Raw genomic sequence first — 54,990 nt, 5'->3', positions numbered from 1 at the left:
GGCGAAGGAGAGGAGGCGGCCGTCGGCGTCCACCACGGTGCCCGCCAGGGTGTTGACGCCGCTCAGGCTGCCGGTCTTGGCGCGGACCAGGCCGGCCGCGTCGGCGGCGCCCGAGGTGGAGCCGAAGCGCTTGCCGAGGGTGCCGGTGAATCCGGCGATCGGCAGGCCGGTCAGCACCGGGCGCAGCGTCGGGTGCTCCGCCGAGGCGGCCAGCGTGAGCAGCTTGACCAGGACGACCGGCGGGATCGCGTTGCCGGTGTGCAGGCCGCTGCCGTCGTTCAGCACCATGCCGGTGGTCGGCACGCCGAGCCGGGCGAGTTCCTGGGTGACGGCGGTGGCGGCGCCCTCGAAGCTGGCCGGCTGGTGGGCGGCGAGCGCGGCCTGCCGGGCGATCGCCTCGGCGAGCGTGTTGTCGGAGGTGGTCAGCAGCCGCTCGACCAGCCGGGCCACGGTCGGGGAGTCGACCCGCCCGAGCACGGGGGCGTCGGCGGCGACCGGGGCGGCGGCCTGCTTCGCCTTGCCCTGGACGGTGATGCCCTGGGCCTTGAGCAGCGCGGCGAAGGCCTCGGCGGCGGCCATGGCCGGGTCGGCGACACGGGCGGGCGCGTCCTCTCGGCTCCTCGGGTCGACCTTGGCCTCGTCCACCATCAGCGGCGTGACGGCGGGGATGTTCTCGTTGTCGTGGTTCTTGTGCAGCAGGGCGCCGGTGTAGAGGGAGACGTCGTAGTCGAGCGCGACGGTGCCGGTGCCCGCGGCCTTCAGCGCGGCGGCGGTCTGCGCGGCCAGCGCGTCGAGCGAGGCGGGGGCGGTGTCCGGGTCGGCGGGGATGCCGCCGATCTGCACCTGGTCGGCGGGGAGCGCGGTCAGCGTCGGGTCACCGCCACCCACGAGGGTGATCCCGCCGGTGGCCGCGTTCTTGACGACCCGGGTGGTCAGCCGGGTGTCGCCGGGGATCAGCGACAGGGCCGCGATCGAGGTGGCCAGCTTGGTGGTGGACGCCGGGGTCGCGGCGGTGTTCTCGCCGGTGCCGTAGAGGAGTTGGCCGTCGGCGGCGTCCGCGACGGCGAGGCCGACGGTGCCGAGGCTCTTGTCGGCGAGCACGGCGGCGAGGGCCTGCTGGAGGCCTTGGCTGGTGGGCAGGCCGGTGTCCGGCCCGGCCCCGGCGGCGGCCAGCACCGTGCCGGTGGGGGCGGGTCGGACGGCTCCGGTGGGCTTGGCGCCGGGCGGCGTGGTGGCGGCACCGGCGGTGCCCGCCGTACCGGTGCCCGGGCCGGTGGTGGCCGTACCGGTGGCGCTCGCGGACGGGCGGGGCGACTCGCTGCCGCGGCTGCCCGGCCGGTTGCCCCGGTCCCCGTGGTCCCCGTGGTCGCCGTGGTCCCCCTTGTCGTCCCGCCGGCCGTTGCCCTCGTCCTGGTCCCCCTGGGCGTTCCCGGTGGACCGGCCGCCCGGCGAGGCCGATCCGGTCGGCGTCGGGGACGGCTGCGCGTACGCACCACCCGTTCCGAGCACCGTTCCGGCGACCAGCAACGCCGCCCCGAACAGCCCCGCGGCCGTCCCCCCGCGTCGGTCCCCCGACCCAGCCCCTGCTCGCACCGACCCGGCCCCTTTCCTGAGCACTCACTCCCGTAGGAGACACTTGGATTCTGTCAGTCCCTACCTTGGAGGAACCGTTGGAGTTCGACGTCCTTATCGAAATCCCGAAGGGCTCTCGTAACAAGTACGAGGTCGACCACGAGACCGGCCGTCTGCGGCTCGACCGGATGCTCTTCACCTCGACCCGCTACCCGGCCGACTACGGCTACGTCGAGGGCACCCTGGCGGACGACGGTGACCCGCTGGACGCCCTGGTCATCCTGGACGAGCCGACCTTCCCCGGTTGCCTGATCAAGTGCCGCGTCATCGGCATGTTCAAGATGACGGACGAGGCCGGCGGCGACGACAAGCTGCTCTGCGTCCCGGCGACGGACCCGCGCTGGGAGCACCTGCAGGACATCCACCACGTGTCGGAGTTCGACCGCCTGGAGATCCAGCACTTCTTCGAGGTCTACAAGGACCTGGAGCCCGGCAAGTCCGTCGAGGGTGCCAACTGGGTCGGCCGCGCCGAGGCCGAGGCCGAGGTCACCGCGTCGATCAAGCGCCTGGCGGAGCAGGGCGGTCACTGAGCCGTCGCGCCCATCTCGTCCGTCCGGCGGTCCGTCCGCCGGGGGGCTCCGAGGTAGGTCGAGGCAGTCGGAGGCCGGGGTTCGCGGAGTTTTCCGCGGCCCCGGCCTTCGGCGTTCCCGGGGGCGTGCGATTTTTCCCGACACCCTGTCGGCATGACAGGAGCTTAGGTTAGGCTAACCGAAGCAATCGGGGGTGTACTCGATCTCTGGAGGCCCGCATGCCCATACCCGAGCAGCCCGTCGTCCCGTTCTCCACCGTGCTGCGCACCGCGAGCAGCGCCGAGCACGAGGCGGCCGAGCAGTCCTCGTTCATGAGCCGCCTGCTCGGCGGGCACCTCGGCATCGAGGCCTACGCCGACCTCACCGGCCAGCTCTGGTTCGTCTACCGCGCGCTGGAGGAGCGGGCGGAGCAGCTGGCGAAGCACCCGGTGGCCGGCGCCTTCATCGATCCGGCGGTGCTGCGCACCGAGGCCATCGAGCGCGACCTGGCCCACCTGCGCGGCCCGCAGTGGCGCGAGGGGCTCGCCCCGCTGCCCGCCACCGCCGCGTACGTCGCCCGCTTGGAGGAGCTCACGGAGCAGTGGCCGGCGGGCTACGTCGCCCATCACTACACCCGCTACCTGGGCGACCTGTCGGGTGGTCAGATCATCCGGGGCATCGCCGAGAAGACCTGGGGCTTCGAGCGCAAGGGCGACGGGGTGCGGTTCTACGTGTTCGAGGGCGTCGACAACCCGGCCGCCTTCAAGCGCGACTACCGCGCCAAGCTCGACGCCGCCGGGGAGGCGATGGACGAGGTCGAGCGCCGCCGGGTGGTCGAGGAGTGCAAGCGCGCCTTCCAGCTGAACGGCGCCCTCTTCCGCGACCTGGACACCCGGTACCCACTGAGCGCCTGAACGGCTGAACATGGAGCAGGAAGTCGGCCCGGCCGACTTCCTGCTCTTCGGCGTTGCTCCTGGTGGCCCCTTGCCTGCTGTCGCAAGGGGCCACCGATCGTTGCTTCGCCGGGGGTTGGGCGGAGCAGGAAGTCGGCAGGATCGACTTCCTGCTCCGAGGTGTGTCATCGGGGTATGCGGCGGCGGTTGTCGGGGTTGGTTTCGGGGCTGAAGTGGCCGGACTGGCGGGCGATCCAGGTGCATTCGTGGGTGCCGTCGGGGAGGATGCGGAGTTCCCAACGTCCGTGGCGGGTGACGGGCGGCGGGGGCGGGCCGACTTTGAGGGCGGTGATGACGCCGGTGATCACGGTGGCGAGGGCGAGGAGGGTGGCGAAGGCGGCACCGATGAGGAAGTCGGTCACTTCCGGCTCGCTTCACGGAGGAGTTCGAGGAGGTTGAGGAAGATGGCGAGGGAGGTGTCGCCGAGGTGGACGGTGGTGCCGTCGACAGTGGCGGAGCCCCACCGGATACCGAAGGGCTCGCCGCGCTCGTGGAGTTCGCGGAGGAGAGAGGCGATCTCGGGCTCGGTGTAGGTGCGGAGGATCTTGTCCTGCGGCGCGAAGGGCATGCGGGTCACGCGGCCGCGTCCAGCTCGAACCAGATGACCTTGCCGGTCTTGGTGGGGTGGGCGCCGAAGCGGTGGGTGAGGGCGCGGATGAGGTGGAGGCCGCGTCCGGAGGTCGCGTAGGGGTCGGTGGGCGTGCGGGGTTCGGGCGGCAGGTCGGGGCAGTCGTCGCAGACGGCGACGCGCAGGGTGGCGGGCCGCAGGAAGACGAGGACGGACGGCGCCGGGGAGCCCGCGTGCTGCCAGGCGTTGATGTACAGCTCGTGGAAGGCGAGTTCGGCGTCGGCGATGACGTCCGGCGGCCAGCCGGCGGAGCGGAGGTTGGCGCGCAGTTCGGCGCGGAAGGTGGAGCAGTCGGGCGGGTTGAGGGCACGCGTGGGAGACCTCCATGGGGAGAGGCAGGGAGGGAGGGGAGGAGAGAACGTCGACGGATGCGTCGCCGTGAACGAGGCCAGCCCGGACCTGGCTGCTCTGCGGTGCGAAATGGGCAGCATGCGCCTACTGCCCTGGAAATTGGCATTACTGACGATCCGCCATGTGATCGACGCAACACTGACGTTAGGTCATTAGGTTCCACGCGTGCAACACGATCCGGGAAGATGAGCCGGTAGGGGCGAGAGGCCTCACCCGCGCGAGTGGCATCCCGAGCCCTTACAGCGGGAGACTGCTCCGACACGGAAGGACACCCCTTGGCACTCAGGATCCACATCAGTGAGAGGCAGCGGCGCTTCGGTGCTGAACTGAGGCGCCTCCGCGAGGGCGCCGGGCTGGCAGTCAAAGATGCCGGCGCACTCGTCGGCATGGGAGGCCCGCAACTCAGCCACATCGAGGCCGGTCGCACGGGGCTGGATCCGGATCGGTTGACCGTTCTGCTGGATGCCTATGGCCACACGGATGAGACCTATGCTGCGGCTCTGCACAGGATGGGACTCAGCAACGGGAAGGGCTGGTGGAGTGCCTTCAAAGGCTTTGTCAACGCCTCAGCCCTCGATCTGGCCGAGGCCGAGTCGACCGCGACAGCTCTCTCCAGCTATGAAACGCTGCTGATCCCCGGGCTACTTCAGGTCCCGCGCTACAGCGAGGTCATCCTCAGTGGCGATGAGAAAAAGGTGGCATTCCGTCGCAGCCGCCAGCAGGTCATAGACCAGGGCGGAGCCGTTCCCTTCCACGCAGTGATCCATGAAGCCGCCCTGCATACCCGATTCGGCGGCCCGAATGCCATGCGAGACCAGCTGGACCACTTGGTTGAGGTCAGCGAACTCCCGCACGTTACGATCCAGGTCCTGCCCTTCCGCTGCACCGACTACGTCTCCACGGGTACGCCCTTCATGATCGTGCACGGCCCGCACCGCGATTTGGACACAGTGCTGACGGAGCACCCTGGCGGTACCTCGTACTTGAGTGAGCAGGCCGAGATCGACGTCTATCAGTCAAAGTTCGAGCGACTCAAGTCCTTTGCGCTCCCGGCATTGGACGCGTCTCGCCCTCTACGATCTCGTGTCGAGCATGACTCGTGGGGACTGATTCAACATCTCCGCTACACCCTCTAAGGAAGACGCACATGTCACGGCCCGATTGGCAGAAGTCCAGTTTCAGCGGAGATGACTCCAACTGCGTCGAGGTCCGCTCGGGAACCGTTGGCCTGGTCGAACTCCGGGAGTCCGACGACGGTGACGTCATACTTCGCACCACCCCAGCCGCCTTCACCGATCTTCTCGGCGCCATCAAGACCGGCGAACTCGACCACCACGCATAGCCTCGGCCTTCCCGTCGCGCAGGAAGTCGGCGGGCCCGACTTCCTGCGCAACCACAGTGGCCCTCGCTCTGATCGAGCGAGGGCCACCGGATGACGTTGTTCAGCGTGCCGGAGTAGGAAGTCGGATCCGCCGACTTCCTACTCCGCAGCCCGCATCAGGCGCCGGTGGACTTGCGGTGGCGGGCCAGGGCGGTGGCGCCGCCGCCGAGCAGCAGCAGGCCGCCGGCGGTGGCCAGGAGGGGGGCCACCGGGGTGGAGGAACCGGTGGAGGCCAGCACGCCGGTGCTGCCACCGGTGGTGGTCAGGGAGGCGCCGCCGACGGTCCCGGATCCGGTACCGGTGGAGCCGGTCGTACCGGTCGTGCCGGTGGTGGTACCGCCCGCAGTGCCGTTGCTCGGCTGGGTGGTGGGCAGCTGGGCGTTCTTGTCGAAGGCCAGCGAAACGGTGACCGGGTCGAGGGCGTCGCCCTCCTTGTAGTTGACGAAGGCCGGGACGCCCTCGGCGGTCAGCGTGGCCGGGACGGCGTTGAGCGTGACCACACCGTTCACCGGGGTGAGGTTCGCCTTCGACACGTCCAGCTTGGCGATCCGCGCACCGGACAGCGACGTCGTCTTCCCGTCCAGGGACTTGGCGTTGACGTCGGCCGTCAGGTAGGCGCCGTCCTTGGAGATGCTCAGGCCGAGCTTGGAGAGGGCGGTGTCGAGCTGGTAGCCACCCCCCGCGGCCGGGTGGCCGAGGAAGCGCACCGAGCCGGCGAAGCCCGCCGACAGGGTGTGGCTCTTGGTGTTGTAGCTGCCGTTCGCCCCGCCGAAGCGGTAGTCGGCCGCACCGCCGCCGAACTCGACCTTGCCGTTGGCCACCGGGCTCTGCAGGTACTTGCGGAAACTCTCCTTGACCGACCAGTCCAGCGTGCCGTTGACGACGGCGAGTTCACCGTTGCCGCTCGGCGCGGTGGACGGGGTACCGGTGGCGGACGGGGACGAGGTCGCGGACGGCGAGGAGGTGGCCGTCGGGGTCTGCGTGGCGGACGGCGAAGCGGTGGCGGTGGCGGTGGCCGTGGGCTCGGCGGTCGCGGTGGCCGACGGGGAGGCGGTGGCCGTGGTGGACGGCTCGGCGGTCGGGGTCGGGGTCGGAGTCGCCGTCGCCGTCGCCGTCGGAGTGGCCGTAGGCGTGGCCGTAGCAGTCGGCGTCGCCGTCGGGGACGGGGTGGCCGGGCTCTGCTGGAGCAGCAGCGCCAGCGGGTCCATGTCCGCGCCGGCCTGGTAGAAGCCCGCGAACGCCTTCGCGCCCTCCTCCGTCAGCTTCGCCGCCGTCGGCACGCCCGTCGTGGTGTCCCGGCCGACGGTGAACGTCACCAGCGGCACGTCGTCCCGCTTGGTGACCTCCGCCGCGCCCATCGACTCCTTGGAGGCGGTGTCGGCCGTGAGCGTGCCGGCCGTCCCCGACGTGGTGATCTTCAGGTCGCTGAGTGCCACGTCCAGCGCCCCGTGGTGGGCCGTGAAGTGCACGCCGCCGGTGAAGGAGGAGCTGAGCGCGTGGGTGGTGAGGTCGTACTTGGCGCTCGCCAGGCCGAAGTGGAAGGTGCCGTCGGCGTTGCGGGTCGCACCGTCGGTCAGCTCGATCGCGCCGCCCTGAGAGGCCGGGCTCTCGATGTAGTTGCGGAAGCTGGCCTTCACGCCCCAGTCCAGCGCGCCGGTGTCGTAGGTGACGCTGCTCGGCGCGCCGGCGCCGAAGGCCAGGGCCGGGGCGCCGAAGGCGGTCAGGCCGAGGCCGGCGGTGACGGCGGCCAGGGCGGCCAGCCGGGTGCGGTTGCGGGACATGGGGGGAACTCCGATCGATGAACGGGGGAAGGAGGTGGGGAGGGGGGTCAGGCGCGACGGCGGCGGCGGAAGAGAACCACCCCACCGGCCGCGGCCAGCGCAGCGGCGAGCAGGCCACCGGCCACCACGGCCGCCGTCGGCACACCGTCCGAGCCACCGCCGTCGACCGTGGCCGCGACCGGCGTGACGGACGGGCTCGGCGCGACGGCCGGGGCGCTGCCGAGGTCCGGCAGCGGCGGGAGGGCGGCGGCCGGGTCGAGGGCGACGGCGAAGCTCAGCGGGTCCATCACGGTGCCCGCCGGGTACAGCCCGCCGAAGGCCTTGCCGCCCGGCTCGGTGAGCGTGAGCGGGAGTTCGACGGCCTTGAGCAGCCCGCCCTCGGAGGTGAGGCCGGCCGGGTCGAAGGTCGCCAGCTCGACGCCGGTGAGCTGCTGGGCGGCGCCGTCCGGCGTACGGCCGGAGACGTCGGCGCGCAGCACGCCCTTGCCGTCGGCGACGGTGATGCCCGGGTTGGCCAGGGTGAGGTCCAGGGCGTAGGCGTCGCCGCTCTTCAGGCCGGTGAAGCGGACGCTGCCGGTGAACGCGGCGCTCAGCGCGCCGCTCGCCGGGTCGTAGCTGCCCTTGGCGGGCGTCCAGCGGAAGAACGCGCCGCCGTCCGCCGCGCCGCCGGTGGTCTCCCAACGGCCCTGGGCGATGGCGCCGGTGACGTAGTCGCGGAAGGTTCGGCGCACCCCCCAGTCGAGCGCGCCGTTGCCGAACTCGGTGGCGGCGGCGGCCGGAGCGGTGGTCGGGGCCGGGGTGTCGGCCGGTGCCGCCGGGGCGGCCGACGACGGCGCGGCGCTCGGCGAAGCGGTGGCGGAGGCGGAGGCGGAGGCAGTGGCGGTGGCGGTGGCGCCGGGAGTAGCGGTCGCGGTGGCACTCGGCGCCGCCGAGGTCGGCTGAGCCGCCGGGAGGTTGACCGACAGGTTGACCGGGTCGAGCGCCGTCCCGGCGGTGTAGAACCCGCTGAAGGCCTTGGCCCCCGCGTCGGTCAGCGTCGCCGGGACGTTGTTGAGCGTCAGGGTGCCGGCCGCGCCGCGCAGGTCGACGCCGGCCAGCGAGAGGTCGGCGATCTTGGCCTGGCTCGCGTTGCTGACCTGACCGGTCTCCCGGGACTTGCTGCTGACGTCCGCGTACAGCCCGGCCGAACCGCCCGGGGCGGCCCGGAAGGTGAGCCGTCCGATGCTCAGGTCGAGTGCGTTGGCGCCGCTCTCCTGGTGCCCGGTGAACCGGACCCCGCCGGTGAACGCCGCGCTCAGCGCGCCGCTCGCCGGGTCGTACGTACCGGTGGCGGAGTGGAACCGGAAGCCGCTGCCGGCGACCGTGGCCGCGCCGCCGGTGAGCGCCCAACTTCCCTGGGCGATGGGCCCGGTGACGTACGTCAGGAAGGACTGCTTGATCCCCCAGTCGAGCCGCCCGCCGGACACCCGCCCCTCGGCCGCGACCGCCTGTCCGGGCAGCAGGGCGACCGTCAACAGGGCCGCCAGGGCGGCCACCAGGCCGGCGGTCAGACGGCGGAGCCGATGGGGCAGAGGCACGCGGATCACTCCTCGGCGCGACAGGGGAAAGCGGGGTCGGCACATCACCGACCCCCTTGCGAGTTTTAGGTAAGGCTAACCTAATATATGAGTCAAGAGCCCCGCCGGGCACCCCCGCACCCCACCCACCGGCGGCGACAACTCCCGACGAAGGGAACGACGTTGAGCAGCAGTACCACCCGACATCGGGCCGCGCGCGGCCCCGCGATCCTGCTGCTCCTCCTCGGCCTGCTGTTCGCCCTGACGGCCTGCGGCTTCTCGACCAGCACGGGCGAGGCCACCGGCACCGGCACACAGGCCCCGGACACCGTCGAGCCGCTGCCCGACGCGCCCGCCCCGCAGCTCCCCGCCACCGCGGCCTCCGCCGACGGCCGGACCACCACCGTCACCAGCGCCGAGCGGATCATCCCGCTCAACGGCAGCCTGGCCGAGATCGTCTTCAGCCTCGGCCTCGGCCCCAAGGTCGTCGCCCGGGACGTCTCCACCACCTTCGAGCAGGCCACCGCCCTGCCCGTGATCACCCAGGCCCACGACGTCTCCGCCGAAGGCGTGCTCTCCCTGCACCCGACCGTCGTGCTCGCCGACCGCTCCACCGGCCCGGCCGAGGCGATCGCGCAGATCCGCGCGGCCGGCGTCCCGCTGCTCGTCCTGGACGACGCCAAGCGGCTGGAGGACGTCGGCCCGCGCATCGACACCGTCGCCGCCGCCCTCGGAGTCCCCGACGCCGGGCGGCAGTTGAAGGAGCGCACCGAGCAGCGGATCACCGAGGCGAAGGCCGCCCTGCCCGCCGTCGGACAGCGCCCCAAGGTCGCCTTCCTCTACCTTCGCGGCAGCGCCTCCGTCTATCTGCTCGGCGGCCCCGCCTCCGGCGCCGGCTCGCTGATCGAGGCGGTCGGCGGCGAGGACGCCGGCACCGCCGCCGGGCTCAGCGGCGACTTCACCCCGCTCACCAGCGAGGCCCTGGTCAAGGCCGCCCCCGACGCGATCCTGGTGATGAGCAAGGGGCTCGACTCCGTCGGCGGCGTCGACGGCCTGCTCAAGCTGGCCGGCGTCGCCCAGACCCCGGCCGGGCTCGACCGCCGGATCGTCTCCGTCGAGGACGGCCAGCTGCTCAGCTACGGGCCGCGCACCCCGCAGGTGATCCGCGAGATCGCCGAACAGCTCTACCCGAAGGCCGCCCGATGACCGCCGCCGTCACCGGCAAGAGCCTTCCCGCGGCCAGGCGCACCAGCCGCACCGCCCTGCTCACCACCGGTCTCGCCGTCACCCTGCTGCTGTTCGCCCTGCTCGCGGCCGGCATCGGCGCCTACCGCATCCCGCTCGGCGACATCCTCGCCTCCTTCGGCCACCGGCTCGGCCTCGGCGGCCACGCCCTCGACCGCGTCCCCGAGTCGGTGCTCTGGAACGTCCGGCTCCCCCGGGTGGTGCTCGCCCTGCTGGTCGGCGGCTCGCTCGGCTGCGCGGGCGCGCTGATGCAGGGCGTCTTCGGCAACCCGCTCGCCGAACCGGCCGTCATCGGTGTCTCCTCCGGCGGCGCGGTCGGCGCGGTCGGCTGCATCGTGCTCGGCCTGGACGCGCTCGGCACCTGGACGGTGACCGCCTCCGCCTTCGCCACCGGCCTGCTGACCGTCTTCGCGGTCTACGCGATGTCCCGCTCCGGCGGCCGCACCGAGGTGGTCACCCTGATCCTCACCGGCGTCGCGGTGAACGCCTTCTGCGGCGCCCTGATCGGCCTGTTCCTGTTCACCGCCGACTCCGCGGCGATCAGCCAGGTCACCTTCTGGCAGCTCGGCTCGCTCTCCCAGGCCACCTGGGGCAAGGTGCTCGCCGTCCTCCCGTTCGCCCTGGTCGGCCTCGCCGTCGCGCCCCGCTACGCGCGCTCGCTGGACCTGCTGGCGCTCGGCGAACGGCCGGCCCGGCACCTCGGCGTGGACGTCGAGCGGATGCGGCTGGTGCTGATCACCGTGGTCGCCCTGCTCACCGCCGCCGCCGTCGCGGTCAGCGGCATCATCGGCTTCGTCGGCCTGGTCGTCCCGCACCTGCTGCGGATGGTCGCCGGCCCCGGCCACCGCTTCCTGCTGCCCGCCTCCGCGCTCGGCGGCGCCCTCGTGCTGGTCGCCGCCGACCTCGCCGCGCGCACCCTGGCCGAACCGGCCGAACTCCCGCTCGGCGTGCTCACCGCGCTGATCGGCAGCCCGTTCTTCTTCTGGCTGCTGCGCCGCACCAGGACCAAGCAGGGAGGCTGGGCATGAGGATCGGCGCCCTGCGCAACCGGCCCGAGGTACCCGCACGGCCCGCCCCGGGCACCGAACTGCTCACCGCCGAGGCCGTCCGGCTGACCGTCGGCGGGCGCGAGCTGCTGGCCGGGGCCGACGTCCGGGTCACCGCCGGCGAGGTGGTCGCCCTGCTCGGACCGAACGGTGCCGGCAAGTCCACCCTGCTCTCCGTGCTGGCCGGCGACCTCACGCCGACCGCCGGCGAGGTCCGGCTGGACGGCCGCCCGCTGGCCGGCTACCGGCCCGCCGACCTCGCCCGCCGCCGCGCGCTGCTGCCGCAGGCGGCCGCGCTGTCCTTCCCGTTCCCCGCCGACGAGGTGGTCCGGATGGGCCGCGCCCCCTGGGCCGGCACCGCGGCCGCCGCCGAGGACGGGCGGGTGGTCGACGAAGCGATGGCCGCGACCGAGTCCGCCGCCTTCGCCGGGCGGCCGTTCACCGCGCTCTCCGGCGGCGAACGGGCCCGGGTGGCGCTGGCCCGGGTGCTCGCCCAGCGCACCGCGCTGCTGCTGCTCGACGAACCCACCGCCGCGCTCGACCTGCGCCACCAGGAACTGGTGCTGCGCCTGGCCCGCACCCGGGCCGCCGCGGGGGACGGCGTGGTCGTCGTCCTGCACGACCTGTCGCTCGCCGCGGCCTACGCCGACCGGGTGGTGCTGCTGACCGACGGCGCGACCGTCGCCGACGGACCGGTGGCCGAGGTGCTGCGCGCGCCGCTGCTCAGCGAGGTGTATGGGCACCCGGTCGAGGTGCTGCCGCACCCGCGCACGGGGGTGCCGCTGGTGCTGCCGGAGCGTGCTTAGGCCTCGTCGTCCTCCAGCCGGAAGCCGACTTTCATGCACACCTGGTAGTGCTTGATCCGCCCCTCGGCGAGGTGGCCGCGGACCTGCGCCACCTCGAACCAGTCGAGGTGGCGCAGCGTCCGGGAGGCACGCTCGATGCCGTTGCGGATCGCGGCGTCGACGCTCTCCGTCGAGGACCCGACGATCTCGGTCACCCGGTATACGTGCTCGCTCATGGCGGACTCCTCAGCTGTACGACGGCCCCCGGTCCACCGTGCACCGGGGGCCGTCGCTCCGCATGCGGAGGAGGGCGGACCGCTGGAACCCGCTAGAACGCGGCGCGCACCTCGCCGACCGGGACGCCGCCGCCGAGCAGCGGGGCGGCGGCGATCCGCTCCAGCGTGGAATCGCCGGTGGTCACCCCGAGGCGGCGCAGCGCGGCGGCCAGGACGGGGCCGCGGGCGCGCTCGGCGCCGTCCTCGATCTTGAAGGCGAGCGCCCGGCCATCCGGCAGCGCCACCACCTGGACGGCCTCCGCGCCCATCTTGGCGAGCGCGCCGGGCACCGCCCGCATCAGCCGGGTGTCGGCCCGGCGGGTGCCGGCCACGTACTCGGGGTGCGCGCGCATCGCGTCGGCGACCCGGCGCTGCGGGGTGCCGGGCTCGGCCAGCAGCAGGGCGCGGTAGCCGCGGGCCAGGGCGGTCAGGCCGACGGCCAGCAGCGGCGCGCCGCAGCCGTCCACCCCGGCGTGCGCGGCCGGCTCGCCGACGGCCTCCTCCAGGGCCTCGCGGGCCAGTCGCTGGATCGGGTGCTCCGGGTCGAGGTAACTGTCGGTGGGCCAGCCGTTGGCCGCGCAGGCGGCGAGCCAGCCGGCGTGCTTGCCGGAGCAGTCCATCAGGATCGGCTCGCGGTCACCGCCCCAGCGCAGGTGCAGCTCGGCCTCCAGGTCGTCGAGCGGGAGGTCGGCCGGGGTGCGCAGGGCGGACTCGTCCAGTCCGGCACCGGCGAGGATCCGCCGCACGCCGTCGAGGTGAAACGATTCGGCGGAGTGGCTGGAAGCCGCCAGCGCCAGCAGCTCCCCCTCGATCGCGAGCCCGGCCCGCAGCGTGGCCACGGCCTGGAACGGCTTGGCGCAGGAGCGCGGGAAGACCGGCGCGTCCGGCTCGCCCAGCGCGAACTCGACGGAGCCGTCAGCGGCCAGCAGCACCAGCGAACCTCGGTGCCGGCCCTCGGTGAAACCCGAGCGGACGACTTCGGCGAGCACGGGCAGGGAGACGGAATTGGACATGGCGAAAGCCTTCCGGAGGTGAGGGTGAACCGGGGGCGAGCCGGGCCCGTCCCCCACCCCCGGCGCCCCCCGCACCTGTCAGAGCGGACCGCCTGCGAGCAGGTCGTCGACCCGTGCTTCCCCATCACGGTACCTGCGGGTGATTTCGGCGTTGCAGCCGTCCGCCGTCCGCAGCAGCCGCTGCCGTCGCCCGGACACCTCCCGCTCGTGCGCCCGCAGCCGCTCCAGCGCCGCCAGCAGTTCCTCGGCCGGGTGCGCGGCCAGGTCGGCCAGCTGGACGTCGCCCATCAGCGCGTCCGCCTCCAGCTGGGACTGCTGCCCGCGCGGCGGCCCCAGCGTGACGTGCCGGGCCGAGCGGCGGACGGTGGACGGGGCGTCGGTCAGGATCGCCGGCAGCAGCTCGAGCAGGGCGCCGGCCTGCTCCGCCGCGTCCGTGGGCCGGGCCGGACCGCCGGCTCCGGGCCGGCGGTCCAACTCGGCCAGCAGGATGTCCATCCGGCCGTGCAGCAGCCGCCGCAGGTAGGAGAGGTCGGCCTCCTGGTCCAGGGTCTCCCGGCGCAGGGTCCGCAGCTGGTCCAGGCCCAGGCGTCCGAGGTCCGGCTCGGGGCCGGCCCCGGGCCCCTCGGGCAGCCGCCCGTACCGGTCCTGCGCCGTGCTGATCGCGTCCATCAACCAACCACCTGCCGTCGTCCCGATCCCACCCGCTCGCGGCGCCCCGTCGCCTGCCGCCGGTCCGGCCCGCCAACCCCCGCGCGCGCCGCCGGCGCGTTCCCGTCCGGAGGCACGCCCGGACGACCGCGAAGGTCCCCGCCCCCCGGCCGTGGCCACCCGGCGGGGCGACACGACCGGAACGCCTGACCCACCGGCTCGGCCGCCCGGCCGAACCGGGCCCGGCGCGGCGGACCTCGGCGCCCCGGACCTCGGGCGCGGCCGGCTCCCCGCCCAGGTGCGGCGGAGCGGCGGACACGCCCTCGTACGGTCCCCCAGCGTGCCACCCCGCCCGGCGCCGCCGCACCGCCCGTGCACCCGAACGGCCCCCTGGCGAAGAGGGGTGGCTGATACGACCGAAGCTTTTCGCCGGGAGAACGCTGCCATGGCGCACGCAGGCGCACGCAACCCGGCGTGCGCCAGGCCTTCGAGCGCCCATGGGGCCCTGCTCACGCCCCGGACGGCTCCGGCAGAATGGCGGCATGCGAGCAGTGGTGCAGCGAGTGACCGAGGCCAGGGTGACGGTGGCCGGGGAGACCGTCGGCGCGATCGAGGAGCCCGGACTCTGCGTCCTGGTCGGCGTCACCCATGACGACACCCCCGCCAAGGCGGCCCAACTGGCCCGCAAGCTCTGGACGCTGCGGCTGCTGCCGGCCGACGACGAGGGCGTGGAGCGGTCCTGCTCCGACGTCGGGGCACCGCTGCTGGTGATCAGCCAGTTCACGCTCTACGGCGACGCCCGCAAGGGCCGCCGCCCCACCTGGAACGCCGCCGCACCCGGCCCGGTCGCCGAGCCGCTGGTGGACGAGGTGGTCGCCCAGTTGCGCGCGCTCGGCGCCAAGGTCGAGACCGGCCGCTTCGGCGCCGACATGAAGGTCGCCCTGGTGAACGACGGCCCGTTCACCGTCCTCGTCGAGGTCTAGCCAGGTGTTGCGGGTCATGCCGTCGATGACACACCGGCAGCTGTGAAACCGATGGCCTCGACGGGCATCGGTCAGGTACCGTGCGGGCCATGCCGAGTCCTGAGTCAGACAGGGTGGGGGCTTTCGGTCACGCCGTCAGCCCCCTGAACCACTGAGTTCGTAGTCTGCCGTCCCGCCGCGTTCTGCGGCCGGACGAGTGCGCCCCTGGGTGCTGACCGCGGTGACGAGACGACCTTCTCGTGCTTCTCCTCACCTCGGAGCCACTCGATGCCCCTCCCGCTGTGTCTGCTCGCCGTGGCGGTCTTCGCCATGGGCACCTCGGAATTCATGCTCGCCGGCCTCCTGCCGGACATCGCCTCGGACCTCGACGTGACAGTCGGGACAGCAGGCATGCTCACCTCGGCATTCGCGATCGGAATGACCGTCGGCGCCCCGCTCATGGCCGGGCTCGCCCGCAACCGGCCCGGACGGTCCAGCCTTCCGGGGTTCGTCCTCGTGTTCCTGGCAGCCCACGTCGTGGGCGCTGCCACCGCGAGCTTCCCGGTCCTGGTCGCGACCCGGGTGGCCGCAGCACTCGCGTACGCGGGGTTCCTCGCCGTGGCTCTGACGGCTGCCACCACGCTGGTCCCGCCCGACAGGAAGGGACGCGCGCTCGCCGTACTGTTGTCGGGCACCACGGTGGCCACGGTCGCCGGTGTCCCAGCGGGGTCGGTGCTCGGCACATTGTTCGGCTGGCGGGCCACCTTCTGGGCCATCGCCGCTCTCTGTCTGCCCGCGGCCATCGGCATCGTCCGAGGGATCCCGGCGCGACGTGTGCAGAAGGTCGCTGCCGACGGGCCGGCCCTGCGATCGGAACTCGCGCAGCTCAGAAGGCCGCGGTTGCTCCTGATCATGCTGCTCGGCGCCATGGTGAACGCGGCGACCTTCGCCGGCTTCACCTTCCTCGCCCCCGTCGTGACCGACACCGCCGGGCTGGGCGAGCTGTGGATCTCCGTCGTCCTGGTGCTCTTCGGTGCGGGTTCCTTCGCCGGGGTCACCGTCGCCGGCCGCTTGTCCGACCAGCACCCCGGTCCGGTCGTCGCGGCCGGCGGTCCGCTGCTGCTCGTCGGCTGGCCGGCCCTGGCCGTGCTGGCCGACAGGCCGGTTGCTCTGCTCGCCCTCGTGTTCGTCCAGGGCGCGCTGTCGTTCGCGCTGGGTGGCACGCTGATCACGCGGGTGCTCTACGAGGCGGCAGCAGCGCCCACCATGGCCGGCTCCTACGCGACCGCCGCGCTCAACGTGGGCGCTGTTGTCGGACCCCTCGTCGCCGCGACGACCCTCAGCACGGCGGCCGGGGACCTCGGGCCGCTCTGGGCGAGCGGACTCCTCATCCTGGTTGCGCTACTTGTCGCGTTCCCCCTGCGCGGTGTGATCGCAGCGGATCGGAGCAGCGAGGTGCTCCCGTGACGCACGCGAACGCCCCGTTGAGCATCGAGGGACGGCGAAGGCTCGTCCGACGCTGCCGCCCCCGGCCGACCGCCCACATCGCCACCGGGGCCGGCCTCTCCCGGGCTTGCCCGTCCACGTGGAAGAACCCCGCAGGATCGCGCTCGAACCGGCGAAGGCCGGACGCGTCCCCGCCGCCGGAAACCGTCCTCCCGTCCCACGCCTCCGCGCGAGCGTCACCGACGTCATGAACGTCATGAACGTCATGGCCGGCAACGGCCAGGACCTCCGCTTCACTGCGGGACGATCACGTCCTGCGTCCCCGGCACCGTGCCGGCCAGCAGCACCGCGTCCACCGGGACGTTGCGCTTCACGACGGCCAGCGCGATCGGCCCGAGCTCGTGGTGGCGCGCCGAGGAGGTGACGATGCCGAGCGCCCGCCCCTCCGGGTCGGAGGCGAGCCGCACCTGCGTCCCGTGCGGGGGCAGCACCTCCTCGGTGCCGTCCAGGTGCAGGAAGACCAGCCGGCGCGGGGGCCGACCCAGGTTGTGCACCCGGGCCACCGTCTCCTGGCCCCGGTAGCAGCCCTTCTGCAGGTGGACGGCGGTGCTCAGCCAGTCCACCTCGTGCGGGATGGTCCGGTGGTCGGTCTCGAAGCCGAGCCGCGGCCGGTGGCCCTCGATCCGCAGCGCCTCGTACGCCCAGACGCCCGCCGCCGGACCGTAGCCCGCGGTCAGCTCCGCCAGCCGGGCGCGGGGCAGGAAGAGGTCCCGCCCGTACGGCAGTTCGCGGACGGCCGCCGCGCCCTCGGCGGAGGCGGTGGAGCCGGCCGGCAGGTGGACCACCGCGTAGTCGGCGGTCGCGTCGGCCACCTCGACCCGGTAGAGGAACTTCATGCTCTCCAGGTAGCCGACCAGCGCCTGCTGGGTGCCCGGCTCGACGTGTGCCCAGATGGTGGTGCCGTCGTCGACCAGGTAGAGGGCGTGCTCGACGTGCCCGTTGGGCGAGAGCACCAGCGCCTCGGTGGCCTGCTGCGGCGGCAGCGCGCTGACGTGCTGGGTGACCAGCAGGTGCAGCCAGCTCAGCCGGTCCGCGCCGGTCACGGTGATCACGCCGCGGTGCGAGAGGTCCACGAAACCGCTGCCCTGGGAGAGGTTCCGTTGTTCACGGAAGAGGTCGCCGTAGTGGGCGGCGACGCCCTCGTCGGTTCCCTCGGCGGGGACGGCTCCGGACAGCGCAAGCAGCGGGCTCTTCAGACCGGTCATACCGGCTAGCTTACGACCGCTCCGCGGCGGGCCCGGCGGCGCAGTCGGCGCAGCGGCCGAAGATGGCGAAATGCTTGAGGTCGGTGTCGAAGCCGTGCTGGGCGCGGAGGCTGTCGATCAGCGGCTGGGCGATCTCGGTGCCGGTCTCGGTGACCTTCTCGCAGTCCCGGCAGACCAGGTGCAGATGGTGGTGGCGGCCGGCCAGGTGGTAGGTCGGGGCGCCGTGGCCGAGGTGGGCGTGCGAGACCAGGCCCAGCTCCTCCAACAGCTCCAGGGTCCGGTAGACGGTGGAGATGTTGACGCCGCTGGCGGTCTGCCGGACGTGGCAGAGGATGTCGTCCGGGGTGGCGTGGTCGAGCGCGTCGACCGCCTCCAGCACGAGCTGGCGCTGCGGGGTGAGCCGGTACCCGCGCTCGCGCAGGTCGGCCTTCCAGTCGCCGGAGAGCTGCCAGTCGGTGGTGCCGGTGTCCGCCACGGTCCTGTCCCTGCCAAACGTCGGGGGTCCTGAACCAAGTGTAGGGACCGGCCGGGGGCCGGTCCCTACCCGTGCGCGCCCCTGCGGGCGGCCGTGCCTGCTCGAAGGGCTACTTGAAGAAGGCGATGCCGTCGTCCGGCAGGTCGTTGATGTCCTTGATCAGCTGGGCCGGCGAGAGCACCTTCCGCAGCTGGGCCGACATGTACGGGCGCAGCGGGACGTTCGGGGCGGCCTTCTCACCCACCCAGAGCAGCTCCTCGTTGACGAAGCCGTAGAGCCGCTTGCCGCCCGAGTACTCCGGCGAGCCCTCGATCCGGGCCACCGCGTCGGTGGAGACGTCGATCTGCGGCTTGCCGTCGGCCAGCTCGCCGTACCAGATCTCCACCGTGCCGTCGTCACGGACGGACGAGATCTCGACCCCGCGGGCGCCGCTGGTGCCGTGCTGGTTGCTGGTGATGCGCCAGAAGGCGTGCTCGTTCTCCAGCGGACGGACCTTCTCGCCCTCGCTGTTCAGCACCCAGGTGCGGGAACGGAACTCCAGGAAGGGCCGTCCGTCGTGGCGGATGACGATCTCCTGGCCGAAGTTGCACTTCTCGGTGCCGGGGAAGTCATAGACGCCCGCGCCCTCCCAGGTGCCGAGGAGGAAGGCGAGCGGGACGACGTCCTTGTGGAGGTCAGAGGGGATCTCGATCATGTTCCTGGTCGCTGTCGTCGGTGCGGGAGTACTTCAACCGTACGGCAGCGGGGTCAGCGCTGGCCCTGGTAGAGCTTCATCACGGAGAAGATGGCGAACCAGGTGATCAGCACGGCCATGAGGGCCAGCAGACCGTCGAAGAAGATTTCCAGACCGGACACGGGTGGCTCCCATTGCGGCGACAGTGTGGTGGATTTTGCTGCCGCTCACTCTATCCGGCGGGTGGGGGAGGGTCTCGGTGAGCCCCACCACGTCGGCGATCTAGGGTGTCGACATGTCTTCGAAGAAGCTCGTCATCAAGGTCACCGCGGGGGCCGACGCCCCCGAGCGGTGCTCGCAGGCGTTCACGGTGGCGGCGGTCGCCGTCGCCAGTGGCGTCGAGGTGTCGCTCTGGCTGACCGGGGAGTCGTCCTGGTTCGCCCTGCCCGGGCGGGCGGCGGAGTTCGAGCTGCCGCACGCGGCGCCGCTGCCGGACCTGCTGGAGTCGGTGCTGGCCGGGGGCACGCTCACGCTGTGCACCCAGTGCGCGGCGCGGCGCGGGATCGAGGAGAAGGACCTCATCGAGGGTGCCCGGATCGCGGGCGCGCAGGTCTTCGTCAGCGAGATCATGGCCGACGGCGTGCAGGCGCTCGTCTACTAGGCCCTAAGGGCTGTCCTCGTGGTCGGGGCGGTCCCGGTCGTGGCCGGGCTCGTCCCACTTCGGGTCCTCCCAGCGCGGGTCGTCCCACCAGTCGTCCTCGGGGTCGCGCCGGTTGGCGAACACCGCCGCCGCCGGCGGGATGACCATCGCGACCACGCACAGGGCCACGGCCGCCGGGACGGAGACGAACCGGACCGCTCCCCAGGCCAGCACGAAGAGGCCCAGGCAGACGGCCATCATGACGTAGTAGTAGCGGCGCCGCCGACGGGACTGCACGCTTCCACGGTATGCCCGAGGGCCCCCGCTCGGCAGGGGCCCTCGGTACTGCTGTTCCGGCGTCGCCGGTCAGACGGCGATGGCGACCTCGGTCAGGTTGCCCTGGGAGGCGACCACCTGGCGGTCCACGGTCTGGCCCGGGATGAGCGCGCGCAGGGTCCACTTGCCCGGGCGGGCGAAGAACCGGAACTGGCCGGTCGCCGAGGTGGGGACCTCGGCCGTGAACTCGTTGTTCTCGTCGAGCAGTCGGACGTAGCCGTTGACCGGCTCGCCGTCGCGGGTCACCGAACCCTGGATGATCGTCTCGTTCGCCACGTCAACTCCTGCCAGGTCCGGGCCGCCGGCCTTCGCACCGCACATTGTCTTGTTTCCCTTCTGCCTTACGGGTGGAGCCGGTGGCTCAGTTGCCGAGCTCGATCGGCACGCCGACGAGGCTGCCGTACTCGGTCCACGAGCCGTCGTAGTTCTTCACGTTCTCCTGGCCGAGCAGCTCGTGCAGGACGAACCAGGTGAGCGCGGAGCGCTCGCCGATGCGGCAGTAGGCGATGGTGTCCGTCGCCAGGTCGACGCCCTCGGCCTCGTACAGGGCCTTGAGCTCGTCGTCGCTCTTGAAGGTGCCGTCGTCGTTGGCGTTCTTGGCCCACGGGATGTTGCGCGCGGTCGGCACGTGGCCGGGGCGCTGCGACTGCTCCTGCGGGAGGTGGGCCGGGGCGAGCAGCTTGCCGGAGAACTCGTCGGGCGAGCGGACGTCGACCAGGTTGAGGTTCCCGATGGCGGCGATCACGTCGTCGCGGAAGGCGCGGATCGAGGAGTCGGCGGCCTGCGCCGTGTACGCGGTCGCGGCGCGCTGCGGCACCTCGGCGACCAGGTCGCGGGAGTCCAGCTCCCACTTCTTGCGGCCGCCGTCGAGCAGGCGGACGTCGCCGTGGCCGTACAGCTTGAAGTACCAGTAGGCGTAGGAGGCGAACCAGTTGTTGTTGCCGCCGTAGAGGACGACGGTGTCGTCGTTGGCGATGCCCTTGGCGCTGAGCAGCGCCTCGAAGCCGGCCTGGTCGATGAAGTCGCGGCGGACCGGGTCCTGGAGGTCGTCCTTCCAGTCGATCCGGACCGCGTTGCGGATGTGGTTCTTGTCGTACGCGGAGGTGTCCTCGTCGACCTCGACGATCACGACCTTCGGGTCGTCCAGGTGGGCCTGGACCCAGTCGGCGTCGACCAGGACGTCGCTGCGGCTCATGGTGATGTTCTCCATCCGGGGGCGGTTGGCGGAAGGTGCTCGCTGCTTCGGGGTGCTGCTGCTCAGCGGTGGTGCGGGTCGCCCGTCGGCCATCGGTCCGAATTCCTGTCCGAATAATGGGACAGGAGCCGGTATGTGGCGCGACCGGGCGGTGTGTGGCGGAGTACGGCGGGAACGCCCGGCCAGAGGGGCCGGCTGCGGTCACCGGAAGAAATCGGCGGCGGGGGCAACTGCCCTGCCTGGACGCCGAGTTAAGGCATTCGACACAGACAGGCGGCCACGCGGCACAGGTCTACCGCCCGCCGCTTGGTGAGGTCCGTCTGTCGCTTCATGCGAACGATGCTAGGGACACCCGACGCCCGCTGTCACCAGCGTATCGAATGGCGAGACCAGATGGCTCGCATCGTGGGATTTGACCATTTCATGGGCGTCGGGAACCGGCCGGGGCCCGGGCCGTGGGCGCCCGGAGGGGGGCCAGGAGGCGGGAACGACACCGCTCCGCGGCCGACGCTGGACAGCGCGTCTCGCGGAGCGGAACGACGGAACGGTCGGCGGGGAGGTGTTCGGGTCAGCCGATGAGCTTGATGCCCTTGCCGTCGAAGCCCAGCCGGAGGCCGTCCTCCTGCGGCGTGACCGAGGACAGGTTCAGCCCGGCGGGCAGCGTGGAGAGGGTGAAGCTGATCGGGGCGAGGGTCTGGTCGGACACCCCGGCCAGCAGCGAGGCCATCGAACTCAGCTTGAACCCGTCCACCGTCACGGTGTCGCCCTTGCTGTGCACCGCGGCGTCGCCGATCGGGAACGGCCCCAGCGAGGCCTTGACCTTGCCCGGACCGCCGTAGGAGAGGCTCAGCCGGGTGCCGGCGCCCAGCGAGAGCCGGCCCGCGTTCGGCACCAGCTCCGAGGCCGGCGGCAGCAGACCGGACAGGTCCGCGTAGGTGATCAGCGCGGAGCCGGTTCCGCTGTCCACGGTGGCGCTGCTCATGTTGCCGCTCACCTCGACACCGGAGAGCTCGGCCCGGAACGCGTGCAGGGACACCTTGTCCTTGCCCTCGCCGACGGTCAGCGCGTCCGAGGAGATCCGCACGTCGTCCAGCTTCTTCGAGACGACCTGGGTGAGGAACGGGAAGCCCTCGATCGAGACGTCCGGCTTCCGGCTCATCCGGCCGCTCTTCAGGATCTGGTCGGCCGCCTCGTCCTCGGCGACGCCGACGGCGATCCGGTCGGCGCCCACCAGCACGCCGGAGAGCACCACCACGCCGATCGTCGCCTTCAGCCAGCCGCGCATCGCTCTCCCCCGTCGTCGCCGGTCGCTGTCGTCCGTCGTTGTCGTTCGTGGTTCGTGGTTCGTGGTTCGTGGTGCTCATCGCGGCCGGCCGCGCGGATCGGGCCGTTCCGGTGCGGCCGCTCCCGCACGACCGTACGACGTCCCGCCCCGGAGCATGGTTCCGGGACGGGACGTCGCGGCGGTCAGCCGAGCAGCGCGGTGGCGATCCAGACCAGCGGTGCGGACACCGCCAGCGGCAGGGCCACGCCTGCCGTCATGTGCACGAACCTGGACGGGAAGTCGTACGCGGCCACCCGGCGTCCGATCAGCGCACCGAGACCGGCCGCCACGCCCAGGAACGGCGGCGCGCCGACCACGAAGCCCAGACCGACCGCCGCGGCCAGGCCCAGCAGCGGGCCCAGCCAGCGCGGTCCCGGCAGCGGCGCAGCCGCCAGCAGGGTCGCCAGCGCGACCGCGCCGACCGCCGCCGGCACCCAGTCCGCCAGCAGCAGCGCGGTGCAGAGCACCGTCACCACGGTGGCGGAGCCGAGCACGGTGAGCGCGTAGAAGCGCTCCTTCGGATCGGCCGGCCGGAACGTCTGCAGTACCAGGACCAGCAGGAAGAACCCGCCGAGCGTGCCCACCACCGCGGCCGTGCCGCCGTCCGCGTCGGCCAGCAGCACCGAGACGTCGGCCACCACACCGGACAGCGCGGCCAGCGCGATGCCCTGGCGGGCCGGCCACATGCCGTTCAGCCGGAACCAGCCGGCCGCCGTCAGGCCCTGGAGCAGGACGAGCACCAGGGCGAGCGGCACCTGGCCGAGCGCCGCGCCGCCGGCCAGCAGGGCGGCGGCGCCGGCGGTGATCAGGGCCGGCTGGAGGCCCGGGTCGTGGATCGGCGAACCGCTCCGCACGGGCGCGGCCGGGGCCGCCGCCTGAACCGGGGACGGCTGGGCGACGGGGGCCACGGGGGTCACGGGCGGGAACGGCGGCGTGCCCAGGGACGGCGCCGGGCCGGGGAACGGCGCGGCGGGACCGGCGGGCGCGGCGTGCGCGTTCTGCGCCGCCCGGGCGGCCCGTGCGGCGCGGGCCGCGGCCGGGTCGGTCAGCACGGGGGCCGGGGGCTCCGGGCGCTTGAGCGTCATGGTCGGCTGGTCCAGGCCCTGTCCGTGGTCCGGGGACTGGACCGGCGGGTAGGCCTGGGCCTGGGCTTGCGCCGGCGCGGGCGTGGGTGCCGGGGGATCCGTCCGACGGTGCGACCGGCCACGCCGCGGCCCGGTGTAGGGCCGCGCCGGCCCCTGGACCGCATCCGGGGCCGGAGCCTGGGCCGGGGCGTGGGCCGGGGCGTGGGCCGGGGCGTGTGCCTGGGCCTGGGCCGGCGGCATCGGGCCCGACGCCGACACGGGCGGGAGCAGCGCGGTGGGAGCGTCGTCCAGCGGCGGCACGGGCGGCAGCAGCGTGGTCGCCGCGGCGTCCTCCAGCGGCGGCACCGGCGGGAGCAGCGTCGTCGCGGCGTCGTCCGTACCCGGTCCGGCGCCGTACGGCGGCTGCCCGTACGCCTGCCCGCCGTACGGCGCCTGGCCCGCGCCGGGGGCGTACGGCTGCGCCGCGTGCCCCTGCTGCGCATAGGGATCCGGCGCGTACGCCTGCTGCGGGGCGTACGGATACGGCGGCTGCCCGGGCTGGTAGCCCTGCGGCGGCTGCTGAGGCTGCTGCTGCGGCTGGTACGGCGACTGCGGCTGCTGGGCCTGCTGGGGCTGGGCCTGCTGGGGCTGCCCCTCGGGGGTTCCGTTCATCCCGGTCATGCCGCTCACCCGCCCGCGAACGGGGGGAGGACCTCGATCGTCCCGCCCTCGGTGAGCGCCACGGTCGCGCGGTCACGGCCGCCCACCGGCGAGCCGTCCACCAGGTAGGAGCAGTGACCGAGCAGCCGGACCAGCTTCGGCCGGTCCGCGTGCCGCTCCTCGGCCCGCGCCAGCGCCTCGGCCAGGGTCGCCGCCAGGTACGGCTCCTCGGCCAGCCCGGCCTCCGACTTCGCCGCCGCCCAGTAGCGGATCGTCCCGCTCACCCGAACGGCGGCCGCCGGGTCGTGCCCGGTGGTCGCGCCCATGGCAACCCCTTCTCGTCGTCCTCGCCCGGGCCCGGGTGTCCCGGCCGGGTCCACCACCGGTGCGCCCGCGCCTCGCCCGAAAGGTGTACGCGCGCGGTGCCGCCGATGTGTCCCCCATGATGTCGTGTTCGCCCGCGCGAGCGGCAATCGCCCTGGCCCGGCGCCCGGCGGCGCCGTCGCGAAGCTGTGGCCGGGCTCACCCGGGGCGCGCCCGAAAAGGCCGGACCGCCGGATTCGAGCCCTCCCGGCGCGGCGGGCCGGTCGGCTATCCTCGATCCGTGAGGGATCCGGGCAGAGTCGCCCCCGGATCCTTTTGTGCTTTCAGGACGCCAGTACGGACGTCCGTGCGAATCGTCGGCCCACCCCCGGCGTGCCGCAGGGACCGCCCCGCCACACACGGCACAACGAGGTGCCGGGACGAGGCCGGGGCGTCGGACAACCCCGGCTCCGGGCCGCCGCCCGGGACGGGCCAGGACCGGAAGGTTCGCGGATGAGCAGGGCAGAAACGGTGCACCGGGGGTCACAGGACCCCTTGGGCGTGCGCCGTCCGGCCGCGCGCGCCGCCGGATCCCCCGCGTCCCCCCTGGCCTCCGTCTCCTCCCCCTCATCAGCACCTGCGCCATCCGGCCGTGGCGGCGACCGGAACGCGACCGCGACGACCCGGAAAGGGGACTACCGGGTATGAGTTCTCTACTCCTCCTCACCAACGCGCTGCAGCCCTCCGCGGAGGTCCTGCCCGCGCTCGGCCTGCTGCTGCACAACGTCCGGGTGGCCCCCGCCGAGGGCGCCGCCCTGGTCGACACGCCCAGCGCCGACGTCATCCTGGTGGACGGCAGGCGTGACCTGCCGCAGATCCGCAGCCTCTGCCAGCTGCTGCGCTCCACCGGCATCGGCTGCCCGCTGATCCTGGTGGTCACCGAGGGCGGCCTGGCCGCCGTCACCGCCGAATGGGGCATCGACGACGTCCTGCTCGACACCGCCGGCCCCGCCGAGGTCGAGGCTCGGCTGCGGCTCGCCCTCGGCCGGCTCCAGGTGTCCACCGACGACAGCCCGATGGAGATCCGCAACGGCGACCTCTCGGTCGACGAGGCCACCTACTCGGCCAAGCTCAAGGGCCGGGTGCTCGACCTCACCTTCAAGGAGTTCGAGCTGCTCAAGTACCTCGCCCAGCACCCCGGCCGGGTCTTCACCCGGGCACAGCTGCTGCAGGAGGTCTGGGGCTACGACTACTTCGGCGGCACCCGGACGGTCGACGTGCACGTCCGTCGGCTGCGCGCCAAGCTCGGCGTCGAGCACGAGGGCCTGATCGGCACCGTGCGCAACGTCGGCTACCGCTTCGTCGTCCCCGACAAGGGGGACAAGGGCGAGCGGGCCGAGCGGGCCGAGCGGAACGATCCGCCGGCCCGGCGCTCCCCGGCCGCCCTGGAGGCCTGACCGGCCGGCCGGACGGGGCCGCGCCGCCCCGCCCCGCCCGGCCTGTCCGGGTTCGTCCCGACCCGTCCGGGGTGCCCCGCGCGCCACGCCCGCCCGACGCGGGTCCCCCGCTGCCCGGCCGCATGCCACACGCGTAGACTCCCCCCGTGGCCAAAGTGACGCGCGACGACGTAGCCCGACTGGCTGGTACCTCGACCGCGGTCGTCAGCTACGTGATCAACAACGGACCGCGCCCGGTCGCGCCCGCCACCCGGGAGAAGGTGCTCGCCGCGATCGAGCAGCTCGGCTACCGGCCGAACAGCGTCGCGCAGGCGATGGCCTCCCGCCGCACCAACCTGATCGGCATGGTCGTCCCGGACGCCCGCCAGCCGTTCTTCGCCGAGATGGCGCACGCCGTCGAACGGGCCGCCTCCGAACGCGGCAAGCTCGTCCTGATCGGCAACTCCGACTACGTCGACGACCGCGAGGTCCACTACGTCCGCGCCTTCCTCGGCATGCGGGTCTCCGGCCTGATCCTGGTCAGCCAGGGCCCCTCGCAGCGGGCCGCCGAGGAGTTCGCCGCCATGGAGGGCGCCAAGGTGGTGCTGCTGCACCGCCGGCCCGAGGCGATCGACGACGTCGCGGTGGTCACCGACGACGTGGCCGGCGCCGAGACGGTCGTCCGCCACCTGCTGGAGGTGCACGGGCACCCGTACGTGGCCTGCTTCGGCGGCCCGGTGGAGTCCCCCGCGCCCGGCGACCCGGTCATCGACCACGTCGAGGGCTGGCAGCGCGCCATGGACGCGCACGGCCTGCCCACCGAACCGCACCTGATCGACGCGCCGTTCCACCGCTACGGCGCCTTCGACGTCGCGCTCGACCTGCTGCGCTCCGGGAACCGCCCGCCAGCGATCTTCTGCTCCACCGACGACCAGGCCATCGGCGTGCTGCGGGCCGCCCGCGAACTGGGCCTGCGGGTGCCGGAGGACCTCGCGGTGGCCGGGTTCGACGACGTGCCGGAGGCCGCGCTCGCCGACCCGCCGCTGACCACCGTCGCCTCCGACCGCGACGCGATGGCCCGGGCCGCGGTGGACCTGGTGCTGGACGACTCGCTGATGGTGCCCGGCTCGGACACCGAACGGGTCCGCACCTTCCCGTCGCGCCTGGTCGTACGGCGTTCCTGCGGCTGCTCGCCGGACGGCGCCGACTCGTAGCCTGACCAGGCTTTATGAGAAGTCAACGGGCTTCTCGGGGCGTTCTGAGCGGACTCTCATCGGATTCTCATCCACCGGGCGGACGTTGGTCGCCATGAGCGATCACCAGCAGTGGCAGCACCGCACCGACGGCGAGCAGTACGACGGCCCGTACGGGTACCCGCAGCCCCGGATCATCCCGGGCACCGTCCTCGACAGCACCACGCAGGACCGCACCGCGCAGGACCACGCCGGGTACGACGGCACCGGGTTCGACACCGCCGCCCACCCCGCCGCCGGCACCCCGCCCCCTCCCCCGGCCCCGCCGGTCCCGCCCGAGGCGGGCACGGCACCCACTCCCGGCGGCCCCGGCCACCGCGCCCGGCGCGGCCTGCTGCGCGGCCGGCTCGCCCTGGTCACCGCCGTCGCCGCGATCGCCGCCGTCCTCGGCGGCGTCACCGGCGGCCTCGTCGCCGCCCGGGACCACGACTCCACCGCCCGCACCGGCACCATCGCCAGCCCGGTCGCCGCCCGCTCCGACGGCAGCGCCGACGTCGCCGCCGTCGCGGCTGCCGTCTCCCCCAGCGTCGTCCAGATCACCGTGAAGACCGCGAACGGCACCGCCACCGGCACCGGCGTGGTGCTCACGGCGGACGGGCAGATCCTCACCAACTACCACGTGGTCTCCGGCGCGGCCGGCGGCGGCCAGATCACCGTCACCTTCCACGACGGCTCCACCGCCCGGGCCGCGCTCACCGGCACCGACAAGGGCCTGGACGCCGCCGTGATCACCGCCGGCGGCTCCCACAAGCTCACCCCCGCCGTCCTCGGCGACTCCTCCGCCGTCGCGGTCGGCGACCCCGTCGTCGCCATCGGCAACCCCGAGGGCCTCACCGGCACCGTCACCTCCGGCATCATCAGCGCCGAGCACCGCGAGGTCACCGTCCAGCTCGACGAGGGCACCACCGGCGGCAACGGCGGCTTCGGCCTCCCCAACCTGCCCGGACTGCGCGGCACCGCCCCGCAGAGCGGCGGCGAGACCGCCACCTACCAGGCCTTCCAGACCGACGCCGCGCTCAACCCCGGCAACTCCGGCGGCCCGCTCATCAACGCGAGCGGGCAGGTCATCGCCGTCAACTCGGCCATGTACTCGCCGAGCGGGTCCAGCGCCACGGCCGGCGGCAGCGGAGCCGGCAGCGTCGGCCTCGGCTTCGCCATCCCGATCGACGACATCAAGCAGGTGCTGCCGAAGCTGCAGTCCGGCCAGAACATCTGACCACGTCCGACAATTGACCCGAGCAGGCCCTCCCGCCACCAGAAAGGGCAACCGCCGATGACCCCGTCCGCCGACGACCGCACCCCCGCCGAGCCCGGGCACCAGACCAGCGCCCGGCTCCTCGTGGTCGACGACGAACCCGCACTCCGGGACGCCCTGGAGAGCAGCCTCGCCTTCGAGGGCTACGAGGTCGCCACCGCCACCGACGGCTACGAGGCGCTGGAGTCCGTCGAACGCGAACGGCCGGACCTCGTCCTGCTCGACATCATGATGCCCAGGATGGACGGCCTCACCGCCGTCCGCCGGATGCGCTCGCGCGGCGACACCGTCCCGGTGCTGATGCTCACCGCCCGGGACGCCGTCGGCGACCGGGTCACCGGCCTCGACGTCGGCGCCGACGACTACCTCGCCAAGCCCTTCGAACTCGACGAGCTGCTCGCTCGGGTGCGCGCCCTGCTGCGGCGCAACGCGCTCGCCACCGAGGCCGCCGCCCGGGCGGCCGCCGTCGAGGAGGAGACCGACGTCCTCGCCTTCGCGGACCTGCGGATGAACACCGCCACCCGCGAGGTCACCCGGGCCGGCCGCCCTGTCGAACTGACCCGCACCGAGTTCATGCTGCTGGAGATGTTCCTCGCCCACCCCCGCCAGGTGCTCACCCGCGAGCAGATCCTCAAGGCGGTCTGGGGCTTCGACTTCGAGCCCTCGTCCAACTCGCTGGACGTGTACGTGATGTACCTGCGCCGCAAGACCGAGCAGGGCGGCCTGCCCCGGCTCGTCCAGACCGTCCGCGGAGTCGGCTACGCGCTCCGCCCCGCCGCCGGCACCACCGCGTGAACCCCACCGTCCCGCCGCCCCCGCTCACCCCGCCCCGCATCCCGCGCCGCGGCCGCCTCACCACCTGGTACCGCGCCCGCTCGCTGCGCACCCGCCTCACCTTCCTCACGGCGGCGGCGGTGGCGGTGGCGATCGCGCTCTCGGCGCTGGCGTGCTGGTTCATCGTGGAGAAGCAGCTCTACGGCCAGGTCCGCAATGACCTGCTCGATGCCCAGGGGCCTCCCAAGCTCGACCTCGACCTCTCCTGCCCTCGTACGCCAGAGGCCGCTCTGGAACAGCTCATGTCCGCGCAACGGGCCGGTACGCTGCCGGAACTGCCCGGTGGCCCCGCTGCCCGTGACACCCAGTTCTTCTGGACCGATCTGAAGTGCGTTTCCCTGCCGAGGGGGTCGTCCAAGGCGATCGTGATCCAGCCCGGCGACACCGGCGCCCTCGATCTCCGTCCCAATGAATCGATCATCCGCGACGGCCACTACACCAACGGGGACCCCGCCATGGTTCGGATCTTCGCGAACCGCGGCCCGGGTCACCCGCCGGTCCTGGTGATGATCGCCACCCCGACCAAGGGCGTCGAGGAGTCCCTGAACCAGCTCGCCTTCATCCTCGGCGGCGTCGCCCTCGGCGGCATCATCCTCGCCGGTGTCGCCGGCCGGCTCGTCGCCCGCTCCGCGCTCAAGCCCGTCGACCAGCTGACCGACGCCGTCGAGCACATCGCCCGCACCGAGGAGGTCGGCACCACCATCCCCGTGCAGGGCGAGGACGAGATCGCCCGGCTCTCCACCTCGTTCAACTCCATGAGCACCGCGCTCGCCAACTCCCGCGAACGGCAGACCCGCCTGATCGCCGACGCCGGACATGAGCTGCGCACCCCGCTCACCTCCCTGCGCACCAACGTCGACCTGCTGATCCGCAGCGACGACACCGGCCGTCCGCTCCCGCCCGCCACCCGCACCAAGCTGCTCGGCAACATGAAGGCCCAGATGCAGGAGCTCACCGTCCTGATCGGCGACCTGCTCCAGCTGTCCCGCCCGGACTCCCCCAAACCGGTCCGCACGCTCGCCGTGGTCGCCCTGCACGAGATCGCCGAACGGGCCGTGGAACGCGCCAAGCTGCGCGGTCCGGGGCTGGTCTTCGAGACGGCCACCGCGCCCTGGTACGTGCACGCCGACGCGGCCGCCCTGGAGCGCGCGGTGATCAACCTGCTGGACAACGCGGTGAAGTACAGCCCGCCCGGCGGCACCGTCGAGGTCCGGCTCGACGCGGGCGTGCTGACCGTCCGCGACCACGGGCCCGGCATCCCCCCGGACGAGCTCCCGTACGTCTTCGACCGCTTCTGGCGCTCCCCCTCCTCGCGCCAGCTCCCGGGCTCGGGCCTCGGGCTGTCGATCGTGGCGCAGAGCGTCCGGGAGGCCGGCGGCGAGGTGTCGCTCGGCCCGGCCCGGGACGGCGGCCCGGGCACCCTCGCCACCGTCCGCCTGCCCGGCGGCCCCGCCCCCGCATAGCCGGAAGGGGCGGGGCGCCCCGACAGCGCCCCGCCCCTGGTCGGCTCACGGCCGGCGACCCTCGGCTCAGCCGGTGGTGCCGCCCGCGGTGATGATCTTGATCCGGTCCTGCGCCGGGGCCTTCAGCGGCGCGGCGGCCGAGCTGTTGGCACCCAGGTAGGCGGCGAAGACGTCCAGGTCGGAGGCGCCGACGAGCTTGTCGGTGCCGGCCGCGAAGGCCGGGAAGCCGTCGCCGCCGCCGGCCAGGAACTCGTTGGCCGCGACCCGGTACTTGGCGGCCGGGTCGACCGGCGCGCCGTTGAGGCGGATCGAGTCGACGACGATCCGGTCCGCGCCCTTGTTGCGCATGTCCAGCGTGTAGCTGAGCGACTTGGACGGCTGGAGGATCTTCGGCGAGGCCTCGTTGGAGCCGCTGACCTGCTGCTGCAGCAGCTGGATCAGCTGGGCACCGGTCAGCGTCTTGACCTGCATCATGTTGGTGAACGGCTGGACGGTGAACGCCTCGCCGTAGGTCACCACGCCGTCGCCCTCGGCGCCGCTCGCCTTGTAGACGAGGTCGGCGCGGATGCCGCCGGGGTTCATGAAGGCGACCTGCGCGCCGCCCTTGTCGGCGGGCGCGAGGCCGACCTGCTGGGCGTCGGCGATGACGTCGCCGAGCGGCTTCTCCAGGTCGCTGTTGCCACGGCCGTTGATGTCCGAGGCGATGTAGCCGATCGGGCGGTTGGCGATCGGCGCGGCCAGCTTCGAGTAGTGGTCGATCAGCTGGGTCAGGTCCGGGGCCTTCTCGACCGTCCGGCGCACGATGTGGTTCTCCGCCTTGACCGACGGGCGCACGATGGTGCCGCTGGCCTTGTCGAGCTTCAGGTCGATCTCGGTGTACAGCCGGCCGAAGGAGGCGGCGCTGGTCACCGAGCGCGGCACGCCCTGCGGGTCCGGGATGGTGCAGGCGTACGCGTTGTGGGTGTGGCCGGTGACGATGGCGCCGACCGCCGGGTCGATCTTCTTGGCGATGTCGACGATCGGGCCGGAGATGCCCTGGCCGGCCGCGCCGCAGTCGTAGTTGTAGGTGCTGCTGGCCGGCAGGCCGCCCTCGTGGATCAGCGCGACGATCGAGTTGACGCCCTTGGCCTTCAGCTCGGCCGCGTACTTGTTGATCGTGTCGACCTCGCCCGCGAACTTCAGGCCCTTGACGCCCTCGGCGGTGACGATGTTCGGCGTGCCCTCCAGGGTGACGCCGATGAAGCCGATCTTGACGCCCTGGGACTTGGTCACCCAGTACGGGGCCAGCACCGGCTTGCCGGTCTTCTCGCTGGTGACGTTGGCCGACAGGTAGTTGAAGTTGGCGCCCGCGAACTTGCGCCCCTCCTCGTAGCAGCCGTCGGTCGGGTGGCAGCCGCCGTTCTGCAGGCGCAGCAGCTCGGCCGAGCCCTCGTCGAACTCGTGGTTGCCGACCGAGGAGACGTCCAGGCCGAGCTTGTCCAGCGCCTCGATGGTGGGCTCGTCGTGGAAGAGCGCCGAGGTCAGCGGCGAGGCGCCGACCAGGTCGCCGGCGGCGACGGTGATCGAGTCGTCGGCGGGGATGCGGGCCTGGCGCAGCGCGGTGGCGAGGTACTCGACGCCGCCGGCCGGGGTGCTGACCGGCTGGCCGGTGGCCGGATCGATCTCGCGGATGGTCCCGGACGAACCGGCCGGGGGCTCCAGATTGCCGTGCAGGTCGTTGATGGCCAGCAACTGGAGGTTGACGGTCTTGGGCTTGGCGGTCGCGGCCTGGGCCGCGGACGGCATGGCCACCGTGCCGACGAGGCCGGCCGCGGCGACGACGGCCAGCGCCGACCGTCGAGTTCTGACGGAGAGCATGTAGGGGGTCCCCTGCACCTGTGAGAGCGCCCAGCTGTGGACAGGCCCGGGCGCGCGAGACGAGTGTCGTTGCGCGAGTGCAGCCTAGAGTCAACGCGCGTAGCTGTCAGGCCCCCGGACGTAACGACAGGGTTACCTGCTGACGAATCGTCGTCGGACTTTCTCCGCCGGGCCGGGCCTCAGACGCCCGGCTCGGCTGCCAACTGCCGGTCGGCCCGCACCCGTTCGGCCACCGCGTCCTCGGTCATCGCGCGGTCGGTGTAGACCAGCGGGCGTTCCGCATCGGTGATGATGTGCTTCACCACCTGGACGTTGCCGTTGACGTCCCAGACCGCGATGCCCGGCGAGAGCGTGGGGATGATCTCCACCGCCCAGCGCGGCAGGCCGAGCACCCGCCCGGTGGCGCGCGCCTCCTCGGCCTTCTGCATGTAGATGGTCCGGGTGGAGGCCATCTTGAGGATCGCCGAAGCCTCCTTGGCCGCCGCCCCGTCCACCACGTCCGACAGGTGGTGCACCACGGCGACGAAGGACAGGCCCAGCCGGCGGCCGAACTTCAGCAGCCGCTGGAACAGCTGTGCCACGAAGGGGCTGTTGATGATGTGCCAGGCCTCCTCGACCAGGAAGATCCGCTTCTTGCGGTCCGGCCTGATCCAGGTGTGCTCCAGCCAGACCCCGACGATCGCCATCAGGATCGGCATCGCGATCGAGTTGCGGTCGATGTGCGAGAGGTCGAAGACGATCAGCGGCGCGTCCAGGTCGATGCCGTCCGTGGTCGACCCGTCGAACATGCCCCGCAGGTCGCCGTCGACCAGCCGGTCCAGCACCAGCGCGACGTCCAGGCCCCAGGACTGCACGTCCTTCACCGCCACGCCCAACGACTCCACCGAGGACAGCTCGGGGTTGCGCAGGGTGTCGATGATGTCGTTCAGCACCGGCTGCCGGTCCCGGACCGTCGCCACCACGTGCGCGTGCGCGGCCTTCAGCGCGAAGCCCGCCCGCTCCTCCAGCCCGCGCCCCATCGCCACCTCGATGATGGTGCGCAGCAGCGACAGCTGCCCCGTCTGGGTGATCGCCGGGTCCAGCGGGTTCAGCTTCACCCCGCCGTCCCGGGCCGCCATCGGGTCCAGCCGGATCGACTTTATGCCCAGCGCATTGGCGATCAGGTTCCACTCGCCGACCCCGTCCTCGCCCTGCGCGTCCAGCACCACCACCTGCCGGTCCCGGAAGCGCAGTTGGCGCAGCACATAGGTCTTCTCCAGCGCCGACTTGCCGTTGCCGGACTCCCCCAGCACCAGCCAGTGCGGGGCCGGCAGCTGCTGGCCGTACAGCTGGAACGGGTCGTAGACGTACCCCTTCCCGCTGTACACCTCCCGTCCGATGATCACCCCGGAGTCGCCCAGCCCCGGCGCGGCGGTCGGCAGGTAGACCGCCTGCGCCTGGCCGGTGGAGGTGCGCACCGGCAGCCGGGTGGTCTCCACCTTGCCGAACATCAGGGTGGTGAACGCGTCGGTGAGGTTGCCGATCGCCATACGGGGGCCTCCAGATCAGTCGCTCGGCCGGTGCCCGCTCAGCGGCGGATACCGGTGGCGAACGGCAGGGTGTTGACGAACGCGCGGTGGTGCTCGCGGTCGCACCACTCCAGCTTCAGGTAGCTCTTGCCCGCCGACGCCCGGATCGTCCGCTTGTCCCGGGCCAGCGCGTCGGGGTTGCGCGAGGAGACCGTGATGTAACCGACCAGGTTGACGCCGGCCGCGCCGGACGCCAGGTCGTCACCGCGCTGGTCCACCCGGCCGGTGTGGGCCAGGTCGCGCGGGTCGATCGTCCGGTTCATCTTGGCGGCCCGGCTGGCCTCCGCCTCGTCGTTGGTCTTCTCGGTGAGCATCCGCTCGATCGCGACGTCCGTGGGCTCCAGATCCATCGTCACCGCCACCGTCCGGATCACGTCCGGGGTGTGCACCAGCAGCGGCGCCAGGAAGTTGACGCCGACCGGGGTCAGCGGCCACTCCTTGATCCACGCGGTGGCGTGGCACCACGGCTCCCGGGTCGCCGACTCGCGGGTCTTCGCCTCCAGGTACTGCGGGTGGGTCGCGTCCAGCTCGGCCGGCCAGGCGTTCCGCTTGGACATCGCCTGGATGTGGTCGATCGGGTGGTCCGGGTCGTACATCGAGTGCAGCAGCGAGGAGAGCCGGGCCTGGCCCAGCGGCTGCCGCACCCGGATGTCCGCCTCCGCCAGCCGCGCGCAGATGTCGGTCAGCTCGCGCGCCATCACCGCGGCCAGCCCCTCGTCGTCCCGGGCCCGCCGCCCGGTCGCGGTGCGGCCCATCGCGTGCGCCTCGGCCGCGAGGTCCCGGGTGTAGTGCATGCACGCCACCAGGTACGCCCGGTGCTGCTCCGACGAGGTCGACACCATCGACTGCAGCTGGTCGTACGAGTCCATCAGCCAGCGCGGCGCGCCCGGATCGCCGCGCCGCTCTACGTCCTTGGCGTGCGCGTCCGGGTCGGCCGGCAGGGTGCGGGCCAGGATCTGCAGCCGGGTCACGAAGCCGTCCCCGTTCGCGACGTGCTTCAGCAGCGTCCCGAACCGGTCGACCAGCGCCTCCTGGTCCTCCGAGTCGCGCAGCCCGACACCCGGACCCTCGATCTCGATCGCCGCCGTCACCGTGCGCCGCTCCAGGTGCATCAGCACCCCGACCTCGTCCGGCCCGAACGGCGCCGACAGCCAGCGCAGCCGCCCCACCCCGGGCGGCGGCCCGATCTCCACCTCACGGCCGTCCAACCGCGTCCCGGCGTCCATCGCGTCCGACTTCCACACCGCCCGGCCGCTGCGGACCGTCCGGCGGTAGGTGCGGTTGATCTCCACCCACTTGTAGAACGTCCGGCGCCGGTACGGCACGTACACCGCCGCGATCGCCAGCACGGGCAGGCCCACCAGCCCGGCGATGCGCAACGGCAGGATCGGCATCATCAGGCCCCAGACCATGCCGAGGAAGGCCCCGAAGATGATCAGCACGATCTCCCCGGACTCCCGGTTCCGGCCGATCGGGGCGTTCGGGCGGGCCTTGCCGATCAGGTAGGTACGGCGCTGGTGCACGTACGGCTGGGCGTACTGGGCGCCGTACTGGCCGAGTGGTTCGCTGCTCACTTACCCGTCACCCTCCCTTCGCTGGATTGCTGTCGCGGACCGCACCCGAGGACTGGGCCGGCGGCCCGGCCTGCGCCGGCGGCGCGGGCGTGCGCGCCGCGTGGGCGGCGATGCCCGGGGCGACCGAACCGCCGCCCGCGCCCGAACCGCCCCCGCCGCCACCCGCCTGCGGGCCGCGGTCGCCGTGCGTGCTGATGCCCTGTCGCATGAAGTTCGCGGTCCCGTTGATCATCGCCGATCCGGCAGACACCGCACTCGCCCGGGCCCGGCGCATGTTCATCATCTCGTCCCCGAAGCCCGGCACGAACCGGTACACGGAGGCGCTCGCGAAGATCGACAGGAACAGGATCGCCAGCCCCGACAGCACCCGCGCGAAGTCGTCGCTCGCGCCCGCCCCGGCCGACACCGCACCGGCCAGCCCGAGGATGATCACGATGATCGGCTTCGCCAGGTCCACCGCCACCATCACCCCCGCCCAGCGGCGCACGTGCTTCCACAACTGCTTGTCCACCAGTCCCGCGTACACCGCCGTCCCCAACAGCGCGCCCACGTACAGCATCGCCGCCCGGATCAGCAGCTCGATCCAGAGCACCGCCGCCGCCAGCACCGCCACCAGCGAGGTGATGATCAGGATCAGCGGCCCGCCGCCGATGTCACCCTTCTCCAGGGTGTCCGCGAACCCGCCCAGGTACGTCCCGGTGTCCGACTTCGTCCCCACCGCGATCGCCTTGGTCAGCCCGTCGGTCGCGCTCACCACCGTGTACAGGATCAACGGCGTGAACGCCGACGCGATCACCGTCAGCCACAGGAACCCGATCGCCTCCGAGATCGCCGTCGCCAACGGCGCCCCGCGCACCGCCCGCTTGGTCACCGCGAGCAGCCAGAGCACCAGCGTGATGATCGTCGACGCGGCGAACACCACCGCGTACTGCTGCAGGAACGACGCATTGGTGAAGTCCACCTCCGTCGTCCCGTCGATCGACCCCGACAGCTTCCGCACCACCCACGCCGCCGCCTGCGCACACCCCTTCGCCAACGACCCCAACGGATCCGTCACCGACCCCACCGTCCCACTCCCGGGGATGACCACGGCGCCGTTCGGGGCACAGCCCGCGTCGCTGCCGGGAATCGGGAGGTCCACCTTCTGGCAGGTCGCCGTCGGGGACGGGGACGGGGAGGCGGACGGCGAGCCCGTCGGGGACGGCTCGGCGAAGACCCGCTGGGCCGCGAGGAGCGCGCCGAGCTGGAGGGTCGCCAACGCGCCCGCCAGCGTCCCGGCGCGGCGGACGGCGGTCCGCGCGGCGCCCCCGGCCGCGGTGCCGCGGCGTGGGCCGCGGCGGGCCGCCGGCGGGGCGACGGTCATCTCAACGGGCATAGCGGAAACCCCCGAACTGCTGGACGGCGCCGGTGATCTCCTCGGCGGTGGCGGCCTGTTCATCTCCCGGCATGGGGGCGGGCCCCTGCCGGCTCGTGTAGTCCGTGAGCTTCCAGTCGCTGCCCGTCCAGCGCAGGGAGAGGGTGAGCGTGAACCAGCTCGTCACCACCGGCAGCATGGAGCGCTCGCCGGCGAGGCCGGTCAGGCCGGTGCACCAGACCTCGGCCTTGGTCTCCGCATCGGTGTAGCCGACTGACTTGGTACCCACCGGAATGGTGCGGCTGACGAAGGTGAGGCCCTTGGGCGCCCGGCCCTGGGCGTCCAGGCCGTAGCGGGCCACCGTGTCGCCGCCGAACCCCTGGTCCAGGCGGGACTGGAGGGTCGGGGCGGTGGCCGGGTCGGCGATGGTGGTGATGATGGTGTGGCGGGTGTCGGTGCGGAACATGTCGGCGGAGCCGATGGCCACCGCGTAGTTGGCGGCGGCGGACTGGGCGCCCTGGTCGGTGTGCGGGAAGCCGGAGGCGATGCCGTTGGCGGTGGTGGTGACGGGCTGTTCGCCGCTGGAGGCCGCGGTGGCGGCGGCCCGGTCGGCGGAGCGGCCGGTGTTGCCGGTGCCGGGGTCGGGCTTGCCCCGGTTGGCCACCGAGATCGCCAGCACGAGCAGGGCGACGACGAGGAGCGCGGTCAGCAGGGTGCGCAGCGGTCGCGCCTGAAGGGCGCCCGGCTGGGAGGAGGGCTGTTCGCCGACCGGCAGCCGCGTACGGGTGTGCGGCTGGTCGTCGGACAACGGCACGGCGGCCCTCCTGGTGCGGGGAGCCGGCTGGCGGCTCCGGGGGCCCCTCCGGCCGTGGGCGGGCGCGGAGGGAAGGGGTGATGGATGGATTCCCGGCGGGGCTCCGAGCATTCACGGATGCCCGGACAGACGTACAGACGGTCGGACGATCGGACAGGCCGGTCGGCGCCGCAGGCGCCGCCGTCACGTCACGACGGCCCGAAGGATCCGAAGAGTCCGAACCGCCGCTTCCGTCCCGACTGTCCGATCTGCCTGTTCGTCAGATCGCCATGCCGTACACAATGGTGAACAGAGTGCCGAGTGATCCAATGATGAACACGCCGGTCAGCCCCGCGATGATCAGCCCCTTGCCCTGTTCGGCGCCGAAGCTGTCGCGCATCGCGGTGGCGCCGATCCGCTGCTTGGCCGCGCCCCAGACGGCGAGGCCCAGGCAGGCCAGGATGGCCACGGCCATGACGACCTCGACCATCACCCGGGCCTCCGACCCGAGGCTCGCGAACGGGCCCCAGTCCGGGGCGATCCCGCCGATGATGGTGTCGATATTCGGCTTCTTTGGAGGGTCCTCGGCCAGGTGGCCGATCGCGATGCTCTGCACGCTGCTCTGGTTCATTTCCATCTCACCGCCCGATCAGGCAAATTCAAGGGCCCAGACCCCGCCCGCGCGAAGGGTCGGTACCTATTCTTGGCCAGATCTGATGTCGACTTGGCTACTTCTCGCGGATTGGTCGTGAGGCATCGGACACGTACGCGAGGATGTCCACCGTACGAAGGATAGCGCTCACTCTTTGTATCTCTGATGATTGCGGTGAGCAACGCCTTCCGGGACACTTCGACTGACGATTCGTCGGGATGGTGCTGATGGTACTCCGGAAAGGCGGTACGGCCGCCGCTGCTGCGGGAGTTGTCCTCGCCGGCTTCGTCGGCCTGGTGACGCTCGGGACGTATGCGGCGAGCGGGACGCCACAGCAGCAGGGCAATGCCGCCGGGCTCTCCCCGGGGACCGTTCCGGCCGCCTTCCAGGCGCAGATCGAACAGTGGGGCCGGCTCTGCCCCGATCTCTCCCCCCCGTTGCTCGCGGCGCAGTTGTACCAGGAAAGCGGTTTCGACCCGCGGGCCCGTTCCGGTGTGGGTGCGGAGGGCCTGGCGCAGTTCATGCCGGGCACCTGGGCGTCGTACGGCACGGACGGCAACAACGACGGCCGGCGGGACCCCTGGGACCCGCTGGACGCCATCGCCTCGGCGGCCACCTTCGACTGCGCGCTCGCCCGGGACGTCTCCAAGGTCCCGGGTGACCGTCAGTCCAACATGCTGGCCGCCTACAACGCCGGGCCGGGCGCGGTGACGAAGTACCAGGGAGTGCCGCCGTACCGGGAGACCCAGGGGTACGTGCGGAACATCCTGGCGACGGCCCGCAGCTTCGCCGCCCCGGTCACCCCGTCCGCCCCGGTGGAGGTCTCGGCGCAGTCGGCGGGCGCCATCTACTTCGCGCAGACCAAGCTCGGCACCCCGTACCTGTGGGGCGGCGACGGAAAAGCGTGGCAGAACGGAAGGTTCGACTGCTCCGGGCTCACCAAGGCCGCGTTCGAGAGCGTGGGCATCACCCTGCCCCGCGTGGCCAACGACCAGTGGTACGCCGGTCCGCACCCCTCGCGCGACCAGCTGCGCCCGGGGGACCTGGTGTTCTGGGCGACCGATCTGACCGATCCGCGGAGCATCCACCACGTCGGCATCTACGTGGGCGGCGGGTACATGATCAACGCTCCGCACACCAACGCGGTGATCCGCTACGACAAGATCGACACCCGGGAGTACATCGGCGCCACCCGGGTCACCTCGGACGGCGCTCAGGCCCTGCCGGACCGCAACGACGACGGCGGGGTGATCGCTCCCAGCCGCCCCGGCGACCCGGCCCAGACGCCGGCCCAGGCACCGGCCCAGACACCCACGCCGGCCCCGCCCGCCCCGGCCGCGCAGCCGACGGCCCCGGCCGTACCGCCCGGCCGGTCCGGTGCCGCCGCGGCCGCCGGGGCACCCGGCGCCGGGGCGGCAGGTTCAGGTCAACTCCCGCCAAAGAACTGAACCCCGCCCACCCGCCGGGTGTGCGCGCGGTGTGGACGCTGAGTCAAGTTTCCATAACTGCGTGTTTCCGTGGAACGCTGTATGCCAGTGATGACGTTGTGTCCGGTGGCCGACCGTCAACCGCCGCGCACCAGGCGGCGGCAGGTGGGCCACGGTGCGAACGACCAGGTGCAGCGGACCCAGAAGGAGGTGCGGCGTGTCGACGCCGCTTGCCGACACGACCAACCCCGACCTCGGGCTGCTCTACGCCGTCAACGGCCTGGCCAGACACGCCCCGGCCGCTCTGGACCACCTGGTCTCCTGGGTCGGCGAGTACGGCATCCTGATCGGCCTGGCCCTGCTGGGCCTGGTGGGCTGGCTGCGGGCCCGGCGGCGCCCGGACGCCCCGGTGGCGGTCGCCGGGCTGCTCTGGGCCCCGCTGGCGGTCGCCATCGCCGAGCTGGCCAACCTGCCGATCTCGGCGATCGTGGACCGCCCCCGGCCCTTCGTGGACCACCCCGGGCTGGAGGTGCTGGTCGAGGGCAAGGCCGGCACCTACTCCTTCGTCAGCGACCACTCCACGATGTCGATGGGCATCGCGGTGGCGCTGTTCCTGGTCAACCGGCGGCTCGGCTGGATCGCCGGCGGCCTGGCCCTGCTGCAGGGCTTCTGCCGGATGTACATGGGCGTCCACTACCCGACCGACGTGATCGGCGGCTTCGCGCTCGCCACCGCGGTGGTGCTGCTGCTGGCGCCGATCGCGATGGCCGTGCTCGTGCCGCTCTGCCACGCGATCGCGCGCACGCCGCTGGCCCCGCTGATCCGCGCCGGACGGGGCGCCGAGCGGGGTCCGGGCCGGCCGGGCCGGCGTGGCGGCGGGACTCGGGGCACCGTCCGTGCCGAGGAGCAGTCGCGGGAGTCCGACCTCGCCGCCTGAGACGACCGCCCAGGACGACTGCCCGGGACGGTCCCCGGGACGGCCTACCCCGGGACCGCCCCGCTGTCGGCGAGGTGGGCGTCCGCCTCGCGCCGGGAGAGGTCGCGCGAGCGCCGGGCCGGCGAGAACCAGCCGCAACTGCAGGTCGCTAAGGAGAAGGAGCCGCGTTCGCTGATCGCGACGCAGTGCTCGGGCGTCGGGGTGGTGCCGGGTACCGCCGGCAGCTCACTGTGCACGTGGTTCACGGTAACGCGCCGGGGCTCCGGTGCGCGACGCCTGTGACACGCGGGACATCGCGTAACCCCTCGCGCCCCAACTCGTTTGCCCGGCAAGAGCTCTGCCCACCCGCGACGGTGGCCGGCGGGGCAGTCGGGCCCGAAGGGGTTGTCGCGAGGATGAAGATGACCGACCAGCAGCGCACCGCCGGCCCGACGGCCGGCCGCACCGGGCGGCGGGTGCGTCCGGCGGCGGGAGCCGCCCTGCTCGCCGTCGTCCTGGCCGGGGCGGCCGTCCTGGCCGGCTGCTCGCCGGACGGTGTGGGCGGCGCGGACGCCGCGGACGCCGCCCCGGCCGACCAGCGGGCGAGCGGCGCCCCCGACCAGCTCGCGACCGACCCGCTGGGCGCGGTCCGCGGCGCCGCCGACATCACCGGCCGGGCGGGCTCCGCGCACGCCGTCACCGAGCTGGTGACCGAGTCCGCGGAGAAGAAGGCCGTCTTCACCGGCAGCGGCGGCTACGACTACGTGAAGCGGATCGGCCGGCTGGAGGTGCAGGTCCCGCCGGGCGCCGCGACCACCGGCAAGATCGTCGAAGTGCTCCTGCCCGGCACGGTCTACCTGCAGAACAGCGGGGCCAAGGTGCCGGAGGGCAAGTGGGTCAAGCTGGACGTCCGCCAGCTGCCGGACGGCAACCTGGTCAGCGGCGGGGCCACCGACCCGGCGGCCGCCGCCGGCGCGCTGCGCGGGGCCCAGAAGGCCGAGCTGATCGGCACCGAGCCGGTCGACGGGGTGCCCCTGAAGCACTACCGCGGCACCCTGGACCTCGCCAAGGCGGCCGACGCCACCGGCGGCCGGGCCGGGGACGGCCTGCGGATGGGGGCGCAGACCTTCACCGTCAAGGAGGTCCCCTACGACGCCTGGCTGGACGACGAGGGGCGGCTGCACAAGGTGGTCGAGGTCTTCACCTTCGCCGGGGTGGCCGGTTCCAAGGAGGCGAAGGACCAGGTCAAGGTGGTCTCGACCACCACGCTGAGCGAGTTCGGCGCACCGGTGGAGGCGGCCGAGCCGCCGGCCGCGGACATCTTCGCGATGAAGCCCACCGAGAGCCCGAAGTAGCGCGTTCCGGGAGCGCGGGCGCGGGGGCCGCCGGTCCGGGTGGGCCCGGAACCCCCCGGGCCCACCCGTTTCGGCGGCGCCGAGATGGCCCGTCCGTGCCATGTGGACGGGCTCCGAAGTGCCTAGGCTGGACGCCGGGTGGCTGCCGCCCGGGCTGGCGAGGCGCTGAAGGGGTGGTGCAGGTGATGTCGTCCACGGGCGGCCGCAGCGGCGGCCACGACGACGCGGCCCTCGACGAGATCGAGCTGGCCGGTGAGCTGATGATCGCCGCCACGGCCAGCAGCGGTGACCGGCTGCCGACCGAGCGGATCGACGAGGTGCTGCTCGACCGGCCCGACGGCGGTCCGGCCGCCGGCCCGACAGCCGGACCGGCGCGGGATCCGCGGGGCGACTAGGGCCGGCCGACGCGCCCGACGGCCGGGGTCAGCTGCGCAGCAGCCGGCCGATCGCCGCGGTGGCCTCGGCGACCTTGGCGTCCAGCTCGGTGCCGCCCTCCTCGGCGGCGGCCGCGACGCAGTGCCGCAGGTGCTCCTCCAGCAGCGAGAGCGCGAAGGACTGCAGGGCCTTGGTGCTGGCCGAGACCTGGGTGAGCACGTCGATGCAGTAGACGTCCTCGTCGACCATCCGCTGCAGGCCGCGGATCTGGCCCTCGATCCGGCGCAGCCGCTTGAGGTGCGCGTCCTTCTGCCCGCTGTACCCGTGCGGACCGTGGGCGGTGTGGGCGTCCGGCGTCTTCTGGGGAGCAGCGTGCTCGCCGTGCGGTTCCGCCCCGGGCGCCTGCTCCGGCTCGGTGCGCGCTTGCGTGGTGGTCATCGGCCCGCCTTCGTCTGAGTGCCTGGTGGCTGCGTCGGCCTCCAGTGTCCAACACCCGGGCCCGTCGTGGTGTTCCTCCGGCACGGGCGACCGTCCGCGGGTGCCTGCGGCGGGGTTCCCCCGTCCGGGGAACACCCCGCTGTTCCCGCCGCACGACAGGGGCGATCCGGGCGAGGTTCCGTCAGACTGGGGGCTCATGCCCGCACCTGTGGTGCGGATCGGGTCCACTGCCGCGGCAGCCGAACGGAAGGGGAGGTTCCGGCTCCGCTTCGAGCACCCCGTTTGTGCCGTGGTGCTCGGTTGCACCTAGCATCGTTCAGTCCCCTACCCCGCACATCGGAGATTTCCGTGCGTTTTAGCCTGACCCCGAAGGAGACGAGTTTCTACGACATGTTCGCCGCCGCCGCGGAGAACCTGGTCGTCGGCTCGAAGCTCCTGCTGGAACTGCTGGGATCAGACGTGTCGGCCCGCGCGGAGATCGTCGAGCGCATGCGCGCCGCCGAGCACGCCGGAGACGACACCACCCATGCGATCTTCCACCAGCTGAACTCGTCCTTCATCACGCCCTTCGACCGCGAGGACATCTACAACCTCGCCTCGTCGCTGGACGACATCATGGACTTCATGGAGGAGGCCGTCGACCTGGTCGTCCTCTACGACATCCAGACCCTGCCGAAGGGGATCGAGCAGCAGATCGAGGTCCTGGCCCGCGCCGCCGAGCTGACCGCCGAGGCGATGCCCAACCTGCGGAGCATGTCCAACCTGACCGAGTACTGGATCGAGGTCAACCGGCTGGAGAACCAGGCCGACCAGATCCACCGCAAGCTGCTCGCCCACCTCTTCTCCGGCCAGTACGAGGCCATCGAGGTGCTCAAGCTGAAGCAGGTCGTGGACGTCCTCGAACAGGCCGCGGACGCCTTCGAGCACGTCGCCAACACGGTGGAGACCATCGCGGTCAAGGAGTCCTGACCCCCGTGGACATGGCAGCACTCATCGCCGTCGTCGGCGTTGCCTTCTTCTTCACCTACACCAACGGCTTCCACGACTCGGCCAACGCGATCGCCACCTCGGTCTCCACCCGGGCGCTGACGCCCCGGGCGGCACTGGCGATGGCCGCGGTGATGAACCTGGCGGGCGCCTTCCTGGGCAGCGGGGTGGCGCACACCGTCTCGCAGGGCATCATCGAGACCCCGACCGGCGACCAGGGCATGGTGATCCTGTTCGCCGCGCTGGTCGGCGCCATCGCCTGGAACCTGGTGACCTGGTACTTCGGTCTCCCGTCCTCCTCCTCGCACGCGCTGTTCGGCGGCATGGTGGGCGCGGCGCTGGCCGGCGGCACCGAGGTGATCTGGAGCGGCGTCATCGACAAGATCATCATTCCGATGATCGTCTCGCCCGTGGTCGGCCTGGTCGGCGGCTTCCTGGTGATGCTGGCGATCCTCTGGCTCTTCCGGCGGGCCAACCCGCACCGGGCCAAGCGCAACTTCCGGGTCGCCCAGACGGCCTCGGCCGCCGCGATGGCGCTCGCGCACGGTCTGCAGGACGCGCAGAAGACCATGGGCATCGTGGTGCTGGCCCTGGTGATCTCGGGCCACCAGAGCGCGGGGGACCCGATCCCGGTCTGGGTGAAGATCTCCTGCGCCACCATGCTCTCGCTGGGCACCTACGCCGGCGGCTGGCGGATCATGCGGACCCTGGGCCGGAAGATCATCGAGCTGGACCCGCCGCAGGGCTTCGCCGCCGAGGCCACCGCCTCGGCCGTCATGTACATCACCTCGTTCGTCTTCAAGGCGCCGATCTCCACCACCCATGTGATCACCTCGGCGATCATGGGTGCCGGAGCCACCAAGCGGATCCGCGCGGTGCGCTGGGGCGTCGCCAAGAACATCGTGCTCGGCTGGTTCATCACGATGCCGGCGGCCGCCATCGTCGCAGCGCTGGTGTACTGGTTCGCCCACCTGTTCTGGGGATGACCCGGCGGACCGGACCGGACGCCACCGGACGCCACCGGACCGCAAACGACAGGGCCCGCCCCCCACATCTCGGGGGGCGGGCCCTTTCATGCTCCGCGGCGGCACCGCCATGCAGCACCACGAAGCAGCCTGTGAAGCGCCGCTGGGGCGCCGCCCGCACATCGGCGGGCGGGCCGATCAGCCGAAGCGGCCGGAGATGTAGTCCTCGGTCGCCTGCACCGACGGGTTGGAGAAGATCCGCTGGGTGTCGTCGAGCTCGATCAGCTTGCCCGGCTGGCCGACGCCGGCCAGGTTGAAGAAGGCGGTGCGGTCGCTGACGCGGGCCGCCTGCTGCATGTTGTGCGTCACGATGACGATGGTGAACTCGGACTTCAGCTCACCGATCAGGTCCTCGATGGCGAGGGTGGAGATCGGGTCGAGGGCGGAGCAGGGCTCGTCCATCAGCAGGACCTCCGGCTCGACCGCGATGGCGCGGGCGATGCACAGACGCTGCTGCTGACCGCCGGAGAGGCCGGCGCCCGGCTTGTTCAGGCGGTCCTTGACCTCGTTCCAGAGGTTGGCGCCCTTGAGCGACTTCTCCACCACGCCGTCCAGCACGGACTTCTTGCGCACACCCGCGAGCTTCAGCCCGGCGACCACGTTGTCGTAGATCGACATGGTCGGGAACGGGTTCGGGCGCTGGAAGACCATGCCGACCGAGCGGCGGACGGCGACCGGGTCGACGCTGGCGCCGTACAGGTTCTCGTCGTCCAGGAGCACCTTGCCCTCGACGCGGGCGTTGGGGATCACCTCGTGCATCCGGTTGAGGGTCCGCAGGAAGGTGGACTTGCCGCAGCCGGAGGGGCCGATGAAGGCCGTCACCGAGCGGGGTTCGACGGACATCGAGATGTCCTCGATGGCCTTGGTGGAGCCGTAGTAGGCGGACAGTCCGCTGACGTCGATGCGCTTGGCCATGATCGTTCGTCTTCTCTCAGTCTTCGTCGTACGTCAGTCGGTCGCTCAGTGTCCGGCCTTGGGCGAGCGCCACCGGGCGATGCCCCGGGCGATGAGGTTGAGCCCCATCACGAAGGCGATCAGCACCAGCGCGGCACCCCAGGCACGGGCGTAGCCGTAGTCGTTGTTCACCACGGCGTACTGCTGCCAGATGTACATCGGCAGCGACTGCTGCGGTCCGTCGAACGGGTTGTTGTTGATGTAGGCGGCACCGAAGACCAGCATCATCACCGGGGCGGTCTCACCCGTGATGCGGGCGACCGCGAGCATCACACCGGTGGTGATGCCGCCGATGGCGGTGGGGAGGACGATCCGCAGGATGGTCTTCCACTTCGGCACGCCGAGCGCGTACGACGCCTCGCGCAGCTCGTTCGGGACGAGCTTGAGCATCTCCTCGGTGGAGCGGACCACGACCGGCATCATCAGGATCGCCAGCGCGAGGCTGCCCGAGAAGCCGGAGTAGTTGAAACCGAGGGCGATGTTCCACAAGGACAGGATGAACAGACCGGCGACGATCGACGGGACACCCGTCATGACGTCGACGAAGAAGGTGACCGCCTTGGCGAGCGTGCCGCGGCCGTACTCGACCAGGTAGACGGCGGTCAGCAGACCGATCGGGGCGGCCATCAGGGTGGCCAGGCCGACCTGCTCCAGGGTGCCGATCAGCGCGTGGTAGATGCCGCCACCGGGGCCCGCTGAACGCACGCCCATCATGGAGTGGGTCAGGAAGTTGCCGTCCACCACACTGGCACCCTGCTGGATGGTGTAGACGGTCAGCGAGAGCAGCGGGACGACCGCCAGGATGAAGGCCACCCAGACCAGCGAGGTGGCGAGGCGGTCCTTGGCCTGGCGCCGGCCCTCGACCTGGGCCGAGAGCACGTAGCTGATGACCACGAAGAGGATCGCGGCGATCAGGCCCCACTGGAGCTTGCTCTTCAGGTCTCCGACCAGGCCGATGCCGCAGCCGAGGACGATCGAGCCGGCGGCGACGGCGCCCGGGGCCCACTTGGGCAGCCGGTTGGCGGTCAGCAGGCGGCTCACCGGACGGGCGTCCGCCGGAACGGAAGTGGTCGCGGCGCTCATGCGGAGTACTCCTTGCGGCGGGCGACGATCAGCCGCGCGGCACCGTTCACCAGCAGGGTGATCACGAACAGGACGAGGCCGGAGGCCATCAGCGCGTCCCGGCCGAAGGGCTGGGCCTCGTTGAACTTCAGCGCGATGTTCTGCGCGAAGGTGCCGCCGCCCGGGTCGAGCAGGTGCAGCGAGAGCACGTTGCTGGAGGAGAGCACGACGGCGACCGCGATGGTCTCGCCGAGCGCGCGGCCGAGGCCGAGCATCGAGGCCGAGATGATCCCGGGGCGGCCGAACGGCAGCACCGCGGTGCGGATCATCTCCCAGCGGGTCGCGCCGAGGGCGAGCGCCGCCTCCTCGTGCATCCGCGGGGCCTGCCGGAAGACCTCACGGCTGACCGCCGTGATGATCGGCAGGATCATGATCGCCAGCAGGATGCCGACGGTGAACAGGTTCCGCGGGGTGGTGCCGGCCCGGGACTGGTCGAAGATGTACGTCCAGCCGAGGTACTGGTCCAGCCAGCTGTTCAGGCCGCCCAGGTGCGGCACCAGGAAGAGCGCGCCCCACAGGCCGTAGATGATGCTGGGCACGGCCGCCAGCAGGTCCACCAGGTAGGCGAACGGCTGGGCGATCCGGCGCGGCGCGTAGTGGGAGATGAACAGGGCGATCCCGATGGCGACCGGGACGGCGATCAGCATCGCGATCAGCGCGCTGACGATGGTGCCGAACGCGAGGACGGCGATGCCGAAGACCGGCGTCGGGGCGTCCGGCGTCCACTCGAAGGTGGTGAGGAAGTTGCCCTCGTTCTTGCTCAGTGCGATGACCGAGCGCCAGGTCAGGAAGCCCGCGATGGCGGCCATGACCACCAGCAGCAGGATGCCCGACCCGCGGGACAGGTTCATGAAGATCTTGTCGCCGACCCGGCTGTCGCGCTGGCGGCGTTCCCTGCCTCGCGGGGCGGCAGGGGTGGATGAAGTCATTGGTCTACTCCGGTCTGGTGGTGCGGCCCCGAGGGGGCGGCACCCTGGCGGCGGTGCCCCGGACGTGTTGCGTTGGTCGGTACTGACCGCGGGGGCGGCCCCGGCCCCCCTCGTTCACGGGGCCGCCCCAGCGGAGGTCCTACTGCGTCAGGCAAGCGAGCCGATGGCCGTGTTGACCTTGTCGGTCAGCGACTTCGGCAGCGGCACGTAGCCGCCGTCGCCGATCGCCTTCTGGCCCGCGTCACTGGCGGAGTACGCCAGGAAGGCCTTCAGGGTGTCGAGGGTGTCGGCCTTGTTGCCCTTGTCGCAGGCGATCTCGTAGGTGACCAGGACCAGCGGGTAGGAGCCCTCGTCCTTGGTCGCGTAGTCGAGGGTCAGCGCCAGGTCGCTGCCGGTGCCGGCGATCTGCGCCTTGGCGAAGGTGTTGGCGGCGTTGGCGGCGGTGGCCTCGACCGGCTTGGAGGCGCCGGTGCTGATCGCGGCGCTCTTCAGGTTGTTGGTCTGCGCGTAGGAGAGCTCGGCGTAGCTGATCGAGTTCTTGACCTGCTTCACCTGGGCCGAGACACCGGCCGAACCGTTGGCACCCTGGCCGTTCTTGCCCGCCCAAGCCTTGCTGGGCGGGTAGGACCAGGCGCCGCCCGAGGTCTTGGCGAGGTACTTGGTCAGGTTCTCGTTGGTGCCCGAGTCGTCGGTGCGGTGGAAGGTCTGGATGTCGGCGTCCGGCAGCTTGGCGCTCGGGTTCAGCGCGACGATCGCCGGGTCGTTCCACTTGGTGATCTGCGAGTCGAAGATCTTCGCAATCGTCGGGCCGTCCAGGACCAGGTTGTCGACGCCGTCCACGTTGTAGACGATCGAGATCAGGCCCGCGACGAGCGGCAGGTTGATGCCCTGGCCACCGGTGCAGACGGCCTTGCTGGCGTCGACCTCGGCCGGCTTCAGCGCCGAGTCCGAACCGGCGAACTGGATCTTGCCCTGGTTGAACTGCTGGATGCCGGCGCCGGAGCCGCCGCCACCGTAGTTGATGGTGGCGCCCTTGCAGGCCGCCTCGAAGTTGTTCTTCAGGATGTCGATCGCGTTGCCCTGGGCGGTGGAACCGGCGGCAACGAGCGCGGTGGGCTTCGAGCCACAGTTGATCGCGGCGGGGGCGGCGGCACCGCTGGAGCCCGACGGGGCGGCGGCGTTGTTGTTGTTATCGTCCGAGCCGCAGGCGGCGAGCGACAGCGAGCTGACGAGCGCCATGGCACCGATCGCGAGGGCCTTGGAGCGGCCGTTCCGCTGGAGCTTCACAGGGTGTCCCTTTCTGTGGCATTGCCCGACGCGCAGGCCCTGCCGAGCAGGGCGAAGCGCGGGTTTTGCTGAGGTCCGGGGCCCGTTCGGCCCGCCGGTGGTACCGAAGTTAGGCCGGGGAGGTGACGCGTCAGCCGGTCGCAAGTGAACGGCGAGTGAACCTCGAACGGATGACAGGAAACTACGTCAGGTAGTAACGGTTGCGTCACGGCAAGAGCGCAGGGAGATCACTTCCACTGTTCCTTCACGTCTCCGGACCGTGCAACCGCACCGGCCTGGCCCCCAGCAGCTCCAGCAGCGCGTCCACCAGCCGCCGGTCCTGCTCCCGGGAGAGCCGCGCCCTCGCCTTCCCGGCCGGCAGCCACTCCAGACGGTCCACTTCCCGGTTCGGCCGGAACTCCCCTTCCGTGGGCACCGCCGCCCAGTACCGGACCTCCTTCGGCCGGCCCTGCGCCAGGTAGTGCTGGGTCGGCAGCTCCGCCCCCAGCACACAGGAGAACCCCGTCTCCTCCCGCACCTCCCGCAGAGCCGCCTCGACCACGCCCTCACCGGGGTGCAGCTTCCCCTTCGGCAGACTCCAGTCGTCGTACTTCGGCCGGTGGATCACCGCGATCCTCGGCCGGCCGAGCCGGCCGCTCTTCTTCGGACGGCCGGGCAGCCAGAGCACCGCCCCCGCCGCCAGCACCACCCGCCCGCCGGACACCGTCCGCTCGGACGACGGCCTCCCGGACGCGGGCCGTCCGGACGACGACGGCCGCCCGCCCACCTCAGGCCGTCCGCGATTCCGCCGCCGACCCCCAGCCCCCGGCCGGCGGCAGCTCCAGCCACGCCTCCGCCCCCGGCGGCAGCTCCGGCCACCGCCGCCCGAAGGCGTACCGGGCCGCCTCCACCTCCAGCCGCTGGTCGGCGTGCACCACGCCCAGCACGTACGCCGTCGCCGGGGTGATCCGCGGCGTGCGCGCCGCCGTCGCCGCCGTGACCGCCGCCTCGGACGCCTCCTGGTGCCGCAGCAGCACCCGGTCCAGCTCGTCCAGCACCGCCGACGGCTGCCCGCACACCTCCAGCGCGTACCGGGCCCGCTTCACCAGCACCCGCGTCCGGTGCCACGGCGCGTCGTCCGCCGCCAGCGCCGCGTCCGCGTCCAGCACGCCCCGCGCGCTCGGCACCGACCCCAGCCGGCGCAGCCCGTCCCCGCCGTACGGCGTCGCCGAGCGCTGCAGCGGCAGCTGCTGGGCGCTCGCCGCCAGTGCCCCGAACGCCGCCGCCGCCTGCGGCACCAGCACCGCGCCCGCCCGGCCCTCCGCCGACGCCGCCAACGGCGCATCCGCCACCAGCAGCGTCATCCGGTCCGCCAGGGCGTGCAGCCGCGCCGAGCGCAGCTCCTGCAGCACCGTGGAGTGCGCCCGGGTACGGGCCAGGGTCAGCTGCCGGTCCAGCAGCGCCCGGGCCTTGGGCGCCCCCGCGTGGCCGGCCAGCATGCCCGGCCCCTCCGCCTCGCTGCCGCTCAGCCCGTCCAGCGCGCCCAGCAGCCGGGCCGACCGCCGTACGTACCCCGGCTCCAGCGCCAGCAGGTTCAGCAGCCAGGCGAGCTCGGTGCGCGACTCCTGTGCCCAGCCCGGATCGAAGGAGACGGCGAAGGTGGTCAGCAGCCCGTTGATCCGCCGCACCGCCCGCAGCAGGTCCGCCGTGCCCTCCGACGGGACGACGGACGCACCCGGTCTCGCACCGACCTCGCCCACCGCCAGCGGCAGAGCGCGCAGGAACGCGCCCGCCAGGGCGGTGAGATGGCTGGAGAGGATGTCCCCGGCGGTCGCGGTGGAGGCCGCCTGGGCCGTCATCGGCGCATCGGTCATGGCTAGGTAGATCCCCGTTCCCCCGGGGCCGTCCCCGGGGCTGGTGGCCGACCGCTCAGCGGGTCCCTACCGCTCAGCGGCTCGCGTCGGTGGGTCACGCGGTCGCGTCGTCGAACCTCGTGCCGTCGTGTCTCGTGCCGTCGTGCCGTCCGATGGAGCGGCCCGCACCGTTCGGTCCGGTGCGGGCCGCTCCGCGCGGCGTCGCGGCCCACGTCGTCACGTCTGCGTCAGCGGGGTCGTGGCGGCGACCTGCGGTCATCGGCCGGTGGCGGCCCGACGACGCTGACGCGAGTCGATGAGCAGGTCCTGGACGTGCCGCAGCGGCTTGCCGTCGGCGTCCTGGGCGTGCCGGGTCCAGGACCCGTCCGCCCCCAGGTGCCAGGACTCCGTCTCGTCCGACATCCCGAGGTCGAGCAACCCGGACAGCTCGGCCCGGTGCGCCGGGTCGGTGATCCGCAGCAGCGCCTCGATCCGGCGGTCCAGGTTGCGGTGCATCATGTCGGCGCTGCCGATCCACACCTCGGGATCGCCGTTGTTGCCGAAGACGAAGACCCGCGAGTGCTCCAGGAAGCGCCCCAGGATGCTGCGCACCCGGACGTTCTCGCTCAGCCCCGGCACACCCGGCCGGATCGCGCAGATGCCGCGCACCCACACGTCCACCGGCACACCGGCCTGCGAGGCCCGGTACAGCGCGTCGATCACGGCCTCGTCGACGATCGAGTTGACCTTGAGCCGCACGTGCGCCGGACGGCCGGCCCGGTGGTTGGCGATCTCGTTGTGGATCCGCGCCACCAGGCCGTCGCGCAGTCCGCGCGGGGCGGTCAGCAGCCGGCGGTACGACTCGCGGCGCGAGTAGCCGGAGAGCCGGTTGAAGAGGTCCGAGAGGTCCGCGCCGACCTGCGGGTCCGAGGTCAGCAGACCGAGGTCCTCGTACAGCCGGGCCGTCTTCGGGTGGTAGTTGCCGGTGCCGACGTGCGAGTACCGGCGCAGGGTGTCGCCCTCCTGCCGGACCACCAGCGACAGCTTGCAGTGCGTCTTCAGCCCGACCAGGCCGTAGACCACGTGGCAGCCGGCCTCCTCCAGCTTGCGGGCCCACTTGATGTTGGCCTGCTCGTCGAAGCGCGCCTTGATCTCGACCAGCACCAGCACCTGCTTGCCGGACTCCGCCGCGTCGATCAGCGCGTCGACGATCGGCGAGTCACCCGAGGTCCGGTACAGCGTCTGCTTGATGGCCAGCACGTCCGGGTCGGCCGCGGCCTGCTCCAGGAAGGCCTGCACCGAGGTGGAGAAGCTGTCGTACGGGTGGTGCAGCAGCACGTCCCGCTCGCGCATCGCGGCGAAGATGTCCGGCTGCGACGCCGACTCGACGTCGGTCAGGCCCCGTGCGGTGCCCGCCACGAACTTCGGGTACTTCAGCTCCGGCCGGTCCAGCCCGGCGATGCCGAACAGCCCGGTCAGGTCCAGCGGGCCGGGCAGCGGGAAGACCTCCGCCTCGGTGATGTTCAGCTCCCGCACCAGCAGGTCCAGGATGTAGGGGTCGATCGACTCCTCGACCTCCAGCCGCACCGGCGGGCCGAAGCGCCGCCGCATCAGCTCCTTCTCCAGGGCCTTGAGGATGTTCTCGGTGTCGTCCTCCTCCACCTCCAGGTCCTCGTTGCGGGTGACCCGGAAGGCGTGGTGGGCAAGCACCTCCATGCCCGGGAAGAGCTCCTCCAGATGCGCCCCCATGACGTCCTCCAGCGGCACGTACCGCTGCGGGGAGGCCTCCAGGAAGCGCGCCAGCGACTGCGGCACCTTCACCCGGGCGAAGTGCTTGTGCCCGGAGACCGGGTTGCGCACGACGACCGCCAGGTTGAGCGAGAGCCCCGATATGTAGGGGAAGGGGTGCGCCGGGTCCACCGCCAGCGGGGTGAGGACCGGGAAGATCTTCTGCCGGAACAGGGTGTGCAGCCGCGCCTGCTCCTTCTCCGCCAGCTCGGACCAGCGGACCACCTCGATCCCCTCGGCGGCGAGGTCGGGCAGCACCTCCTGCTGGAACGCGGCGGCGTGTCGGGCCATCAGCTCGCGCGAGCGGGTCCAGATGAGGTCCAGCACCTCGCGCGGCTGAAGGCCGGAGGCACTGCGCTGGGCGACGCCCGTGGCGATCCGGCGCTTGAGGCCGGCCACCCGGACCATGAAGAACTCGTCGAGGTTGCTCGCGAAGATCGCCAGGAACTTGGTGCGCTCCAGCAGCGGGATCCCCGGATCCTCCGCCAGCTCCAGCACGCGCTCGTTGAACGCGAGCCAGCTGCGCTCGCGGTCCAGGAAGCGGCCCTGCGGCAGTTCCTCCAGGTCCTGCTCGTCGGTGACCGTCAGCTCCGGCGGTATCGCGAGCGCGCTGGAAAGCCGCGCGGGCGGGGACAGCGGGGCAGGGACGGGGCGGGGGATGCTCATTGGCTCCAGCTCCTCCAGCAGGACGGCGTCCGGACACGAAATGCTCTTCGGGCCGTCGCCCTCGCCCGTCACCGACGCCAACCCACCCGGCGCGGTCGTCACAGAACCGGTCGGCGAGTGCCGGCCGATGCTGCACGAGCGAGACACTACGGACTTCATCCTGTGATCTTCGCGGCATTAATTGAATCCACGGTAAACACCGCATGGCCAGGAGGAAAGCTGAGGCGGTCAGGGCTGCGGCGACGAGCGCACGCCCGTTGCCGCAGCCCCGTTGTCTCCGCTAGGCACCGCCGGAAAGCCCTGCTTAATCGGTCACTCTGGGTGACCGGATCGCGGTCACCGGGAATTCGGGTGCGCGACCCCGGCGCGATACATCAGATCGACTTCGTGGACGGTGAATCCGAGCCTTTCGTACACCCGCACCGCCGCCGGATTGTCCGCGTCGACGTACAGCAGGACGGTGTCCAGAGCCCGCTCCCCGGCCTCGGCGTCACTGCCGGTCAGGTGACGAAGACCGGCTGCGGTCAGCGCCCGGCCGAGGCCGCTGCCCTGCTCCGCCGGATCGACACCGACCACGTAGACCTCGCCGAGCGCGGGCTCGGTCGCGGTCGCCGGGTGCACCTTCGTCCAGTGGAAGCCGACCGGCTTGCCGTCCCTGGTGGCGATGAAGAAGCCGGCCGGGTCGAACCACGGCTCGGCGAGCCGATCGGCCAGGTCCCGCTCGGTCCAGGAGCCCTGTTCCGGGTGGTGGGCGAAGGCCAGGGCGTTCAGACGGAGCCACTCGGCGTCGTCCTCGCCGGGCCGGAACGTCCGCAGCCCGATCCCGTCCGGGAGCGGAACGGCCTCGGTCTGCGGCCCGGTGCGGCGCATCTGCCGCAGCTCGCGGACCAGCTCGGCACCGTACCGTCCGGCCAGGTGCCGGGCCGCCGGGTGTCCGCCGTGCACCCAGAAGTCGACGTACCCACGACCCGCCCGCCCCGCTTCCGCGAGCACGGCGTCCACCAGGGGGCGCCCGAAGCCGCAGCCGCGCGCGGCCGGGGCCACGACGAGCTCGGCGGCCGGGTTGGCGGTACCGCTCTCGGGGACCTCCAGCTGGCCGTAGCCGACGAACTCGGCGCCGGCGTCGGTTCCGGCGCCGGCGGTTTCGAGGAAGTGGGTCACTCCGGTCCGCGGCGTCTCCGAGGAGCGCAACCGCAGGCGCCCCTGCTCGGACACGGCCTCCCGGCGGTCCTCGACCTGGGCGTCCGCCAGGACCTTCAGGGCCGCGTCCCGCTGTGCCGGCCGCAGTACGTCGGAGGCGAGGACCGTGGTCGAGTCGCCCGTTGTTGCCGTTCCATCGTCCATGTCCTGACGATACGTCAACGGGAAACGCAAAGAACCCCCGCCGGATAATCGGCGGGGGTTCTTCTCAAAATTTGTTCGGCGGCGTCCTACTCTCCCACAGGGTCCCCCCTGCAGTACCATCGGCGCTGTGAGGCTTAGCTTCCGGGTTCGGAATGTAACCGGGCGTTTCCCTCACGCTATGACCACCGAAACACTATGAAACTGTCACCGCCCACCCGTATCGGCAGGGGTCGTTGTTTCAGAACAACACAGTGGACGCGAGCAACTGAGGACAAGCCCTCGGCCTATTAGTACCGGTCAACTCCACCCCTCACAGGGCTTCCATATCCGGCCTATCAACCCAGTCGTCTACTGGGAGCC

Annotated in this window: 56 protein-coding genes, 2 rRNA genes and 1 pseudogene (1 of these 59 only partly in view); 22 read left to right on the top strand and 37 right to left on the bottom strand. The window is 72.3% G+C overall.

Annotation, left to right across the window (positions count from 1 at the left end):
* Positions 1 to 1,527 carry the 5' portion of a D-alanyl-D-alanine carboxypeptidase/D-alanyl-D-alanine-endopeptidase gene (dacB, locus tag ABZW10_RS00295; protein ID WP_355357467.1) on the bottom strand. It extends 90 nt beyond the left edge of the window, so only the first 1,527 of its 1,617 coding nucleotides appear in the window; it begins with the start codon at positions 1,525 to 1,527; the stop codon falls past the left edge of the window.
* 143 nt (positions 1,528 to 1,670) lie between these two features.
* Between dacB and ABZW10_RS00290 the strand changes: the two genes are divergently transcribed.
* A complete protein-coding gene (locus ABZW10_RS00290; RefSeq protein WP_030397564.1) occupies positions 1,671 to 2,162 on the top strand; it encodes an inorganic diphosphatase in 492 nt (163 codons plus the stop codon).
* Between the two features lie 218 nt (positions 2,163 to 2,380).
* Entirely contained in the window at positions 2,381 to 3,055 is a 675-nt protein-coding gene (locus tag ABZW10_RS00285; protein WP_355357463.1) for a biliverdin-producing heme oxygenase, read from the top strand.
* 164 nt (positions 3,056 to 3,219) lie between these two features.
* On the opposite strand, the gene ABZW10_RS00280 is transcribed toward ABZW10_RS00285, so the two are convergent.
* From ABZW10_RS00280 to ABZW10_RS00270, 3 genes are read right to left on the bottom strand one after another with little or no spacing between them, the layout of a single operon-like run.
* Positions 3,220 to 3,456, bottom strand: coding sequence for a hypothetical protein (locus ABZW10_RS00280; RefSeq protein ID WP_355357461.1), 237 nt, complete (start codon positions 3,454 to 3,456; stop codon positions 3,220 to 3,222).
* The gene (locus ABZW10_RS00275) at positions 3,453 to 3,671 is read right to left on the bottom strand and encodes a hypothetical protein (protein ID WP_355357458.1); all 219 of its coding nucleotides are present in this window, start codon (positions 3,669 to 3,671) and stop codon (positions 3,453 to 3,455) included. The genes ABZW10_RS00280 and ABZW10_RS00275 overlap by 4 nt, the downstream gene beginning before the upstream one ends.
* A complete protein-coding gene (locus tag ABZW10_RS00270; protein WP_355357455.1) occupies positions 3,668 to 4,153 on the bottom strand; it encodes an ATP-binding protein in 486 nt (161 codons plus the stop codon). The genes ABZW10_RS00275 and ABZW10_RS00270 overlap by 4 nt, the downstream gene beginning before the upstream one ends.
* Before the next feature lie 195 nt (positions 4,154 to 4,348).
* On the opposite strand from ABZW10_RS00270, the gene ABZW10_RS00265 reads away from it, so the two are divergent.
* Both ABZW10_RS00265 and ABZW10_RS00260 read left to right on the top strand, forming a co-directional pair.
* Positions 4,349 to 5,209 carry a helix-turn-helix transcriptional regulator gene (locus ABZW10_RS00265; RefSeq protein ID WP_355357452.1) on the top strand — a complete coding sequence of 287 codons (861 nt, stop codon included), beginning with the start codon at positions 4,349 to 4,351 and terminating at the stop codon, positions 5,207 to 5,209.
* 11 nt (positions 5,210 to 5,220) lie between these two features.
* Complete coding sequence (locus tag ABZW10_RS00260) at positions 5,221 to 5,415, top strand: DUF397 domain-containing protein (protein ID WP_355357449.1); 195 nt, start codon at positions 5,221 to 5,223, stop codon at positions 5,413 to 5,415.
* A 155-nt stretch (positions 5,416 to 5,570) separates the two neighbouring features.
* Here the strand turns inward: ABZW10_RS00260 and ABZW10_RS00255 are convergent, their stop codons facing one another.
* Entirely contained in the window at positions 5,571 to 7,235 is a 1,665-nt protein-coding gene (locus ABZW10_RS00255; protein ID WP_355357446.1) for an HtaA domain-containing protein, read from the bottom strand.
* Positions 7,236 to 7,282: 47 nt separating this feature from the next.
* Positions 7,283 to 8,812 (bottom strand): HtaA domain-containing protein, encoded by a 1,530-nt coding sequence (locus ABZW10_RS00250; protein ID WP_355357443.1) that lies wholly within the window; start codon positions 8,810 to 8,812, stop codon positions 7,283 to 7,285.
* Between the two features lie 162 nt (positions 8,813 to 8,974).
* On the opposite strand from ABZW10_RS00250, the gene ABZW10_RS00245 reads away from it, so the two are divergent.
* The 3 genes from ABZW10_RS00245 to ABZW10_RS00235 are packed head-to-tail and all read left to right on the top strand — an operon-like array spanning position 8,975 to position 11,888.
* Positions 8,975 to 9,997: an ABC transporter substrate-binding protein gene (locus ABZW10_RS00245; protein ID WP_355357440.1), complete on the top strand. Its 1,023-nt coding sequence runs from the start codon at positions 8,975 to 8,977 to the stop codon at positions 9,995 to 9,997.
* Entirely contained in the window at positions 9,994 to 11,064 is a 1,071-nt protein-coding gene (locus ABZW10_RS00240) for an iron ABC transporter permease (RefSeq protein WP_355357437.1), read from the top strand. Before ABZW10_RS00245 ends, ABZW10_RS00240 begins: the two co-directional genes overlap by 4 nt.
* Complete coding sequence (locus ABZW10_RS00235) at positions 11,061 to 11,888, top strand: heme ABC transporter ATP-binding protein (protein WP_355357434.1); 828 nt, start codon at positions 11,061 to 11,063, stop codon at positions 11,886 to 11,888. The genes ABZW10_RS00240 and ABZW10_RS00235 overlap by 4 nt, the downstream gene beginning before the upstream one ends.
* Here ABZW10_RS00235 and ABZW10_RS00230 read toward each other — a convergent pair.
* The 3 genes from ABZW10_RS00230 to ABZW10_RS00220 form a co-directional block, all read right to left on the bottom strand.
* Positions 11,885 to 12,103, bottom strand: a complete 219-nt coding sequence (locus ABZW10_RS00230) for a dodecin (RefSeq protein ID WP_355357431.1) — start codon at positions 12,101 to 12,103, stop codon at positions 11,885 to 11,887. The two genes, ABZW10_RS00235 and ABZW10_RS00230, sit on opposite strands and share 4 nt — an antisense overlap.
* 92 nt (positions 12,104 to 12,195) lie before the next feature.
* Positions 12,196 to 13,155, bottom strand: coding sequence for an asparaginase (locus ABZW10_RS00225; protein WP_355357428.1), 960 nt, complete (start codon positions 13,153 to 13,155; stop codon positions 12,196 to 12,198).
* 78 nt (positions 13,156 to 13,233) lie between these two features.
* Positions 13,234 to 13,824 carry an ABC transporter substrate-binding protein gene (locus ABZW10_RS00220; RefSeq protein ID WP_355357425.1) on the bottom strand — a complete coding sequence of 197 codons (591 nt, stop codon included), beginning with the start codon at positions 13,822 to 13,824 and terminating at the stop codon, positions 13,234 to 13,236.
* 521 nt (positions 13,825 to 14,345) lie between these two features.
* Here ABZW10_RS00220 and dtd point away from each other — a divergent pair.
* The 3 genes and pseudogenes from dtd to ABZW10_RS00205 all read left to right on the top strand — a co-directional run.
* Positions 14,346 to 14,786 carry a D-aminoacyl-tRNA deacylase gene (dtd, locus tag ABZW10_RS00215; RefSeq protein WP_355357422.1) on the top strand — a complete coding sequence of 147 codons (441 nt, stop codon included), beginning with the start codon at positions 14,346 to 14,348 and terminating at the stop codon, positions 14,784 to 14,786.
* Between the two features lie 267 nt (positions 14,787 to 15,053).
* Positions 15,054 to 16,232: a Cmx/CmrA family chloramphenicol efflux MFS transporter gene (locus ABZW10_RS00210; RefSeq protein ID WP_355357419.1), complete on the top strand. Its 1,179-nt coding sequence runs from the start codon at positions 15,054 to 15,056 to the stop codon at positions 16,230 to 16,232.
* Positions 16,229 to 16,354, top strand: a pseudogene (locus ABZW10_RS00205) (IS481 family transposase); the annotation flags it as partial. The gene ABZW10_RS00210 and the pseudogene ABZW10_RS00205, both read left to right, overlap by 4 nt.
* 150 nt (positions 16,355 to 16,504) lie before the next feature.
* Here ABZW10_RS00205 and ABZW10_RS00200 read toward each other — a convergent pair.
* From ABZW10_RS00200 to ABZW10_RS00190, 3 genes are all read right to left on the bottom strand, one after another.
* Complete coding sequence (locus tag ABZW10_RS00200; RefSeq protein WP_355358854.1) at positions 16,505 to 17,467, bottom strand: folate-binding protein; 963 nt, start codon at positions 17,465 to 17,467, stop codon at positions 16,505 to 16,507.
* Positions 17,468 to 17,486: 19 nt separating this feature from the next.
* Positions 17,487 to 17,951 carry a Fur family transcriptional regulator gene (locus ABZW10_RS00195; RefSeq protein ID WP_355357416.1) on the bottom strand — a complete coding sequence of 155 codons (465 nt, stop codon included), beginning with the start codon at positions 17,949 to 17,951 and terminating at the stop codon, positions 17,487 to 17,489.
* Between the two features lie 109 nt (positions 17,952 to 18,060).
* Complete coding sequence (locus ABZW10_RS00190) at positions 18,061 to 18,645, bottom strand: FABP family protein (RefSeq protein ID WP_355357413.1); 585 nt, start codon at positions 18,643 to 18,645, stop codon at positions 18,061 to 18,063.
* A gap of 274 nt (positions 18,646 to 18,919) precedes the next feature.
* Between ABZW10_RS00190 and ABZW10_RS00185 the strand changes: the two genes are divergently transcribed.
* On the top strand, positions 18,920 to 19,285 hold the full coding sequence (locus ABZW10_RS00185; protein WP_355357410.1) for a DsrE family protein: 366 nt from the start codon (positions 18,920 to 18,922) through the stop codon (positions 19,283 to 19,285).
* 3 nt (positions 19,286 to 19,288) lie between these two features.
* On the opposite strand, the gene ABZW10_RS00180 is transcribed toward ABZW10_RS00185, so the two are convergent.
* The 7 genes from ABZW10_RS00180 to ABZW10_RS00150 form a co-directional block, all read right to left on the bottom strand.
* Positions 19,289 to 19,561, bottom strand: a complete 273-nt coding sequence (locus tag ABZW10_RS00180) for a DUF3099 domain-containing protein (protein WP_355357407.1) — start codon at positions 19,559 to 19,561, stop codon at positions 19,289 to 19,291.
* Positions 19,562 to 19,630: 69 nt separating this feature from the next.
* A complete protein-coding gene (locus ABZW10_RS00175; RefSeq protein WP_344343425.1) occupies positions 19,631 to 19,921 on the bottom strand; it encodes a DUF1416 domain-containing protein in 291 nt (96 codons plus the stop codon).
* 40 nt (positions 19,922 to 19,961) lie between these two features.
* Entirely contained in the window at positions 19,962 to 20,795 is an 834-nt protein-coding gene (locus ABZW10_RS00170) for a sulfurtransferase (protein WP_355358851.1), read from the bottom strand.
* A 251-nt stretch (positions 20,796 to 21,046) separates the two neighbouring features.
* Positions 21,047 to 21,127, bottom strand: coding sequence for an Ms5788A family Cys-rich leader peptide (locus tag ABZW10_RS00165; RefSeq protein WP_355358848.1), 81 nt, complete (start codon positions 21,125 to 21,127; stop codon positions 21,047 to 21,049).
* Between the two features lie 236 nt (positions 21,128 to 21,363).
* On the bottom strand, positions 21,364 to 22,080 hold the full coding sequence (locus tag ABZW10_RS00160) for a DUF2993 domain-containing protein (RefSeq protein ID WP_355357403.1): 717 nt from the start codon (positions 22,078 to 22,080) through the stop codon (positions 21,364 to 21,366).
* Between the two features lie 182 nt (positions 22,081 to 22,262).
* Complete coding sequence (locus ABZW10_RS00155) at positions 22,263 to 23,864, bottom strand: hypothetical protein (protein WP_355357400.1); 1,602 nt, start codon at positions 23,862 to 23,864, stop codon at positions 22,263 to 22,265.
* A gap of 5 nt (positions 23,865 to 23,869) precedes the next feature.
* A complete protein-coding gene (locus ABZW10_RS00150) occupies positions 23,870 to 24,169 on the bottom strand; it encodes a MoaD/ThiS family protein (RefSeq protein ID WP_355357397.1) in 300 nt (99 codons plus the stop codon).
* Between the two features lie 681 nt (positions 24,170 to 24,850).
* On the opposite strand from ABZW10_RS00150, the gene ABZW10_RS00145 reads away from it, so the two are divergent.
* The 5 genes from ABZW10_RS00145 (at position 24,851) to ABZW10_RS00125 (ending at position 30,387) form a co-directional block, all read left to right on the top strand.
* A complete protein-coding gene (locus ABZW10_RS00145; RefSeq protein WP_355357394.1) occupies positions 24,851 to 25,603 on the top strand; it encodes a response regulator transcription factor in 753 nt (250 codons plus the stop codon).
* A 146-nt stretch (positions 25,604 to 25,749) separates the two neighbouring features.
* The gene (locus tag ABZW10_RS00140) at positions 25,750 to 26,796 is read left to right on the top strand and encodes a LacI family DNA-binding transcriptional regulator (protein ID WP_355357391.1); all 1,047 of its coding nucleotides are present in this window, start codon (positions 25,750 to 25,752) and stop codon (positions 26,794 to 26,796) included.
* A 94-nt stretch (positions 26,797 to 26,890) separates the two neighbouring features.
* A complete protein-coding gene (locus tag ABZW10_RS00135; RefSeq protein WP_355357388.1) occupies positions 26,891 to 28,051 on the top strand; it encodes a trypsin-like peptidase domain-containing protein in 1,161 nt (386 codons plus the stop codon).
* Between the two features lie 57 nt (positions 28,052 to 28,108).
* Entirely contained in the window at positions 28,109 to 28,885 is a 777-nt protein-coding gene (locus tag ABZW10_RS00130) for a response regulator transcription factor (RefSeq protein WP_355357385.1), read from the top strand.
* Positions 28,882 to 30,387 carry a HAMP domain-containing sensor histidine kinase gene (locus ABZW10_RS00125; protein ID WP_355357382.1) on the top strand — a complete coding sequence of 502 codons (1,506 nt, stop codon included), beginning with the start codon at positions 28,882 to 28,884 and terminating at the stop codon, positions 30,385 to 30,387. The genes ABZW10_RS00130 and ABZW10_RS00125 overlap by 4 nt, the downstream gene beginning before the upstream one ends.
* A gap of 66 nt (positions 30,388 to 30,453) precedes the next feature.
* Here the strand turns inward: ABZW10_RS00125 and ABZW10_RS00120 are convergent, their stop codons facing one another.
* The 6 genes from ABZW10_RS00120 to ABZW10_RS00095 form a co-directional block, all read right to left on the bottom strand.
* Positions 30,454 to 32,244, bottom strand: a complete 1,791-nt coding sequence (locus ABZW10_RS00120) for a bifunctional metallophosphatase/5'-nucleotidase (protein WP_355357379.1) — start codon at positions 32,242 to 32,244, stop codon at positions 30,454 to 30,456.
* Positions 32,245 to 32,423: 179 nt separating this feature from the next.
* Positions 32,424 to 33,773, bottom strand: coding sequence for an ATP-binding protein (locus ABZW10_RS00115; RefSeq protein ID WP_355357376.1), 1,350 nt, complete (start codon positions 33,771 to 33,773; stop codon positions 32,424 to 32,426).
* A 38-nt stretch (positions 33,774 to 33,811) separates the two neighbouring features.
* Positions 33,812 to 35,386 (bottom strand): SCO6880 family protein, encoded by a 1,575-nt coding sequence (locus ABZW10_RS00110; RefSeq protein ID WP_355357373.1) that lies wholly within the window; start codon positions 35,384 to 35,386, stop codon positions 33,812 to 33,814.
* 7 nt (positions 35,387 to 35,393) lie between these two features.
* The gene (locus ABZW10_RS00105; RefSeq protein ID WP_355357370.1) at positions 35,394 to 36,749 is read right to left on the bottom strand and encodes a hypothetical protein; all 1,356 of its coding nucleotides are present in this window, start codon (positions 36,747 to 36,749) and stop codon (positions 35,394 to 35,396) included.
* 1 nt (position 36,750) lies between these two features.
* Positions 36,751 to 37,554, bottom strand: coding sequence for a hypothetical protein (locus ABZW10_RS00100; RefSeq protein ID WP_355357367.1), 804 nt, complete (start codon positions 37,552 to 37,554; stop codon positions 36,751 to 36,753).
* Between the two features lie 259 nt (positions 37,555 to 37,813).
* A complete protein-coding gene (locus ABZW10_RS00095; RefSeq protein ID WP_355357364.1) occupies positions 37,814 to 38,164 on the bottom strand; it encodes a hypothetical protein in 351 nt (116 codons plus the stop codon).
* A 248-nt stretch (positions 38,165 to 38,412) separates the two neighbouring features.
* Between ABZW10_RS00095 and ABZW10_RS00090 the strand changes: the two genes are divergently transcribed.
* Together ABZW10_RS00090 and ABZW10_RS00085 are read left to right on the top strand one after the other, a co-directional pair.
* A complete protein-coding gene (locus ABZW10_RS00090) occupies positions 38,413 to 39,633 on the top strand; it encodes a bifunctional lytic transglycosylase/C40 family peptidase (RefSeq protein ID WP_355358845.1) in 1,221 nt (406 codons plus the stop codon).
* A 196-nt stretch (positions 39,634 to 39,829) separates the two neighbouring features.
* Positions 39,830 to 40,549: a phosphatase PAP2 family protein gene (locus ABZW10_RS00085; RefSeq protein ID WP_355357361.1), complete on the top strand. Its 720-nt coding sequence runs from the start codon at positions 39,830 to 39,832 to the stop codon at positions 40,547 to 40,549.
* Positions 40,550 to 40,593: 44 nt separating this feature from the next.
* Here the strand turns inward: ABZW10_RS00085 and ABZW10_RS00080 are convergent, their stop codons facing one another.
* Positions 40,594 to 40,785 carry a hypothetical protein gene (locus tag ABZW10_RS00080; protein ID WP_355357358.1) on the bottom strand — a complete coding sequence of 64 codons (192 nt, stop codon included), beginning with the start codon at positions 40,783 to 40,785 and terminating at the stop codon, positions 40,594 to 40,596.
* A gap of 165 nt (positions 40,786 to 40,950) precedes the next feature.
* Between ABZW10_RS00080 and ABZW10_RS00075 the strand changes: the two genes are divergently transcribed.
* The gene (locus ABZW10_RS00075) at positions 40,951 to 41,883 is read left to right on the top strand and encodes a hypothetical protein (protein WP_355357355.1); all 933 of its coding nucleotides are present in this window, start codon (positions 40,951 to 40,953) and stop codon (positions 41,881 to 41,883) included.
* A gap of 182 nt (positions 41,884 to 42,065) precedes the next feature.
* On the top strand, positions 42,066 to 42,278 hold the full coding sequence (locus tag ABZW10_RS00070) for a hypothetical protein (protein ID WP_355357352.1): 213 nt from the start codon (positions 42,066 to 42,068) through the stop codon (positions 42,276 to 42,278).
* Between the two features lie 28 nt (positions 42,279 to 42,306).
* On the opposite strand, the gene ABZW10_RS00065 is transcribed toward ABZW10_RS00070, so the two are convergent.
* Entirely contained in the window at positions 42,307 to 42,696 is a 390-nt protein-coding gene (locus ABZW10_RS00065; protein WP_355357349.1) for a metal-sensitive transcriptional regulator, read from the bottom strand.
* Between the two features lie 348 nt (positions 42,697 to 43,044).
* Here ABZW10_RS00065 and ABZW10_RS00060 point away from each other — a divergent pair, with 348 nt between their 5' ends.
* Together ABZW10_RS00060 and ABZW10_RS00055 are read left to right on the top strand one after the other, a co-directional pair.
* Positions 43,045 to 43,665 carry a DUF47 family protein gene (locus ABZW10_RS00060; RefSeq protein WP_030312623.1) on the top strand — a complete coding sequence of 207 codons (621 nt, stop codon included), beginning with the start codon at positions 43,045 to 43,047 and terminating at the stop codon, positions 43,663 to 43,665.
* 5 nt (positions 43,666 to 43,670) lie between these two features.
* On the top strand, positions 43,671 to 44,669 hold the full coding sequence (locus tag ABZW10_RS00055; RefSeq protein ID WP_355357346.1) for an inorganic phosphate transporter: 999 nt from the start codon (positions 43,671 to 43,673) through the stop codon (positions 44,667 to 44,669).
* Positions 44,670 to 44,846: 177 nt separating this feature from the next.
* On the opposite strand, the gene pstB is transcribed toward ABZW10_RS00055, so the two are convergent.
* The 10 genes from pstB to ABZW10_RS00005 form a co-directional block, all read right to left on the bottom strand.
* Positions 44,847 to 45,623 carry a phosphate ABC transporter ATP-binding protein PstB gene (pstB, locus tag ABZW10_RS00050; protein ID WP_355357343.1) on the bottom strand — a complete coding sequence of 259 codons (777 nt, stop codon included), beginning with the start codon at positions 45,621 to 45,623 and terminating at the stop codon, positions 44,847 to 44,849.
* A gap of 45 nt (positions 45,624 to 45,668) precedes the next feature.
* Positions 45,669 to 46,745 (bottom strand): phosphate ABC transporter permease PstA, encoded by a 1,077-nt coding sequence (gene pstA / locus ABZW10_RS00045; protein ID WP_355357341.1) that lies wholly within the window; start codon positions 46,743 to 46,745, stop codon positions 45,669 to 45,671.
* Positions 46,742 to 47,713: a phosphate ABC transporter permease subunit PstC gene (gene pstC, locus ABZW10_RS00040; RefSeq protein ID WP_355357339.1), complete on the bottom strand. Its 972-nt coding sequence runs from the start codon at positions 47,711 to 47,713 to the stop codon at positions 46,742 to 46,744. The genes pstA and pstC overlap by 4 nt, the downstream gene beginning before the upstream one ends.
* A gap of 147 nt (positions 47,714 to 47,860) precedes the next feature.
* A complete protein-coding gene (pstS, locus tag ABZW10_RS00035) occupies positions 47,861 to 49,000 on the bottom strand; it encodes a phosphate ABC transporter substrate-binding protein PstS (RefSeq protein ID WP_355357337.1) in 1,140 nt (379 codons plus the stop codon).
* A gap of 244 nt (positions 49,001 to 49,244) precedes the next feature.
* Positions 49,245 to 49,667, bottom strand: a complete 423-nt coding sequence (locus ABZW10_RS00030; RefSeq protein ID WP_355358842.1) for an NUDIX hydrolase — start codon at positions 49,665 to 49,667, stop codon at positions 49,245 to 49,247.
* A 100-nt stretch (positions 49,668 to 49,767) separates the two neighbouring features.
* Positions 49,768 to 50,853, bottom strand: coding sequence for a CHAD domain-containing protein (locus ABZW10_RS00025; RefSeq protein ID WP_355357334.1), 1,086 nt, complete (start codon positions 50,851 to 50,853; stop codon positions 49,768 to 49,770).
* Positions 50,854 to 51,108: 255 nt separating this feature from the next.
* On the bottom strand, positions 51,109 to 53,286 hold the full coding sequence (locus ABZW10_RS00020; protein ID WP_355357331.1) for an RNA degradosome polyphosphate kinase: 2,178 nt from the start codon (positions 53,284 to 53,286) through the stop codon (positions 51,109 to 51,111).
* Between the two features lie 336 nt (positions 53,287 to 53,622).
* Positions 53,623 to 54,630 (bottom strand): mycothiol synthase, encoded by a 1,008-nt coding sequence (mshD, locus tag ABZW10_RS00015; protein ID WP_355357328.1) that lies wholly within the window; start codon positions 54,628 to 54,630, stop codon positions 53,623 to 53,625.
* A gap of 73 nt (positions 54,631 to 54,703) precedes the next feature.
* Positions 54,704 to 54,820: ribosomal RNA gene (rrf, locus tag ABZW10_RS00010) — 5S ribosomal RNA — on the bottom strand.
* A 77-nt stretch (positions 54,821 to 54,897) separates the two neighbouring features.
* Positions 54,898 to 54,990, bottom strand: a 23S ribosomal RNA gene (locus ABZW10_RS00005); the annotation flags it as partial.

The sequence above is a fragment of the Kitasatospora sp. NPDC004723 genome, assembly GCF_040609255.1.
Taxonomy (GTDB): Bacteria; Actinomycetota; Actinomycetes; order Streptomycetales; family Streptomycetaceae; genus Kitasatospora.
Note: the sequence above shows the minus strand (reverse complement) of the source record. Positions and strands in the feature narration are given on the sequence as shown.

Bases quoted from the DNA above. Each gene is read 5' to 3' on its own strand.
- ABZW10_RS00210 (WP_355357419.1), top strand. From the start codon at position 15,054: ATGCCCCTCCCGCTGTGTCTGCTCGCCGTGGCGGTCTTCGCCATGGGC.
- ABZW10_RS00285 (WP_355357463.1), top strand. From the start codon at position 2,381: ATGCCCATACCCGAGCAGCCCGTCGTCCCGTTCTCCACCGTGCTGCGC.
- mshD (WP_355357328.1), bottom strand. From the start codon at position 54,630: ATGGACGATGGAACGGCAACAACGGGCGACTCGACCACGGTCCTCGCC.
- ABZW10_RS00120 (WP_355357379.1), bottom strand. From the start codon at position 32,244: ATGCTCTCCGTCAGAACTCGACGGTCGGCGCTGGCCGTCGTCGCCGCG.
- ABZW10_RS00170 (WP_355358851.1), bottom strand. From the start codon at position 20,795: ATGAGCCGCAGCGACGTCCTGGTCGACGCCGACTGGGTCCAGGCCCAC.
- ABZW10_RS00105 (WP_355357370.1), bottom strand. From the start codon at position 36,749: ATGACCGTCGCCCCGCCGGCGGCCCGCCGCGGCCCACGCCGCGGCACC.
- pstC (WP_355357339.1), bottom strand. From the start codon at position 47,713: ATGACTTCATCCACCCCTGCCGCCCCGCGAGGCAGGGAACGCCGCCAG.
- pstA (WP_355357341.1), bottom strand. From the start codon at position 46,745: ATGAGCGCCGCGACCACTTCCGTTCCGGCGGACGCCCGTCCGGTGAGC.
- ABZW10_RS00135 (WP_355357388.1), top strand. From the start codon at position 26,891: ATGAGCGATCACCAGCAGTGGCAGCACCGCACCGACGGCGAGCAGTAC.
- ABZW10_RS00090 (WP_355358845.1), top strand. From the start codon at position 38,413: ATGGTACTCCGGAAAGGCGGTACGGCCGCCGCTGCTGCGGGAGTTGTC.
- ABZW10_RS00255 (WP_355357446.1), bottom strand. From the start codon at position 7,235: ATGTCCCGCAACCGCACCCGGCTGGCCGCCCTGGCCGCCGTCACCGCC.
- ABZW10_RS00150 (WP_355357397.1), bottom strand. From the start codon at position 24,169: ATGGGCGCGACCACCGGGCACGACCCGGCGGCCGCCGTTCGGGTGAGC.
- ABZW10_RS00025 (WP_355357334.1), bottom strand. From the start codon at position 50,853: ATGACCGATGCGCCGATGACGGCCCAGGCGGCCTCCACCGCGACCGCC.
- ABZW10_RS00130 (WP_355357385.1), top strand. From the start codon at position 28,109: ATGACCCCGTCCGCCGACGACCGCACCCCCGCCGAGCCCGGGCACCAG.
- ABZW10_RS00225 (WP_355357428.1), bottom strand. From the start codon at position 13,155: ATGTCCAATTCCGTCTCCCTGCCCGTGCTCGCCGAAGTCGTCCGCTCG.
- ABZW10_RS00270 (WP_355357455.1), bottom strand. From the start codon at position 4,153: ATGCTGCCCATTTCGCACCGCAGAGCAGCCAGGTCCGGGCTGGCCTCG.
- ABZW10_RS00115 (WP_355357376.1), bottom strand. From the start codon at position 33,773: ATGGCGATCGGCAACCTCACCGACGCGTTCACCACCCTGATGTTCGGC.
- dtd (WP_355357422.1), top strand. From the start codon at position 14,346: ATGCGAGCAGTGGTGCAGCGAGTGACCGAGGCCAGGGTGACGGTGGCC.
- ABZW10_RS00185 (WP_355357410.1), top strand. From the start codon at position 18,920: ATGTCTTCGAAGAAGCTCGTCATCAAGGTCACCGCGGGGGCCGACGCC.
- pstB (WP_355357343.1), bottom strand. From the start codon at position 45,623: ATGGCCAAGCGCATCGACGTCAGCGGACTGTCCGCCTACTACGGCTCC.
- ABZW10_RS00020 (WP_355357331.1), bottom strand. From the start codon at position 53,286: ATGAGCATCCCCCGCCCCGTCCCTGCCCCGCTGTCCCCGCCCGCGCGG.
- ABZW10_RS00175 (WP_344343425.1), bottom strand. From the start codon at position 19,921: ATGTGCGGTGCGAAGGCCGGCGGCCCGGACCTGGCAGGAGTTGACGTG.
- ABZW10_RS00190 (WP_355357413.1), bottom strand. From the start codon at position 18,645: ATGATCGAGATCCCCTCTGACCTCCACAAGGACGTCGTCCCGCTCGCC.
- ABZW10_RS00240 (WP_355357437.1), top strand. From the start codon at position 9,994: ATGACCGCCGCCGTCACCGGCAAGAGCCTTCCCGCGGCCAGGCGCACC.
- ABZW10_RS00145 (WP_355357394.1), top strand. From the start codon at position 24,851: ATGAGTTCTCTACTCCTCCTCACCAACGCGCTGCAGCCCTCCGCGGAG.
- ABZW10_RS00260 (WP_355357449.1), top strand. From the start codon at position 5,221: ATGTCACGGCCCGATTGGCAGAAGTCCAGTTTCAGCGGAGATGACTCC.
- ABZW10_RS00220 (WP_355357425.1), bottom strand. From the start codon at position 13,824: ATGGACGCGATCAGCACGGCGCAGGACCGGTACGGGCGGCTGCCCGAG.
- ABZW10_RS00160 (WP_355357403.1), bottom strand. From the start codon at position 22,080: ATGCGCGGCTGGCTGAAGGCGACGATCGGCGTGGTGGTGCTCTCCGGC.
- ABZW10_RS00095 (WP_355357364.1), bottom strand. From the start codon at position 38,164: ATGAACCAGAGCAGCGTGCAGAGCATCGCGATCGGCCACCTGGCCGAG.
- ABZW10_RS00075 (WP_355357355.1), top strand. From the start codon at position 40,951: ATGACCGACCAGCAGCGCACCGCCGGCCCGACGGCCGGCCGCACCGGG.
- ABZW10_RS00065 (WP_355357349.1), bottom strand. From the start codon at position 42,696: ATGACCACCACGCAAGCGCGCACCGAGCCGGAGCAGGCGCCCGGGGCG.
- ABZW10_RS00165 (WP_355358848.1), bottom strand. From the start codon at position 21,127: ATGAAGCGACAGACGGACCTCACCAAGCGGCGGGCGGTAGACCTGTGC.
- ABZW10_RS00155 (WP_355357400.1), bottom strand. From the start codon at position 23,864: ATGACCGGGATGAACGGAACCCCCGAGGGGCAGCCCCAGCAGGCCCAG.
- ABZW10_RS00230 (WP_355357431.1), bottom strand. From the start codon at position 12,103: ATGAGCGAGCACGTATACCGGGTGACCGAGATCGTCGGGTCCTCGACG.
- ABZW10_RS00235 (WP_355357434.1), top strand. From the start codon at position 11,061: ATGAGGATCGGCGCCCTGCGCAACCGGCCCGAGGTACCCGCACGGCCC.